This window comes from Streptococcus sp. 2022WUSS135, from assembly GCF_044427045.1.
Lineage (GTDB): Bacteria > Bacillota > Bacilli > Lactobacillales > Streptococcaceae > Streptococcus > Streptococcus hashimotonensis.
This window is the reverse complement of the sequence record NZ_JAOTGL010000004.1, coordinates 57,672-98,381: the sequence shown is the minus strand read 5'-3', so window position 1 is coordinate 98,381 and position 40,710 is coordinate 57,672. Positions and strand designations below refer to the sequence as shown.

Genomic DNA, 40,710 nt, shown 5'->3' with positions numbered 1-40,710 from the left:
CAATGATTTCCACGCCTTTGTATTGACATAGATGACGGAAAATATCAATTAAGTCCTGTCTAATTTTGTAGTAAATGGATTTTCTACGGTACTTAGGTGTGAAAACTATGTGATATTTGCACATCCATTTAGTATGTGATAAACTGTAACTGGTTTTAGCCATTTCTTTTTCCTCCTTTATCTAACCTGAACAATTAGATTATATCAGGAAAAAGAAATGGAAGCTCAAAGCCTTGTCAGCCACCAGCATAGCTGGTGGTTTTCTTGTTTTTCTCTACGAGAAAAACTGGCTCGAAGCCATAATAAAAAGATCCTATCCAACAAATATTGGAGTAGAATCTTAAGTTAATGATATTGGGGTATCCCCCACCGTTTTCACGAGTTCTTTTCATTATTCTGTGGATGAGGGCGCAACCATCATGGATGTCTTGTTCAGTCACTTTTGCTTATATTATTAGTTTTTTACTGTATCGGTTGCAACATCCTCACCAAACCATTTTTGGGAGATTTCTTGGAATTTACCTTCTTTATATAATTCAGCAAATGCCTTATTAATGTTTTCTACGAGTGTAGTATCTGATTTACGAGCACCGACTGCGAAGGCTTCATTTTCAAAACCTGCATCAATGATGTTGTAATCTGCGATAATTCCCTCTTGTTGCAAGTAATAATTTGCATATACACGGTCAATCAAGAGGCCATCGATACGATCGTTTTTCAAGTCAATCAAGGCTTCATTGAAGGTCGCATATTGACTTGCATCGTTATTTTGAACAATATCTTTCAAAATAGCTGGTTGTGATTCAAATACTGAGTAACCAGATGAACCTGCTTGCGCACCCAAAATCTTATCCTTCATATCAGATACTTGGCTAATATTGGAAGATTTTTTAGTTACAAGAACTTGTTGGTTATCCATGTAGGGATTTGTGAAGAGAACTTTTTCCTTACGCTCATCTGTAATAGAATAACCATTCCAAATTAAATCAATATTCCCGTTATTCAATTCGGTTTCTTTCAAGTCCCAGTCAATTGGTTGCCATTTTACAGTAATTCCATATTTTTCAAAGACTACATTAGCCAAGTCAATATCGAAACCTGTGTAAGAACCATCTGTCTGTTCAAATCCCATTGGAACAAAGGTCTTATCAAAGCCAATCGTAACGGATTTTTCAGACTCGTAGGCTGTCCAATTATCAGACTTAGTAGCCGAATCATTGGAGCCACAAGCAGCAAGAGTTAAAGAAGTTACAAGAGCAAGAGCTCCAAGCATCATTTTTTTAATATTCATCATCATATTTGTTCCTTTTCTTAGTGTTTCGGTTCAATTTTGATGATTTCATCTGCGATATTCTCAGCAAACTGCATATCATGGGTGACCACAATTTGCGTGATTCCAGTAGCCCTATTTTCAAGAATCAGTTTCTCAACTTCTTTTCTTAATTCAGGGTCTAGGGCCGAAGTTGGTTCGTCATAGCCGATAATCTCAGGATCAATCATCATCGCACGCGCCAAAGCCACACGTTGTTTCTGTCCGCCCGATAATGAAAATGGGTAGGCAGTTGCGTGGTTAGCAAGTCCAAGAGTATCCAAGAGTTTAAGGGCCTTGTCTTCCGCCTCTGAACGCGACATATTTTGCGTTTTCATAGGAGAGAGAACCAAGTTTTCCAATACGGATAGGTGCGGGAAAAGCTGGAAGTCCTGGAAGACAAAGCCCAGCAAATGTCGTTTTCCCAACTCCTCTAACGGCAGTTCTTGACCATTATACATCAAAGTTCCTGAATCAATAGTCTCTAAACCAGCCAACATCCGTAAAAGAGTTGTCTTACCACCGCCAGATTGACCAACGATGGCAACAATTTTCCCTTCTGGAATGACCAAATCATAGTTGGAGAAAATCTGTTTATCTTCAAAGCGTTTTGACAAATTGCGTAACTCTAACATGACTTCCTCCTATCTATAATAATCAAATTTCTTTTCTACTTGTTTAGAAATCAGTGTCACCGCACCGATCATCAATAGGTAGATTGCACCTGCGATAAACATAGGCGCCAAGCTGGCATCACGATTGGCAGCAGTACGACTAGCCAACAACAAATCGCTAACCCCAAGTGCATAGACCAAAGAAGTATCCTTTACCAAAGTCATGACTTCATTGAAAACACTTGGCAGGACAATTTTCACGACCTGTGGTAAGACAATATAGCGAATGGTCTGAACAGGGGTAAATTTCAATACCTTAGCCGCTTCATACTGACCTTTTGGAATAGCTTCAATACCACCACGGAAAATTTCAGAGAAATAGGCCGCATAGTTGAGCGTAAAGGCCAGAATCACTGCAGGCATTCGGTCAAATGTAATACCCACACTTGGTAAAACGTAATAAACAAAAATTAATTGTAAAAGCAAGGGGGTTCCTCGCATAATTAATACATAGAAATGCAATAACCATTGTAAGGGTTTAAATTTAATCTGCATTAAAAAAGCGAAAACAGCTCCTAATGGCAAGGATAATATCAATACTAGAAAAAATACTTGCAAGGAGACTGCTGCACCATTTAGTAGACTGGGCAGAACTTCCAAAACATAATCCATAGAGCTCTCCTAAAAGAATGATTAGGTTTTAGTATATCAAAAAATATCCTTAATTTCAAAGGATTTTTCAGAATTTTTAATAAATTTAACCAAAATTTTGTATATTTTTCAATAGTGCAAAAAGAAGGCTGGAAATCCATGCCTTCCTTCTTCTTATTCAACAGTAACAGACTTAGCCAAGTTACGTGGTTTATCAACATCCAAACCGCGTTGCAATGTCGCATAGTATGCAATCAACTGTGTCGGAACGACCATAGCAATCGCTGACAAGAATGGATGAACAGTTGTAACAGTAATGTCATCTTCTTCCTTAGCTACTGCTTCATCAACAATTGTCAAGACATTGGCACCACGCGCCACTACTTCCTGAATATTGCCTCGAGTATGGCTTGCAAGGTGTGGATGATTTGAAATCAAAGCCAAGACAGGAACACCGTCTTCAATCAAGGAAATGGTACCGTGTTTCAATTCACCTGCCGCAAAGCCTTCACACTGGATGTAGGAAATTTCTTTCAATTTCAAGCTGGCTTCCATAGAAACGTAGTAGTCACTACCACGACCGATATAGAATGCGTTGCGAGTGGTTGATAAGAGTTTTTCAACTTTTTCAGCAATCACATCTTTTTCTGACAAGCTGGCCTCGATAGATTGAGCTACGATGGACAATTCATGCACCAAGTCAAATTCTTTCGCGTAGGCATTGCCATTTGCATCACCGACAGCCTTAGCCAAGATTGCCAAAGTCGCAATCTGTGCAGTGTAGGCTTTTGTAGAAGCTACCGCAATTTCTGGTCCTGCATGGAGCAACATGGTGTAAGTTGCCTCACGTGATAGGGTAGAACCAGGAACGTTGGTTACGGTCAAACTTGGAATGCCCATTTCATTAGCTTTAACCAATACCTGACGGCTATCAGCAGTTTCACCTGACTGGCTAATCATGACAAAAAGTGGCTTTTTGCTCAAAAGTGGCATATTGTAACCCCACTCAGATGAAATTCCCAACTCTACTGGTGTATCTGTCAATTTTTCCAAGAAGTCTTTTGCGGCAAATCCTGCGTGATAGGAAGTTCCAGCAGCCAAGATATAGATACGGTCAGCTTCTTGTACTGCCTTAATAATATCCGCATCAACTGTTACCTGACCAGCTTCATTTGTATAGGCGCTAATCAATTTACGCATAACAGTTGGTTGCTCATCAATTTCCTTGAGCATGTAGTATGGATAAGTTCCCTTACCAATATCTGACAAGTCAAGTTCTGCTGTATAGCTACCACGTTCAATGGCATTGCCATCATAGTCCATGACTTCAACACTATCTTTTTTCACGATAACCAATTCCTTATCGTGAATTTCCATGTATTCACTCGTCTCACGAATCATAGCCATGGCATCTGAGCAGACCATGTTATAGCCATCGCCCAAACCAATCAAAAGTGGAGATTTATTTTTTGCAACGTAGATAGTATCTGCATCTGTAGCATCAATCAAGGCAAAGGCATATGAACCTTGAATAATCTTCAATGCTTTTTTGAAGGCTTCTAGAGTTGACAAACCTTCTTCTGCAAATTGACCAATCAAATGCACAGCAATCTCTGTATCTGTCTGACCTTTCAAGTCATGACCTGCAAGATACTCTTCCTTGATTTCTGCGTAGTTTTCAATCACACCGTTGTGAACAAGGACATGCCCAGCAGTTTGAGAAGTGTGAGGGTGAGCGTTGTTCTCAGTTGGTTTCCCGTGTGTTGCCCAACGAGTATGACCGATCCCTGTTGTCCCTTCGGTCTTATCGCCAACTTTTGCTGACAATTCTGCAATGCGACCAACAGCTTTCACAAGATGAGCTTGCTCACTACCCGTCACAAAAATACCCGCTGAATCATAACCACGGTATTCTAATTTTTCAAGTCCTTGAATCAAAATATCAGTTGCGTTTGTATTTCCTACAACACCAACGATTCCACACATACATATCACCTACGATGTTTGTTAACATCGGCTTTCATTTCTTTAAAAATTGGTCTAGTCTAATTTATATCCAAAAAGACCAGTAAAATCAGTATATAACAAGATTTCATCCTTGTCAACATTTTAATTGGTCTAGTCTAATTTCAAAATACAGATCCAGTCATCTCATACTCAATGAAAATCAAAAGTAGCCTAGGAAACGAAGCCGAAGATAGAACTGGAGTTCATCAAGGCAAGTTGACAACGGATAATTTTGATTTTCGAAGAGTATCAACACAATAAAAAAGCTGATTCTACTGAACCAGCCCTGTCTTAATAAAACCAAATTCTGAAAGTGGACTAATCCGAAAAGTCAGTCTACCAACAATATCCTCACTAGAAATCAAACCAAAACTACGACTATCCTGTTGATTCGTTCGTACATCATTCAACACCAAATAGTGCCCCTCTGGAATGACGTTGTACTTTCCATTTGTCAAGGTTTCCAATGTAAAGTCATCTGTATAACTTTCTTGTGAATGAGGCGTTTTTAAATAGTTCTCTGTAACAATAATATCATTACGATAGAGAACATCGTCCATATAGGTAACCGTCTCGTTTTCCAAAGCAATCACACGACTCACATACTCTTTTCCCTCATGGTTATACAAAATAAAATCTCCATGAATCGGGCGGACATTTCGCACCGTCATGATAAAGTCGTTTTCCTTCAAATAACTATTTGCCATCTCAGGGGTAATCGTGACTGGCTCAAGTAACCAAAATCGTAGGCCAATGATTCCAAAAATCAATAAGACCAATAAACTGATTTGTTTTATTAAATCTCTTTTTACCATAATCTCTCCATTTCACTAGTATTATACCACAATTTAGAGCTATTAGTGTCTGAGATGCTGGTAAATCTCTTCAGCAATAACTTGATTTCCTAGCGGTGTCAAATGAAGACCATCGCTATAGTATTCAAGATGTCCCTCCGTCACAGTGTAAAGGTTAATAACTGGTAAACCAAGTTCATTTCCGATAGCTGGGATAATCTTTTGTAATTCATCTTCAATAATTTGATTATTCAATCCAAAACGACTGGTTGGTACGTAAGGCGGGATAACTAAATAAACATCCGGCTGGCTTGATAAAGCCATATACTGCTCGGCCATTTCCCTATACTCTCGAATAAATCTCTCCCTATTCCAATATGGTCCTCGGCTATCGTTACTACCAATCATGATGATGACAATATCTGCTTCACTCTCAAGTGAAAGTTGGGCATTCTTCTCTTTAAAGTAAGGAAAATCTGCAGTTGACTGAAGTGAACGCCCACTCAATCCGTAATTTGAAACTTGATAGTGATACCCAAGTTTCTCAGCTAGAATACAAGGATAGGCATCTTTTTCACGATTCTCCAAGCCATATCCATAAGTCAAACTATCTCCGACTGTTGCAACTTTTACGGTCCCACTTCCAACGGTTAGGACCTCAGGATACATTATATCTGACACACGAACTCCTCAATTTTTCTTATTTTCTATTGTATCATGTTGAAAAAAATAAATAAACTTCTGAATTTGTGATATAATTAACTTATGAAAAAACAAGTTATTATTATAGGCGGAGGAATTGTTGGCTCTACTGCAGCCTTTTATCTCTCCCAAGAAGAACAAGTCAATCTTACTCTCATTGATTTAGGTATTGGAACAGCCACACGAGCTGCCGCAGGTATCATCTGCCCATGGATGGCTCAGAAAAAAAATAAAGACTGGTACAAGCTGACTTCCGATGGTGCTGTTTTCTACCGTCAATTGGTAGCCGATTTGGAAAAATCGGGTGCTACTGAAATTCCATTCAAACAGACTGGAACCATCGGCCTAAAAAGTAAGCCTGAACTACTTGATAAAATCCAAAAAATTGCCGAGGAACGTCGCGTAGATACTCCGACTATTGGCGAAATTACTCCGCTTATAGGCTCGGAAATTAACCAGTACCTGCCACTACTTAAGCCAGACTATTTTGGTATCCATTTAGAAGGTGGCGGTCGTATTGATGGTGGGCGTTTGATTGATATTCTTCAGGAACAATTTTTGAAAAATGGTGGTACACGTATCTACGGACAAGCAAAACTGCTCGACAACCATACTGTCGAAGTTGATAATCAAGTGCTTACTGCTGACCATATTATCTTAGCCACAGGGGCCTGGTTGCCACATATTCTTGAACCTCTTGGTTATCAAGTGGATGTTCGACCACAAAAAGGACAATTGTTAGAATTAGATACAGAATTCGATACTGATAATTTGCCAGTTTGTATGCCTTACGGAGAGATTGACATCCTACCATTTGAAAATGGAAAAATCATTATTGGTGCAACTCATGAAGATGATATGGGGTACGATTTAGAACTAGACCCTGAAAAAATCCAAGCCATGCATGATAAAATAGCCGAATTCATGCCTGATTTGGCAAACTATCCTGTAGCCAGAACTCGCATTGGAACGCGCGCCTATACTTCAACGTATTCTCCATTCTACGGAAATATTGAGGATATGCCTAATGTCTGGGTAGCTAGTGGTCTAGGCTCTACCGGCCTGACAAATGGCCCAATTATCGGTTGGCAAATTGCTAAAGAAATTCTCAATCAAGAAACAAACTTTGACCGTACACCATATTCTCCAAATAGATATATTCTCAAAAAATAAGATACAATAAGTTTAGATTCTACTAACCCTTTAAATGTAGATACTAAGACTAGTTGTTATCCAACCAATAAATACAATAAGCAACGGGGGAACCTCGTTGCTTATTTCTATCTAGAATACTACCATTCTAGTCTCAAACTACTAAAGAATTATCTATGGCATGTTATAGTAACTATAGGAACTAATTCACTTAAAAAACTAATTCGTTGAAAATATTTCTTTTACTTACGTCTTTTCTTTAACAAACCTAAAGCACTACCAAGAACAAGAGTCAATAGACCGACTCCCATAATCTGTCTTGAAGTAGGTGTACTTACTTTCGAAGATTGTTCTACGCCTAAAATTTGTTTTGCACCTGCTTGAGATTGAACTCCCATATTCTTACCAGATTCAATAGTATTATTTGAGGTTTGTGAGATATTTTCTACGAGCACTACAGGCTCAGAAGCAGATGAAACCGTTTCAACTAACTCTGTCTCCTTGTGTTCCATAACAATTTCTGCTTTAGACACCTGATGCTCTGTGTTATTAGACTCTAATAACACAGTATTCTGATAGCTCATACCTATCTCAGTACTATTTGAGTTTGAAGACTGAGCAATGGTGGCTTCTAGCAATGGAGACCCTGCTTCTACTAAGCTTGATTCTAGCAATTCTTTCTTAATAATTTTTGATTGAACAGAGATTAGCCCTTCAGTATTTGGTTTTCTAACCTCTCTTTTCGATAACGAAGAAACTTCCACTTCTGCATTCGTGTCTCTCTTAGAACCGATAAGGGGGATAGCTACTGGTTCAATCACTGGATTATCCAGATTAACTGATGAAACAGCAGTTAGAGAGGTAGCTGCATGAATTTCAGGTTTGTTTACAGATACAGTTTCGACATTCGTTGGTTCGCTCGAGATTGGTTCTGCAATTTCTGTCTCTCTAGCCTGAATGGAGTCTTTTTCAAGCGGAGTAGCTACAGATTCAGTTTCGGCATTCGTTGGTTCGCTCAAAGTTTGTTCCGCATTTTCTGTCTCTCTGGTCTGAATGGAATCTTTTTCAAGCGGAGTGGCTACAGATTCAGTTGTGGAACTATCTGCATATGCCGAGGAACCACGGGGAGTAACTGAAGAGGTAGCTGAATGGATTTCAGAATTGTCGACAAGTTCAGCTTCAACACTAGTTGATTCGCTCGAGGTTGATTCTGCATTTTCTGTCTCTCCGGCTTGAATGGAGTCTTTTTCAAGTGGAGTAGCTACAGATTCAGTTACGGAATTATCTATATACGTCGGGGAACCATGAGGAGTAGCTACATCATTAATAGGAGTGACCACAGATTCAGTTTCGACATTCGTTGGTTCTACAAGAGAGATTTCTACATTTTGATGTGGTATTGAGTCTGGTTGTTCAGAAACAACCGCCTCCACTCTATCTTCTTCTTTGTCATTTGCACCCCCTACGATTAGGGTGTCTGACAGAAGTTCCGAATTCTGATTTTCAACTTTTTCTGACTCAAGAAGCTCTTCAACTTGGTCTATCTCATCATTTTTTACATCTTCTTCAACAGCTACTACTAGCGAATCCGTTTCTGACGTTTGCATGTTTCCTGATAGTTCTGAACCAAATTCATCCTTGTTTTCAATAATTATTGGTAATGTATCTGCCTCTTGTGCAAAAACATTATCTCCCTCAGCCTCTACAGAAGATGTCGTTTGGGCCTCCACTGGAAAATGCAATTGATCGGTATCATCTGCAATAATACCTGCATTCTCTGTGTCTGCTTCCAAATTTGTGGGACTCGTTTCTTGAGATGATAGAGAATCAACATCTGAAACCGTTGAACGATTACCTACTGGTAAATCTGGTGCCAAAGCATTTCCAACTTCTGAAATAGGAAAATCTAAACTCTTTAAACTATTTAAACCATTTTCCAATGCACCACTTAGCGTCTCAGAACTTTCTGCCTTTTGAATAGATAGAATTCCTTGATTATAGAGATTATTTAGTTTTTCAAGATAAATCAGCCGCATTGATTCTGGCAATTCAGATTGTCCTTGAATAGACAAAGTCAACGCCTTCTTTGTATCGGCTAATGTCTGACTAGCTGTTTCTTTAGCTTTTGCAAGCGGATTGAAATATTCTTCCCATAAGTCTTGACCCAGACGGATTGTATGGACATAATCCAAAAGCGCTCCAGCTGAATTATTTTTCATATGATTATTCAAACGTGGATTTCCGGAAGCATCACGAGTAATTCCCATACGCTTCAAGCCAATTTGTTCTTGTTGATCATCAGAATCTGTGATATAGACAGCCTTAATCTTACCTTGATTGTCGTACTCAGCACCCCATACCGTCACAATATGCGTTGCATAACCTAATGTTCTATAAGTTAAGCCGAGTAATCCTTTGCTCTCCAAAACAGTTCGAACATCCTCACCAAAACGCTCATAGCTACCACTGAAAATACGATTTGTCAGTTTTTTCTCTTTGAAAACGTCGTAGAAAAAGCCACCCCTACTATCTGGTACTAACTGGCTATCTTCCAGATTGACACCGCCCTGTGCCTTAGGTTTATATCCGTTAATAAACAAGTCAACTAAGGCATCTGACACAAAACCATTTGTACGATAACCATAGTAAGTTTTGAACATATCAAAAACTCGACTATTTTGTTGATTTTGGAATGAATTAATATAGCGCCGTAAGTCCGTTATTGCGTAGTTTTCTTCAACATTTACTGTACCCTTTTTTTCTTTGAGATATCGCTCAACATAGGAACTATTCTGTTCCAACCACCAATGTACCATGTTTGAAGACACAGCTGCAAAACAAAGATTAAGGTCAATAAATGAAGCATTTAGACTTTTATTGGTATCATAGTAGCCTTTTCCAGCCTCAAACGGTGCTGTATAGTTTAAATAGTCTCCATACTTCTCCTTTACAAAACCACCGCTTTGTTCCATTGCAGGAGGAGTAATTCCATGAGCCCATATAATTTGTCGTTGCTCGCCACTCTCCGTTTTATAACTGGTCTGATTCAAAATTTCTTTTGTCTCAGCAACCTCTATCTGATTTTGCTCATTTGTCGTAACTTCTGTGTCGTCTCTAGAAACTGCATTCTCGTCCCCATTGTCCGATTTCATCTCTACCGCACCTTCTCGTTCAGCACCAATAGATGATGGGATGTTATCTACTACTTTCTCTACAATTTCAGAGCTAGAATCATCAAAAGAGCCTAATTTTTCTGATTCAGTAGACGCCTCTTCTTTTTCTTGTAATTCCTCAATCGTTAGATTTTCTCTTGTAGTAACTGTGTCAGCAACAACAGTCGGTGCATAGATTGCAGTACATAGTAAAGATACAGAAACCAATCCAACTGCTGACTTTCTTAAAGAAAATCGTTCTTGAATTCTCATCTTTCCTCCATTTATATTTATATTCTTTGAACAAGTTATTCTTACTCTTATTTATTTTTTATATCAACACCCCAAAATCATTTAGAGACAAAAAATCTATAACAGCACGTATTTAACTTATTCTCTAATTATTACAAAAAGGTCCAAGCGGACCTTTTTATTATTTTACTGTACGAACACGCATAGTGTTTGTTGAACCTGCAACACCTACAGGCACACCAGCAACGATAATAATGTCATCTCCTGCTTCAACAAGACCTTGCTCTTTGGCAATACGTTCAGCCAAATCAAACATATCGTCAGTTGAATCTGGACGTTTTGTTACAATTGGAATAACACCCCAGTTAAGCATCAATGATTTTTGTACTTTCTCAGTAAATGTTACTGCCAAGATGTCCGCATCTGGACGGTATTTAGAGATCGAACGAGCTGAGTAACCTGTTTCTGTAACTGTTACAACTAGTTTGATGTCCATTGAGTGACATGCGTCTTTTACTGCAGAAGCAATAACTTCTGTTTTAGAGGCACGATTAAACTGATCAGAGTTCAAACGACCATATTCATTAAGAAGAGTCTGTGCGTTTTTAGCGATAGTTGCCATTGTACGAACTGATTCTACTGGATATTTACCGTTTGCAGACTCACCTGAAAGCATTGTTGCGTCAGTACCATCGATAACTGCGTTGAATACGTCTGATACTTCTGAACGAGTTGCACGTGGTTTTTCAGTCATTGTTTCCAACATGTTTGTTGCTGTGATAACTGCTTTACCAGCTGCATTCACTTTAGTGATAATCATTTTTTGGTAAACTGGAACCATTTCAAATGGTACTTCGATACCCATGTCACCACGAGCAATCATGATACCATCTGCTGCTTCGATGATTTCGTCGATGTTGTCGATACCTTGTTGGTTTTCGATTTTCGCAAACAATTGAACGTGATCGTTACCAGTTTCTTTACAGATGTTACGAACAACTTCTACGTCTTTTGCAGTACGTACAAATGAGATAGCAATAAAGTTCAAACCTTGCTCAAGACCGAAGCGGATATCTGCATTATCACGCTCTGCAAGAGCTGGGAAAGGAATTTTTGTGTAAGGGATGTTTACACCTTTTTGTTTAGCAATTACACCGTCGTTTTCAACCAAAACAACAAATTCACGGTTTACTGCATCTTTTTCAACAACTGTCAAACCAAGTTTGCCATCATCAACAAGGATTTGCTTACCAACTTCAACATCATCAAAGACATCCAAACCACCTGCTACGTTCAGGGCAATCACTTCTTTTGTAGATTTGATACCTTGTTTTGTAGCAACACGCAATTTGTCACCAGTTGTATATGCGTATTCTTTTGCATCATCTTCAAACAATTCTGTACGGATTTCTGGACCTTTTGTATCCAACAAGAAACCTACTTTTTTACCAGCGATTTCTTCTGCACGACGAACTGTTGCCATACGATCACCTTGCTCTTGGTGGTCACCGTGTGAGAAGTTGAAACGGAAAACATTGGCACCTTCTGTAATCAAAGCAGCAATTTTCTGTGCTGATGACTCAACATCCAATTTTTCACCCCAGTAACCATCGTCACCGAATTTTTTACCACCGCGGATTTCTACCGCTGGACCAAGGGTTGCAACAATTTTAACACGTTTGTTCATCTTAACAAAACTCCTTTTATTTCAATGGTCATATGACCCTTAATTAACACTTTTAAACAATGATACCTAGATTGACAAGTTACGGTTCAAATCAGCCAACTCCAAATCTGCTTTATGTGGATTATTAACTACAATCTTGCCATCAGTAGTCAAGCTAAACAAGGCACCTTCTTCTGCAGTTCCAAGAATTGGATTTTCAACCATTTGCTCGTTACGGATACCTACCGCAAGACCACCACGGCCTTCTTTAAGCAATTTAACGGCATGAGCTCCCATACGAGAAGCAAGTACACGATCACGCGCTGTTGGAGAACCACCACGTTGGATATGACCAAGTTCTGTCACACGAAGATCACTTGTATCGCCTGCTGCTTTCAATTCTTCAGCAAACTGTGCCGCTGGCATAACACCTTCGGCCAAGACAATGATGCTATGTTTCTTACCTTTATCGTAACCCGCTTTAATACGGTCAACAACATCGTTGATATTGAAGTCTTCTTCTGGAACAACAATAACATCTGCACCAGAAGCAATACCAGCCCAAAGAGCGATATCACCTGCATGACGTCCCATTACTTCAATGACGAAAGTACGACGGTGACTTGATGAAGTATCGCGAATCTTATCAATCGCATCCATAGCAGTTGTTACAGCTGTGTCAAAACCGATTGTAAAATCTGTCCCCACGATGTCGTTGTCAATGGTACCAGGTACACCAATAGCTGGGAAACCATGCTCCGTCAAGCGCATTGCTCCGTGGTAAGAACCGTCACCACCGATAACAACTACACCTTCAATACCATGTTTTTTCAATTGCTCAATCCCTTTAAGTTGCCCTTCTAATTTGGCAAATTCTGGATAACGAGCTGAACCAAGGAATGTTCCTCCACGTGAAATAATATCACCTACAGAACGTGCAGACAATTCATGGATATCACCCGCAACCATACCTGCGTAACCTTCGTTGATTCCATAAACTTCCATTCCTTCTGAAATTGCTTGACGAACAACTGCACGAATAGCAGCGTTCATACCAGGGGCGTCACCACCACTGGTCAAAACAGCAATACGTTTCATTCGTTAATGCTCCTTTAACTTTTCATTTTAACTGCCCTATTATAACATACTTAACCTAAACTTGCTTGACTTTTTGCTATTTTTTTATCGAAAAATCGTTTTCATAACAAATTCACTTAACTCTTCTTCTAATTGAGGCGTTTTCATAACCATGTGGTGCCCAGCCTGAATTGTCTGATTACTATCTTGATAATGAAGTACTACTGGAATGCTTCCTCTGTATTTATCCAAAATACGAGCAACGGCATAATCGTGTTCTCGATTTTCCAAAAGAATCCAAAATTTCTCCAAACTGACAGGCTCTAATTTTTCTAGAACTAATTGCAACTGTCCATCACGCTCTTGCACTCTACCTGTGATGTAGCCCATTCCCCCTTCTTCCAAAATAGAAGCGTATTGGCGATAAGATTCGGGAAAAAGAGTCACGTCAAGTGTCCTCTTGGTATCTGTCACTCGAAGAAATGCCATCTGCTCCCCAGTCTTTTTGGTACGAATCAATCGAATAGCTTGAATCTGCACAAGAACGGTTGCTCGATTGCCAACCGCTAAATCAGCCAAATCTGTAAAACTACGCTTAGATTCTCGACAAATAGTGACTAAAGGATGCGGACTAATACCGACACCTAGCAATTCCTGCTCTAGCATAAATTTTTCGCTGTTGCTGTAATCTTCTACATCTGTCCAACTATAACTCTCCTCTGCAAAAAATGTACCGATCGCCTCTGCAAAGACAAAGAGATTGTCTAGATTTTCAATAATCTTTTTACGATTGGCGTCAAAATCATCAAATAAACCAATCTGAATAAGAGGGATCAGTAAATCTTTTTTCTTGAAATTATCTGGCAAGCGCAAAATAAAATCTTCTACAGACTTATAGGGACGATGATCCAATATCCATAGAGCTAAATCTTTAGGCAAACCTTTTAGTGTTTTTAATCCTAGGTAAACCTTACTTTTATCAAACTTATCGTGATAAGGAATATTGTTAATCGTGAGTCGAGCCACCTCAAAGTCAAACTGCATCGCATCTTCAATATAAGCACTGCTAGAATGATTGAGCATGACATCAAAAAAGACATCCGTATAGTGACTCTTGAAATAAGCCATTTGAAAGGCTAAGGCTGAATAAGCATAGGCGTGGCTACGGTTAAAACCATAACCAGCGAACTTAGCCATCATGCCAAATATTTCCCTTGCATTCTCTTCAGCATGTCCGTTTTTCAGTGCTCCCTGTAAAAATTCCGCTTCCATTGCCTGCATTTCTTTGGCATTCTTTTTAGACATCGCCCTGCGGAGTAAATCCGCCTTTCCAAGCGTAAATCCTGCATAGACCTGTGCAATCTGCATGACCTGTTCCTGATAAAGCATGATACCATAAGTCGGTTGTAAAATAGGAGCAATGGTTGGGTCCAACAAATCAACTGCCTCTTGTCCATGCTTGCGTTTTACAAAGTTATCCGAATAATCACTAGCCCCCGGTCTATTCAAACTCGTTGTTGCAACTATATCTTCAAATCGACCAGGTTTGACCCTTCGAAGCAGGCTAATCGCACCAGACTGTTCAAATTGAAAAATTCCCTTAGTCCGACCAGCAGCAAAAAGTTCCAAGGTTTTCTTGTCTTCTAAATCTATCTTGGCAATATCAATTTCCTGCTGATAACGTTCACGTACTCCTTCTGCCATTTTTTGCACAAAGGTCAGATTTCGTAAGCCAAGGAAATCCATCTTCAACAGACCATTCGCCTCAACAGCATGTGCATCATATTGGGTTACCAGCATGTCATCCCCTATCTTAAGAGGGATGGTATCTGTCAATTCCTCATCACTCATCACTATCCCTGCTGCATGGATAGAAGTCTGTCGGGGTTGCCCTTCAATTTGTTGAGCAATCGCAAAAGCTTTTTGGTACTCTATCTTACTATTGATAATCTGACGAAAAGCGGCATTTCGCTGATAGGCAGAAGTAAGACTATCTCTAAATGAAATTTTCTTGGTTATATTACTTAACTCATATTCAGGTGTTCCGAAACGCTTAAATACATCACGAATGGCCTGCTTAGCTCCAAATGTCGAGTAGGTCACGATTTGAGCAGCATGGGTTGAACCATAACGATCTCGTACATAACGAATAAAATCTGCTCGATGAATATCTGGAATATCAATATCAATATCGGGCATTGAATAACGTTCAGCATTGAGAAAGCGTTCAAAGAGAAGATTATGCTTAACTGGGTCGATACCTGTTATATTTAAGGCGTAGGCAACTAGGCTTCCAACAGCTGAACCGCGCCCCATTCCCATGTAGTACCCTTGGCTACGTCCAAAACGAAGTAGGTCCCATACAATCAAGAAATAATCATCAAATCCCATTTGATGAATAATGGATAATTCCTTTTCCAAGCGTTCCTTATACAGTGAATTAGTCAAGCCCTTCTCTTCTAATCCTTGATAGGAGCGCTCGTATAATTCTTCCACTGCAGGTCTGTCACGATTAAAACGCGGCAATTTTAAATCTGTATTTAATTGATAAGAAATCCCTGCAACCAAGTCACGTAAATTATCAACTGCTTGCGGAAACCGATTCGAAAATAGATTGGTTAAGCTATCAGCCGATAAAAGTTTTTGCCGACTATCTACATCTGAAACCTGATTAAGCGGAATATTATCACGAATAGCATGGAGAACCTGTAGACTTTCCAATTGTTCCTCTTCAAAAAAACGAACCGTATGAATCGGGAGTATTGCTTGCTTAAAGTCTTGAACTGGTGTGTCAACCGTCACTCCGATATAATAGTTTACACCCAAATCGAGGTGCTCAATGCCAGAAAAATAAGGAACAACCACTGCTATGTCGACTAAATATTGACGAATGGTTTCAAAATCATCTTGCCCTGTCATCTTAGCAGTCGAAATTTTCAATAGATTGCGATAACCTCTGGTTGTCAGAGCAATCAATTGAGTAGTGACGTCCTGCTCCTCTCCCTGTAATTTCCAGTCCAGTTCACAACCAATAATTGGTTGAAGCCCCATTTTGTTACAGGATTCCATAAAACTATAGGCTGCATAAAGACTATTTTTATCCATTATCCCCAATGCGTGATAACCGAGCTCTTTAGCCCTGCCTACATAACTCTCTATCGTCACCATGCTATCCATAAAGGTATAAACTGTCTTTGTATCTAATTGTGCTAGCATGGTATTCTCCTTTTGTTGTTTCTTCTTAAATTATATCAAATAATCATCAAAAAATATTTTAAAAAAATTCAAAACATTTCCCTTGCTAATTTATATGATTTATTGTATTATTAATATAAGACATACACACGGGTGTCATCCTAGAAAGGAAACGATTATGGCTTGGAAATTTGATAATAACATCCCCATCTATATTCAAATCAGCAATACTATTAAATTGCAGATTGTGACCAATCAATTAAAATCTGGAGATAAACTTCCAACTGTTCGTGACTTAGCCGACATTGCTGGCGTCAATCCAAATACCGTTCAGCGCGCTTTGTCTGACTTAGAAACAGAAGGATTTGTTTACTCGGTTCGCACAACAGGCCGTTTTGTAACGGATAATCAGGAATTGATTACACAAACTCGCCTACATTTAGCCCAAAAGGAACTAGAGAACTTCGTGAACAATATGTTAGAATTGGGCTTCAGACACGATGAACTCACTAGCCAGTTAGATGATTATTTGAAAGGAGTTACTTATGAGTAACGCATATACTTTGGTTGAGCTACAGCAAGTTTCAAAATCTTATGGTGGAGCTGTCGCCCTAAATAATGTTAATTTGAAGTTAGCTGCCGGAAAAATCATAGGACTTTTGGGACCAAATGGTTCGGGTAAAACAACCATGATTAAATTGATCAACGGTCTGTTGCAACCAGAATATGGTCAAGTATTGATCAATGGTCGCACACCATCGCCAGAAACCAAGGCAATTGTATCTTATCTCCCAGATACCACTTATCTTGATGAACATATGAAAGTGCTCGAAGCAATTACATTTTTTGAAGATTTTTACGCTGATTTTGATAAGGAGCGTGCTCTCCATCTTTTACAAGATTTGGGTATTGATTTAAACAGTCGTATGAAACATCTCTCCAAGGGGAATAAGGAAAAAGTCCAGCTCATTCTGGTGATGAGCCGTCAAGCACAACTGTATGTTTTAGATGAGCCAATTGGTGGTGTTGACCCTGCCGCCCGAGACTACATTTTAAAAACCATCGTCAACAACTACTCTCCGACTGCTTCTGTTATTATCTCTACTCACTTAATTTCAGATGTTGAGCAAATTTTGGACGAGGTTATTTTCCTCCATTACGGAAGCGTTATTCGCCATGGGAATGTAGATGACTTGCGAATTGAAAGCGGAGAATCTATTGACGAACTCTTCCGCCAAGATTTTAAGGCTTAGTTAGAAGGAGATTGCTATGTTTAAAAAATTATTGAAATACGAATTTCAATCCGTAGGTAAATGGTATTTGGGAATTTATATTGCAGCTGTAGCCCTATCAGCAGTACTTGGTTTTTGGCTACAAGCGTTGGCCCTACGTACACAGGCTGGAAATACTGAACCTGGCGGTGGAGAGATGGTCTTATTGGGAACATCCTTTATGACTTTTGGTATTTTGATTGCCGCACTCTTCTTGTCAACATTTGTTCTAGTAATCAACCGTTTTAGAAAAAATGTTTATGGTCGACAAGGTTATCTCACTATGACCCTGCCGGTATCTAGCCATCAGATCATCTTAAGCAAACTACTTGCCTCTATTGTTTGGTATGTCTTGGCAGGTATTACTTGCTTACTTTCAATTGGAATCATCCTTGCAGTCATTCTAGCAGCAAGCGAGGAAGCCGTTACGCCAGAAATACAAACTTTTGTTCAAGCTATCGACTGGACTGTTTTACTTAGTCAGCTTGTCTATTATTTAATTGAAATTACCACTGGTATCCTTTTGATCTACTTCTCTATATCTGTCGGTCAATTATTCAAGGATCATCGCTTCCTCTTTGCAATCTTGACTTATATCGGCATTCTCATCGTTACTGGAGTATTTAGCACTTTCTTTGTCCTAAGCAACCTAGTAACAACTTATTCTACACCATTTTCTCTCTATCCAAGTCCAGTCTTAGCATTAGTCAATATTATCCTAGCTTTTGCTTACTACTTTGGAACCCACTTCATTATGACAAAGAAATTAAATCTACAATAAAAAGCTCTTTACTGGTCTAATCGACCGGTATAGAGCTTTTTTCTTAATACTGTTGGTCTAGGAGTTCCAACAAAACTTTCTTTTCTTCTTCGCTGGCAAAACTTGCCTGAATAGCGTTTTGATTGAAGCGATAAAAATCAGCCTTGGTAGTCCCAAAATATTCTACAAATAATTGATATTCTCTATTAAGTGTAGTATTAGAAACGGTACGATTATCCGTGTTGATTGTGATATTTGCTCCTGACTCAACTAGCTCTTGATATGGAAAATGTTCAATCGAATCAGCTGCACCAGTTTGAAGATTCGATGTTAGACACATTTCAAGTGTTGCTCCGCTATTGACAAAAGCTTGGATAGCTTCAGGATTGCGAGTAAGTGCTGTACCATGACCAATCCTTCTAATCCCAAGTTCAAGAGCTTGAATCACATTGGTCACACATCCACATTCTCCGGCATGGAAAGTCATGGGATAACCTAATGACTGAGTAAATTGAATAATATCCCGAAATTCTTCCGTAGGATAGTCTGCTTCATTTCCTGCGAAATCAAATCCCACAAGTCCTTTTGGTGCAAAATCAGCAATAGCCGAAAAAAGTTCCTTCGTTTGATTCGGTTTCATTTGCTTTAAACCACAAACCAAAAGTTTAGCAACCACTCCAAAATCTTCCTGCCCCCTGTTTAGTCCAACTAAAACTGCTGAGACCGCTTCTAAAATAGTCAAGTCTTGATCCGTCGACAGTTCTGGTGCAAAACGAACCTCAATGTAAATGATCTTATCTTTTGCAGCTTGTCGTACAAGATCATAGGCTGCCAATTCTAAAGCTGATGCAGTTTGTAAGAGTGGGCGAACAAAATCAAATAACTTTAAATAAGCCATTAAACTATCAACTTTTCCATGAACACTAACTAATTTTCTTAATGCTTCATCTTCTGCAGGAATAGTGATTTTAGCCATCTGTGCCAATTGTCGAATGACTCCGAGGGACAATGAGCCATCCAAATGACAATGCAACTCTGTTTTGACCAATTCATTTACATTCAACACTGTTAACACAACCTCCGTCTGGTATATTGTTAACTATCATATCATATTTTTGAAGAAAAACAAGAATTTTACCATAAAACCTGAACTTTTCATTTATTTTCAGTTGTATCATTCACAGACAAAAAAAGAACGACCATCAGTCGTTCTTCAATAACATACGGAAGACATGGGATTCGAACCCACGCACGCTGTTACACGCCTACCGCGTTTCCAACACGGCCTCTTGAGCCTCTTGAGTAATCTTCCATATATGGAGCTGGTGGGAGTCGAACCCACGTCCAAACACCTGCTAACTTATTCGTCTACAACCATAGGTTATGTCTTGCTTTGACTTGAACTCGATACATAACTCAAACCTAGACCAAGCGAGTCAGTAAATCTCTTTTGGAACTGCCTGACTCAATCCCAACGTAGCTTGCTATTTTAAGACCAATCAGCAAACACAAGCAATTCGCGACTGGTCACGCAGGCAGGTTATTAAGCTGCTAATGCGTAAGTGTTTGTATTTTTTGCAGTTATATTTAACTGGCATTTTTACATCTGCCGATGAGTTGCAGAACAAGCTTCATAATGCCTGTCGAATCCGTAACAACCCCGTAGGATTTGATACAGGAATTATTATAGCAGAATTTTTTATAAATAGCAAAATTATTTTACATTCTCCTTACAATTTAAAAAAATTTTGAAATATGGTAAAATGAAAGTATGTATAAATTTTGGCAAAAAACCATTCAAGTATTAAGTATTTTGACCCTTATCGGGACTGCTATTTTTCTGTTTTGGCTCTACAAGATTGGCATTTTGAACGACCAAAATGTCTTAAGCGATTTAATCAAAAGCCAAGGTGCTTTAGGTAGCCTCTCCTTTTTAGCTATTCAGATTATTCAAGTTGTATTTCCGATTATTCCAGGCGGTGTTACGACTGTTGTTGGTTTCCTCGTATTTCATTTTTGGTGGGGATTCTTTCTCAATTATCTTGGAATTTCAATCGGTAGTATCATCCTTTTCTGGCTGGCTCGTCGCTATGGAAAGAAATTTTGTCTCCTCTTCATGTCTGAAGATACATTTTACAAATATGAAAGCAAAATTGATAATAAACGTAGTTATGAAGTTTTCTTTATTCTCTGCATGCTTTCTCCCATTTCTCCAGCTGACATAGTGGTGATGATTACTGGATTAACAAGCATGAGTTATCGGAAATTTATTGTTATCACTTTACTTTGTCGCCCTTTCTCAGTTGTGGCATATAGCTTCTTTTGGATCTATGGAAGCCAATGGTTGCAACAATTATTAGGATAAAGTGATAACCACCCATGAAAACGGGTTGCTTGTACACCGGCTATAAGCTGTTTCTCTCCAGCGACGTCTAAAGACGTTCGCTGAACTTCGTTCAGGTTAGTGCTATAATTACTTGACTAATGCCCGTAACAACGGGCTTTTATCTTGTTCTAAAACTACCATCTGGAAATGAATCTTAATACTCTTTGACATTCAAGAATCAAGTGCAATGTCATTTTTCTCCTGCTCGCAAATGTATTTCGCAACTGTCTTTTCATTTAGTTCAACGGTACTCACATAGTAGCCTCTAGCCCAAAACTTTCGATTTCCATACTTATATTTTAAATTAGTATGTTTATCAAATATCATTAGAGCACTTTTGCTTTTTAAGTATCCCATAAAAATCGGAAATCGAAGGTTTTGGAGATATTAAGACAAGCATATGAACATGATCTGGCATCTTGTGCCCCTCAATGATTTCCACGCCTTTGTATATGACGAATAATATGTATCAAGTCCTCTCGAACCTTGTAGTATATCGCCTTACTGAGATATTTTGGTGTGAAAACGATATGATAGAGCACATCCATTTGGTATGTGATAAACTGTAACTGGTTTTAGCCATGCTAAACTAGTCCACTGGACTAGTTTATACTCATTTAAAATCAAAAATAGCCACCTACCACTCAAAGTGGATATGGAGCGTTTCGATTTTGTTATTTTTTTAGAAGAAAACAGCTACTTGAAATCCACAATCCTCAACTCAAACTTATAAATTAAGGTTTCACATGTTATAAGTAGCTTAGACTTGCTATTTTTGATTTTTATTGAGTATTACTCCTCCTTGATCTGACCTGAACAATTAGATTATAACAGGAAAAAGAAATGGAAACTCAAAGCCTTGGCAGCCACCAGCATAGCTGGTGGTTTTCTTGTTTTTCTCCTCGAGAAAAACTGGCTCGAAGCCATAATAAAAAAATGGCTTCAAACGTTCGAAACCATTTTGTTTTTTTATTTAATTCCTAATGCAATTCGAGCATAACGACTCATTTTTTGCACGGTCCAAGCTGGTGACCAAACCAGTCTCACATCTACTTCTGTTACTTCAGGAACATCCTTCAGTACATCATGAATTTGATCGGTAATCAAATCAGCTAATGGACAACCCATGGTCGTCAAGGTCATATCAATTTCAGCCTTGCCCTCAATAAATCGGATTTCATAAATTAACCCTAAATTGATAATATCAATACCTAGCTCAGGGTCAATCACATCTTCAAGAGCATGAAAAATACGCTCCTGAATGTCTTTAATTTGATCTTCTGTGTACGTCATTTTTCTCTCTTTCTTGTTCACAAGTTCAATACTAGAAAAGAAACAAACCAAGTTTGTATCAAAAAGTCCACTTGGCGCTCCCTTTCTCATTTCAAGGGGAGCGGTTCAACTCGCCAAAGTTGAGTGCTTCTAAAAGCTACTCAACTAACGGCAATTCCCAATAGAATTGCCTAGACGACTTACTAGTTTCTCACATCATTATGGTCGAATGATGTGAGAAACGTCGATCATCTCCCCCAGAAAATTAGACCTGCTCTCTTATTTTCAAGCAGGCTTCAACAGTCCGGGGGACTGTTGAAGGTTGGAGATGAAACAAACCAAGTTTGTGTCAAAAAGTCCACTGGACTACACTCCCTTTCTCATTTCAAGGAGAGCGGTTAAAATAGCCCACTGGGCTTGGGCCGCTTTCTTATTTCTAGGCTCGGGTTAAAACACCACTGGATTAGCCTGCTCTCTTATTTTCAAGCAGGCGTTAAAAACCTCCCCCGGAGGTTTTTAATCCTCAATAAAGTCTCTGAGTGGTTTGCTGCGGGATGGGTGGCGGAGTTTGCGAAGGGCTTTGGCTTCGATTTGGCGGATGCGTTCACGGGTTACGTTAAAGACTTTACCAACATCTTCAAGAGTGCGCATTTTACCATCATCTAAACCAAAACGAAGACGCAATACGTTTTCCTCACGGTCAGTAAGAGTATCCAATACCTCATCTAACTGTTCACGAAGAACGACACGAGTTGTGTAATCAACTGGATTTTCAATGACTTCGTCTTCAATAAAATCTCCAAGATGACTATCATCTTCTTCACCAATTGGGGTCTCAAGTGAAACAGGTTCTTGGGCAATCTTGAGGATTTCACGAACTTTCTCAGGCGTCATATCCATACGCTCAGCGATTTGCTCAGGAGTTGGATCTTGGCCCAATTCCTGCAAGAGATTGCGTTGCTCACGGACCAATTTGTTAATGGTTTCTACCATGTGAACAGGAATACGGATTGTACGCGCTTGGTCAGCAATGGCACGAGTGATAGCCTGACGAATCCACCAGGTTGCATAGGTTGAAAACTTGAAACCTTTAGAGTAGTCGAACTTATCAACGGCCTTCATCAAGCCCATGTTTCCTTCTTGGATAAGATCAAGGAACTGCATACCACGCCCTACATAACGCTTAGCAATGGAAACAACCAAACGCAAGTTGGCTTCAGCCAAACGTTGTTTCGCTTCTGGGTCACCTGCTTCAACTGCCAATGCCAATTCTTGCTCTTCCTCGTTGGTCAAAAGAGGTACAACACCAATTTCTTTCAAATACATGCGGACTGGGTCGTTCACTTTTGCAGAAGTGCTTCCGAGCAATTCTTCATCAGATAATTCTGGTTCTTCCTCTACCTGCATAGCACGAGCAGAAGGGTTCCCTTCTTTATCGACAATCGAAATCCCTGCGTCCTGAATACGTTGGAGCAAATCATCGATTCCGTCAGCATCAAGCGTAAATGGAATAACCAGTTGGTCATTGATTTCATCGTCTGTAGCTGAACCTTGTTTTTTATGGTTACGGATAAATTCGGCAACTTGTACATCAAAAGTAGTTACTTCTGTTTTTTTATCTTTTTTATTTGTCATATTTACTCCATTTGTCTTCTTCTATCGAGGAGTTTTTGCAACTCATCGAGGGCAATATCTGCATTTCCCACATGGGAATGTTCACGGATTTTCCGTGCTAGGTGCTGGTTCTCCTTCTTTAACAATTCCTTGTCTCGCCGAATTTCTAATTCTTCGATTTCGTGTGGAGACACTTCATTAGGTAAACGTTCTTCCTGCATACGATACCAAGCCTGTTGAGCGGAATCGTTCAACTGTGATAGTTCAAAACTGGTAATTTCCCCAGATTTTTTTAACATATCATAAATAGCTTGCAATTCTGGCGTCGCAAAATAAAAATCTTCTCGTAAACGGAACTCATTGAGAATATAAGGATGTTCAACCATCCGATAAAGTAAATGGTTTTCTGTTCGAATAAGACTCGTTATACGAGCAATCGTTTGGACTGGTGGCAAATAAGACTGACCAGTCTGTGATTGAAATACCTGTTGTGTTCTCTCCTGGCGCTGGTTCAGACGAACAGCATTTACTGCCTGTTCCACCTGATTATAATCAAAGTCAGAAAGTAAATCCGCCACCTTATAAATATAAGAATTTTGAGCTGTAATGGATGATACTTTGGCAATAATTGGTGCAATCTTATCTACAAACTCAATCTGCATTTGTAGATTGTCAGGATTTTCAGGTTTCAAGTATTGAATCAAAAATTCTACATCGCTGATTCGTGACTTGGTTAAAACCTGTTGCAAGGCTTCTTCCGAATTTTTCTGCAAAAATTCATCTGGATCCATATTATCTGGCAAACTCACAATTTCAACCTGAAAATCTTGTAGTTCGTCCAGCGCCTTCATGGTAGCTGCCTGTCCAGCCTTATCCCCATCATAAGTCAGAACAATTTTCTTACAAAACTTAGCTAGGTGTGCAACATGCTCTCTTGTCAAAGCTGTTCCCATGGAAGCCACTGCATTATCAATCCCTACACGATGAGCAGCAATAACATCTAGAAAACCTTCCATGAGATAGGCTTCACGTTGCTTCTTAATAACCGCTTTAGCCTTGTCCAAATGATACAATTCATAGCTTTTATTGAAAATCGCAGTACTACGAGAGTTTTTATACTTAGCTAATTGTTTATTGTTTCGATCTTCTTCGGTCCAAATCCGACCTGAAAAAGCTACAATTCGACCATATTCATCCGCCAAGGGGAAAATAATCCTCGCTTGAAAGGCGTCATAAATAATATTATTCTCACTTGGATTGAACAAACCCGAATTCAATAGACTTTCTTCGTCATATTGACCTGATAGTTTTTGGTAAAGAATATTCTGTTCGGCCGGAGCTAAGCCTAGCTGGAATGTTTTTATGACATCATCTGTCAAGCCACGTTGGTGTAGATAAGCTCTAGCTTCCTCACCCATTTTGGTTGTCATCAAAAGGGCATGATAAAACTTTGCGGCATCCCGATGAATATCATACAGGACCTGATGCGGACTAATCCTTTTCTCCTCTTGATGATAGGAAGGAATTACATCTACTTGAAACCCTGCCTTCTCAGCTAAGATAGCTGCCGCATCCGCAAAAGAAACACCACGAACTTCTTCGACAAACTTGAATACATCTCCGGACTTACCACATCCAAAACAATGGTAGAACTGCTTATCTTCAATCACATTGAAAGACGGGGTTTTCTCCCCATGAAAAGGGCAAAGACCGACATAATTACGTCCGGCCTTAGTCAAAGCAACCGTTTCACCAATAACGTCAACGATATTGAGAGCTTGTTTTATTTCAGTAATTTTATCCTTTGAAAGCACATTCCCTCCTCATATCATACTAGCTAATTTAAAAAGTGAACACTCTTCCCTTAGTTTAACATACTCTATTGTATACTAAATAAGGGAAAATGTAAAATTTCTAAAACAAATTACTTGTAAAATATTTTTTTATGGGTATAATAGGTAAAGTAAAATATTTATGAAAGGACATATTTAGGATATGTTGAAAGATTTAAAAGCATTTTTGTTCCGTGGGAACATTGTTGACCTTGCTGTAGCAGTGGTAATTGGTGGTGCGTTTGGCGCAATTATTAAATCATTTGTTGAAGATATCATCACTCCATTGATTTTAACTCCTGCATTGAAAGCAGCAAACGTTCAAAACATCGCTGAGCTTGCTTGGAACGGTGTTAAGTACGGTAGCTTCTTGAGCGCTGTTATCAACTTCTTGATTATTGGAACTTCAATGTTCTTCGTTGTTAAAGCAGCTGAGAGAGCAATGCCTAAGAAAGTTGAAGAGAAAGCTCCTGCTGGTCCAACTCAAGAAGAGTTGCTTGCAGAAATCCGAGATTTGTTGAAAAAATAATATATTAGCAGGCCTAGTGCCTGTTTTTTGTTCATAAAAATAGAAGATGCAGGTACTCTACCCGCATCTTTTCTTATCCTTCGTATCCATTTGGATTTTTCGATTGCCAGTTCCACGTATCTTGACACATGTCTTCAATTGTTTTTTCTGTTTTCCAATTTAACTCTTTCCAAGCCTTGTCTGCGTTGGCGTAACAGGTTGCCACATCACCTGGACGACGGTCAACAAGTTTATAGTGTACTGGAACGCCATTTACCTTTTCAAAGGCTTTGACCAACTCCAATACACTTGTTCCTTGACCTGAACCAAGATTGTAAGTATGTACACCTGTAGTAGTTGAAATTTTTTCAAGCGCCTTAATATGACCAAGTGCCAAATCAATCACATGGATATAATCACGCACTCCAGTACCATCAACTGTATCATAATCGTTACCAAAAACGCTGAGCTCCTCACGTTTACCAACGGCTACCTGTGCAATAAACGGCATCAAATTATTAGGAATACCAGCCGGATCTTCCCCAATCAAGCCAGATTCATGGGCACCAATTGGATTGAAATAACGGAGCAATGCAATACTCCACTCCTTATCTGCTACTTCCACATCACGCAAGATTTGTTCCAACATAACTTTGGTATAGCCGTACGGATTCGTTGCGCTAGTTGGCATAGTTTCAACCAAAGGTGATGGATTATTGAGACCATAAACAGTTGCACTTGAGGAGAAGACAATTTTCTTAACACCAGATTCTGCCATGACTTCTACCAAAGCTAGGGTTGACATGATATTGTTTTCATAGTACATAATTGGCTTAGCTACGGACTCACCGACTGCCTTGTAGCCAGCAAAGTGAATGGCTGCCTCAATGTTTTCATTTTCAAAAACTTGGCGCAAGGCTTCCTTATCTGCCACATCCAACTCATAGAAAGTTGGGCGCTTGCCAGTGATGGTTTCAATGCGGTCTAAAACCAAAATACTTGAGTTTGAAAGATTATCCACGATAACCACTTCTTTACCTAAATTTAACAATTCGACAACCGTATGACTACCAATATAACCTGCACCACCAGTAACTAAGATACTCATCTCTTTACTCCTTTTCACCTGGACAAAATTCTATATCCCTATTATATGTCACCTATTGTAAAAAGTAAACAAAAAACAGCCTTTCGGCCGTTTTCAAATTCAATTAGAATTTTTTACGCTTGCGAGCTGCTTCTGATTTACGTTTACGTTTTACAGATGGTTTTTCGTAGAATTCGCGTTTGCGTGTTTCTTGAAGAGTACCAGCTTTAGTAACCGCACGTTTGAAACGACGAAGAGCATCATCAAGTGATTCGTTCTTGCGTACTACTGTTTTTGACATTTTTTTCACTCCCCTCAATTTCAAAGTCTTTATCATTTTACTATGATTCAACTCATTTGTCAATATTTTTTAATTCTAAAATATGAATTTTACGCTCTTATCCTATCCTATTCTTTTTTCCTGTCCACGCCAGTATTGTCCCAAAGAACAATTCGTAAAGGACAAAAAATAATACAAAGCAATGCAAGAAAAACTCTTGTGGCAAAATATATATGACAGGATCCTTTGCAGGGTCAAATAGCCATGTAGAATCCCCTGGAAATAGCACCGTATGAAATAATACAAAAAACTGATCAAAGCCAACAAGAACACCTAATAAACCGATTATCATTGGCGTAAGCATGGTCCAGAAAATGACCTTTTTAACCAAGTCTCCATAACCTTTTAGCAGAATGTTTTTTACAAAAAGCACAAAGGCAGGGAGGGTGAGGATAAAAATCCCCTGAGTTAGATGGAATAAATGTTTCACATCCGCAAAATGTTTCAGACCATCAGCTGAGGATGAAAAATTTGGCATGTCTAAAACACTTGCAAATGGATTGGTCAGATAGTTCATCAAGATATTGAAATTATAGGAAATATCTGCCGCTTTCATGTAGACCACTTTTTCCAACCCCAAAAAAGAAATCTCAAGCGGATAAACTAGCCAAGCTAGGTAGATGGTGCCTAGAACTGCTGCCGACAAGACAAATAAAATCGTTCCGATAATCTGTAACTTAGTTCTCATCAAAACTCCATTCATCTAGGCTGTTGAGGACATGGGTTGGAGCCAGGGGTAAGTCTGCTACTTCTTCTGGCTTGGTAAATCCAGTCAGGACTAAAAGAGTTGGAAATCCATTGTCAATCCCTGCGCAAATATCCGTTAGATAGTTATCTCCCACCATAACTGTTTGGCTGCGTTCTGTGCCTAAAATCTCCAGAGCCTTGTCCATGATAATCGCTTCAGGCTTACCGATAAAGGTCGGCTCTACTCGGGTAGCAGCTTTCAAAAGTGCAATAAGTGAGCCTGCTCCTGGCAAATGACCTCTTTCAGTCGGAATGTTCAAATCAGGATTGGTACCGATAAAGGTCGCTCCCTTTTGAATAGCCAAGGTGGCAATGGTTAGTTTTTCATAGGTCAACTGAGTATCCAAACCGACAACAACATAGGCTGGATTTTCCGTGTCTTCCACATAACCTGCCTCAAAAATGGCAGACTTGAGCCCGTCTTCTCCAATGACATAGACTGTCTTTTCCTTGCCCAAATCATTCATATAATCTACCGTCGCCAGACTGGCTGTATAGATTGTTTCAAGTGGTGTCTCAATGTTAAAGTTTTCAGCCAACATAGCCTGCACCATCTCAGGACGGCGGGTGGTATTGTTGGTCACGAATAAATAGGGAATCTGGCGTTCTTGCAAGCGATGAATAAAACGTTCACCAGCAGGAATCCGCTTTTTCCCTTCATAAATCGTACCATCCAAATCAATCAAATAACCTGTATATGTCATTTTTCCTCCTTAATCAAATCGTGTTTCCCAATGCTCAGACCGACTAGCTTCCAAGCAAAGTGCTAACTGCTCAGCTGTATTTTTCCCAAGTGAGAGCGGTGGTAAGTCATCTAGACTGAAAAAGCCACTGGCAACTGTCTCCGAATTGGGCTGAAACTCCCCGCCAAGGAGACGACATAGAATGAAGACCTTGGTCACGCGGTGGGCTGTCTTGGCAGGATTGTTCTTGTGCTTGTCCAAAATCGCAACGACTCGCAGAGCCTCCACATCCAGCCCCGCTTCTTCCTTTACTTCCTTGACAACATTTTCCTTGACAGACTGGTCCACATCGCACCAACCACCTGGCAAGGACCAGAGCCCATCGTTTTCCTGGACAAGTAGGATTTTATCCTCTTGGAAAATAGCTGCGCGGGTATCCAGCTTGGGTGTCTGATACCCTGTTTCATTGCAAAACAAGTCTGTCACCACTTCCAAGGGCTGTCCAGATGGCTCTACCAACATTTCCGCCGCAATCTGTCTGATTTCTTCGAAACGTTCTATGTCATAGATATCTTTTCCATAGGCCAAGCCTGTCTGAGCCAAGGCTTGTAAACGCACGGCCCATTCCAACCACTTATCCTGCGACATGACTTTCCCTCCATTCTATGACAGCTTGCGCATGGATATGCCCATCTACCACAATCTCATGCTGGCTGACACTAGCTTCTGCCACCATGCGTGAACTCACCAAGCTAGTCGCCTCTACTTCCTTGAGATACTTGAGTTGGATTTTTTTAGGGATATGGCAGAGCAGAAAATCATAGCCCAGTGCTTCATACATCCATTCCAGGTACTTGCCATTATTGACATGACCATTCATATCCAAGTCAAAATAGCGAACAGGAAATTCTTGAACAGACGGGTTTTCCAAGAGCTGATACTTGGGAGCCCGAGGCAATTTCTTGACCTGCTCAGACTGATAAGGAGCAATCAAGGCTTCTGGCACAGGAGCCACCTTGCGAGTCTCAAAATCAATCAGGACAAAATAGCAGAGAATGTCCAACAAAAAATTGCCTGCTACATCGTAGATATAGAACATCCGATGACAGAAAAACTTGTTGTAGGCAACCGCTTCTGTTTTTATCGTGATGGTTTCATTGTACTTAGGCAAGCTTTGAATAGTTAGTTCATAATCAGTCACCACCCAAATCAAGCCAAATTCCTGAAAAACATAGAGGTCACTGCGCCCCAGTTCTTCCGACTGCCGACCTGACACACCAAGGCAGTAGGAAATAAAGTCAGGCAGTTTGATTTCTTGTTTAACATCCACCATATCAAAGGGAATGGTGAACTCTTCTTGATATGTTAGCCCCATAATGTTGATCTTTCTAGTCTTAAAGTATAGTCTTTCAGTTTGCGTCAACAGCTGCAGATAGCTTCAATAGTCCAGTGGACTATTGAGGGTTGGAAATCGTACTTACGATAGTAAGTAACATTCGTAGAGTACGGCAAAGCGAGTTCAAATACTCCAGTGGAGTGTTTGAAGTTGGAAATAAGGAAACGAAGTTTCCTCGCTCGTCGAAGTAATAAAACAAACTGAGTGACTATATGAAACGTTCGGCAACTGTATCGCCAAGAAACAATCCCTTTTTGGTCATACGAAGCCAACGGTCTTCTTCTTGCAAGAGACCTTCATTTTTCAAGTCCCTGACCACCTGACCGTAGCGGTCTTCAAAGGAAATGCCAAACTTTTCCTCGAATCGCTCAATGGACACGCCAGTTTTTTTCCGTAAACCCAAAAACATCTCTTCTTCCATCTGCTCGGTCTGGCTGAGGAATTCTTCGTGTAAGCGAGAATGACCTTTTTCTCGGATGGACTTGAGGTAGTGCTGGATGGGGCCGCGGTTGCGGTAGCGCATGCCGTCGATGTAGCCAGATGCTCCAGCTCCTAGACCATAGTACTCCGAGTTGTCCCAGTACATGAGGTTATGGCGACTCTCAAAACCAGGTTTGGTGAAGTTGGAGATTTCGTAGTGCTCGAAGCCGTTTCTCTCCAGCTCTTGTAGGATGTAGTCGAACATATCGGACTCCACATCTTCGTTGGGCAGATGCAGGTTGCCACGGTGTTGGCGGTTCATGAAGACCGTGTGGTTCTCCAAAATCAAGCTATAGAGGCTCATGTGGGGAATGTCCAGCTCCAAGGCCTTGGCGACATTGTCCACCACCTGCTCCATGGTCTGACCAGGCAGGGCATAAATCAGGTCAATGGAAATATTGTGAAAACCCGCTTCCTTGAGGGCTGCAATGGTTTCATAAATCTGGGCCTGGTTGTGGCTACGACCGATTTTTTTCAGCATACGGTCATCAAAGGTCTGAACACCCAACGACACCCGATTGCACTTGGACTTTTTCAGAACCGCAATCTTGTCTGCCGTCAAGTCACCTGGATTGGCCTCAATGGTGAATTCTTCCAGCTGTGACAAGTCCAGCAAGTCCTCCAGATTGGTCAGGAGATAATCTAGCTGGTCTGCCGAGAGAGCCGATGGTGTTCCGCCTCCGATATAAAGCGTGCGGAGGGCTGGCAGGTCGTAAAACTTGACCTCTTCCATGAGGGCTGCCAAATACTCGTCAACAGGCTGGTTCTTAATAAAGACCTTGGAAAAATCACAGTAGTAACAAATCTGGGTACAAAATGGAATGTGGATATAGGCAGATGTCGGACGTTTTTTCATAAGAACTATTATAGCACACTGTCTATAAAAATATTTTTTACAGCCATCACTTCCCCCTCAAAACAATGATATAATATAGTAAACTTACAAAATCTACAAAAGGAATTAAGTCATGAACAAAGAACGATTCTATGATGTCATCAACGCTATCTTATCATTCTTATTCTGCCGCTGGCTCTTTATGACCTTTCTTTTTTACCAGTTCACGACCATTTTTATGACGGTTGATTTTTTACCTAGTCTTACAGCAATACTATTGATGACTGGGGTTTGCTTTACTCTATTTCGACTTGTCTATAAGCCTCGCATTTCGCGACTGACTCTTTTGTTTTTCTATGGATGCTATGGTTTTCTACTAATCTACCTCCTCTTTTTTAAAAGCATGGGCGTCAGAGGTGTCAACTGGGATCTCCTTAGTACCTTCTCTCAAGACCTATTTCTCAATCCTGCTATTTTGGTCTTTAACCTCTTACTCTTTTTGCCCCTTGGATTGCTTTTTTCATTTTCTTGGAAAAAACTTTCTCTCTTTGTAGGGGCCATATTGCTAGTTGAAGCCTGTCAATTCTTCTTTTCACTAGGCTTCTTTGACCTTGGCGACATCTTACTTAACACCTCTGGCTTTGCCCTTGGAAACTTCTTGGGACAATCCGCAATCGCCCACTCTTTCAAAAATAGAATACAGAAAAAATGACCCCGAAAGGTCATTTTTATATGCTACGCTTCCAAATGCCAGGTGTCTTCGTTGTACTGTTGAATAGTACGGTCTGACGAGAAGAAACCTGCTTTAGCGATGTTGACGATGACTTTTTCCAACCAGCTGTCGCGATCTTCGTAGTCTGCTAACATCTGCTCTTTAGTCGAGATATAATCTTCCAAATCAAGCAAGGTCATGAAGTGGTCATTGTGCTTAAGGTTATCCTGCAAACGCCAGAGACGCTCATCGATCCCACCAGCATGACGAATGGTATCCGATGTAATGAAGTCAATCAATGGACGAATGGCTTCACGTTCGTAGAAGGAATATGGATGGTAGGTCCCATTTGCATAGTGGTCAATAACAGTCTGGCTATCTTGACCGAAAATGTAGATATTTTCATCGCCGACCAATTCATGAATTTCTACATTGGCCCCATCATCTGTACCGATGGTCAAGGCTCCGTTGAGCATGAATTTCATGTTACCTGTACCAGAAGCTTCTTTGGATGCAAGGGAAATTTGCTCTGAAATATCTGCCGCTGGAATAATATAACTCGCCTCAGTTACGTTATAGTTTTCAATCATAACGAGTTGCAAGTGTGGTGCCACTTCAGGATCATTTTTAATCACCTGTGACAATACCAAAATCAAATGAATGATGTCCTGTGCGGTTGTGTAGGCAGGTGCAGCCTTTCCTCCAAAGAATACCGTCAATGGGCGGGTAGGAATGTTGCCTGCTTTAATATCCAGATACTTATGGATAACATAGAGAACATTCATCTGCTGACGCTTGTACTCGTGCATGCGCTTGATTTGTACATCAAAGATGGATTCTGGATTAACATGAACACCTTGTGTCTTGGCAATATGACGCTGCAATTTGCGTTTATTATGCTGCTTTGTCTTTTCCAACCAAGATTTCAATTCCTTATCATTTTTGTAATCCAATAGCTTTTCGAGTTCACTTGCATCGTGATGGTAGCCATGTCCAAGTAGGCCGTCCAGGTAGCTTGCTAGACTTGGATTAGCATGCATGAGCCAGCGACGGAAGGTAATCCCATTTGTCTTATTATTGAATTTTTCAGGATATAGCTCATAGAAAGCTTTCAACTCTGAAGTTTTCAAGATCTCTGTATGAAGTGCAGCCACCCCATTGATGGAATAACCATAATGAATATCCATGTGTGCCATGTGAACACGGCCATGTTCATCGATGATATTGACAGCAGGATCATCCTTCACTTCTTTGGCACGACGATCCAATTCTACGATGAACGGTACCAAGTGCGGAACCACATAGTTCAGAAAATCAAGCGGCCATTTTTCCAGCGCCTCTGACAAGATGGTATGGTTGGTATAAGCAGTCATTTTCTTAACAATTTCAACTGCCTCATCAAACGAAATACCACGAAGCTCCAAAAGGCGAATCAATTCTGGAATAACAAGTGATGGGTGAGTATCGTTGATTTGAACAACAGCATAATCAGGCAGGTCATGTAAGTTTGACCCCTTAGCAACCGCTTCGTCAATCAATAGTTGCGCAGCGTTAGAGACCATGAAATACTGCTGGAAGATGCGGAGAACTTTTCCTTCATCGGTCGAATCATCTGGATAGAGGAAGAGAGTCAAGTTTCGGAAAATATCTTCCTTATCAAATTCTATCCCATCATAAATGATATTGTCATCAACTGAACCAAGGTCAAACAAGCGAAGACGATTCTTGCGTTCCATCTTATAACCAGGTACATCGATGTCATACAACTTAGATGTCAAGGTAAAATTAGCAAATGGCACCTGATAAGAAATCGGTGACTCTGTTAACCATGAACGTGGTGTAATCCACTCGTTTGGCACAGCAGACTGCTGATGGTATTCAAATAATTGTCTAAACAGTCCAAAGTGATAATTCAAACCAACCCCATCACCATTAAGACCTAGACTAGCAATTGAATCAAGGAAGCAGGCAGCCAAGCGCCCCAAACCTCCATTACCAAGAGACGGTTCAAGTTCCATATCTTCAATAGCAATCAAATCCTTACCAGCCGCCACCAACTGGCTTTTAACCTCATCATAAAGACCAAGGTTGATTAAATTATTAGACAAGAGCTTACCAATTAAGAACTCTGCTGAAATATAGTAGACCTTTTTCTTTTGGTCATTTGTATACTTAGCTTCACTCTGCTGTTTTGTAAAAGCAAGCAAGGCGTAATAGAGTTCTTGGTCTGTACAATCTTCAATGCGTTTAGCATACATAGACTGAACAAAATTTTGTAAATTAATCATAAGGCTTCTCCTGGATATATTAATGTAATCATTCAGAAAGGTTTCGCTCTACCTTTGTAAACGTTTTCTTAATTATACCCTATTTATAAAAAAAAGACAAGCCAACTTCCGTACAAATAGAAATTGGTTCGTCTTTTAAACGAGGCTGGGCAAAAAGTCCAGCCACGCTTCTCAGAGTTCGTGTAAACATCTCAGCGCAGTGGTTGATTGGCAGATTTGTTCGTGTTTCACACTCCAAATCTGACCTAATCAACTGTGCGGGGGTGGGAAGACGAACTCTTTTTTAGACCAGTCGAGTTCTTTCCCACTCCCAGAATTATTCTTAATTATTCTGCAATCAGAGTTTCCAAACCAACTTTCATCATATCCGTGAAAGTATTTTGACGCTCTTCTGCTGTGGTGTCTTCCTCTGGATTAACCAAGCTATCTGAAATCGTCATAATGGCAAGCGTTTGAACGCCAAACTTAGCACCTAGGTAATAAAGTGCAGCTGCTTCCATTTCTACAGCCTTGACACCTAGTTGACCTAATTCTAAGTTACGACTAAACAATTTTGGAGAATAGAAACTATCTGATGATAAAACATTGCCAACATGCGTTGTCATGTTGAGTTCTTTGGCGATATGATAAGCCTTATCTAACAGATCAAAATCAGCGATTTGTGGCAAATCGTACTCTGGCCAGTCAATATTGATCATACGAGAGTTGGTCGCAGCTGCCTGTGCCAAGACCAATTCACGGACATGAACATCCTCGTTCAAAGAACCTGCTGTTCCCACACGAATTAGTTTTTTCACACCATATTCATTAATCAATTCATGGGCATAGATAGAGATGGATGGTATTCCCATACCTGTTCCTATGACAGAGACACGATGACCCTTGTAGGTACCTGTGTAGCCGAACATATTGCGAACTTCGTTGAAGCAAACTGCATCTTCAAGGAAGTTTTCAGCGATAAATTTAGCACGAAGCGGATCACCAGGAAGCAAAATCTTATCAGCAATTTCGCCTGGTTTTGCGGAAATATGGATAGACATGTAATGTACCTCTTTGTTCTATTTTCGAATGCTTACAACTCAGCCAAGATAGCTTTCACCAAGCCCTTGAAGTTGCCCTTGATTTGCTCGGTTACTTCTACAACTTCTTCGTGATTGAGTTCAGATTGGAAACCAGCCGCAAAGTTTGTGATAGCAGAAATACCCAAGACTTTCATACCTGAGTGAGCTGCCACGATAACTTCTGGTACTGTTGACATACCGACTGCGTGAGCACCCATAGTCTTGAAGGCCAAGATTTCAGCAGGTGTTTCATAGGTAGGACCTGTCACACCGAGATAGACACCATCGTCCAACTTGATACCCAATTTTTCCGCAATGGCATGGGCTTTTTCACGGTATTCTTTAGTGTAAGCATTTGACATATCTGGGAAACGTGGACCAAATTCTTCCAAGTTTTCGCCAATCAATGGATTTTGACCAGTCATGTTGATGTGGTCTGTAATGGCCATAAGGGTACCTGGACCGTAGCCAATACCACCTGCGGCATTGGTTACAATCACGCCTTCACAACCAAGGGCTTTCATAACACGGACTGGGAAGGTCACAACTTCCATCGGATTTCCTTCGTAGAAATGGAAACGACCTTGAAGAGCTAAGACCTTACGTCCTGCCAAATCACCGTAAACCAACTTACCAGCGTGACCTACAACTGTTGACTTACCCCAGTTTGGAATATCTGCATAGTCGATGACAATGGCGTTTTCAACTTCTTGGGCCAATTCACCCAAGCCAGAACCCAAAATCAAACCGAATTCAGGTTTTACCAAACCTTTTTCTTCCAAGAACGTTTTTGTTTCATTGATTTTTGCAAGTAAACTCATATTTTCTCCTTTTATAAATAAGCTGACCAGTCATATTCTGGCATTTTTTCTTTAATGATTTCAAGCGGACGACAGAGGAAGGCTGTCTGTTCTCGCTCGATAATGGGACGGTTGAGAAGAGCAGGCTCTTCCACTAAACGCTCAAAGATTTCTTCTTCTGACAAACCTGCTCGCTCTTCTTCTGTCAACCGAATAACTGCTGAAAGCTGACTGCCCATTTTTTCCAAGAGAGCTGTCAATTCCTCTGCTGTCAGTGGATTTTCTAGATAATTAACCCACTTGACTTCCATATCCTGACTGGACAGCAATATTCTTAATTTTTTACACTTGCTACAGTCAGGATTGTAATAGACCGTTAGCTTCTCCATTAAACCAATTGTGATAAGAAGCTTTCGCCAATCATGGCTGTGTCCACTCCGAAGTTTTCCGCAACGGTTGCTGAAATGTCCGCAAAATGACCTACTGGCAAGACACCGCTACCTTTGAAAGCCTTGCTGTATGCCAAGAGTGGCACATATTCACGTGTGTGGTCTGTTCCAGCATAGGATGGATCATTGCCGTGGTCTGCAGTAATCAAGAGCAGATCATCTTCACGCATATTGTCAATAATCTCTGGAATACGTGCATCAAACTCTTGCAAACAATCGCGGTAGCCTTCGATATTGCGACGGTGACCATACACAGCATCAAAGTCAACTAAGTTTGTAAAGGAGAAACCTTCCTCGAAGTCTGATAACTTCAGAGTATCAATCAACACATCGACACCGTGCATGTTGGACTTGGTGTGACCCATATCATTTGTAATACCTGAACCATTGAAAATATCACTGATTTTACCAACTGAGTAAGTTGGTACACCCGCATCTGCCAGTTTGTTGAGTACTGTTGCTTCGAACGGTGATACTGCATAGTCGTGACGGTTGGCAGTTCGTGAGAAATTGCCTGGCTCACCAACGTATGGACGGGCGATGATACGGCCTAGAAGAGCTGGGCGTTCAAGGGTAATGGAACGAGCGTATTCACAGATACGATACAACTCATCAAGTGGAATAATGTCTTCATGGGCTGCAATCTGAAGCACAGGGTCTGCGGAGGTATAGACGATCAACTCTCCTGTTTCCATTTGGCGAGGGCCAAAGTCATCAATGACAGCTGTACCTGAATACGGCTTGTTTGCTTCGCGGATGATTTTACGCCCTGAGAATTCTTCGATTTTTGTCAAAATCTCTTCAGGGAAACCATCCCAGAATGTATCAAATGGCTCAGTAATATTGAGACCCATAATTTCCCAGTGTCCAGTCATGGTATCCTTACCAAGCGATACTTCTTCCAACTTGGTCACGTAACCAGTTGGATGGCTTTCAGCAGGAACTGTCGCAAGTGCTGTATCTCGAGGGATATTTCCAAGACCAATCTTGGTCATATTAGGTACCTCAAGCCCAGCTTTTTCAGAAATGTGACCGAGAGTATCAGATTCTGTATCTGCTACACCCGCATTGAAAAATTTATCTGAGTCTGGTGCTGCGCCGATTCCGACAGAGTCCATAACTACCAAGTGAACACGTTTAAATTTAGGCATAATTGTCTCCTTTATTTGATATAGTTAGATTCAACCAAAATCAACATCCAACCAAGTTGCTAGACTGGAAATTATCGTTACCACATCTAAACATTTTAATGGGGTGCAATACTTATACAGTCACAGCTCTCGGTATCAAACTTCTTAACCATCAAAACTAGATACTGTTACTCGCTTCACTGCCTGCTGTTCAGCTATCGCTTTTTCAGTACCTATCGTCTGACTGCTACGAGGTAAGGGGATAGATTTTTGAAGAGTCTAAACGTTCGTGTTTTCATTATACCATAAAAAAGCCTCTCATTGTACCAAAATGAGAAGCGTTTTCAATTTATTTCTTTTCGATGATGTTCGGTCCTTCTGGTGTACCAACAATTACCTTGGAAATCAATCCAATAAAGAGACCGTGTTCTACAACACCAACGGTCCGATCCAATTCTTCCGCCAATGCATATGTGTCGTCTATTCTGCGCAAATCAAGGTCAATGATAAAGTTCTGCATATCCGTGATATGTTTTTCTCCATTACGCATACGAAAACTTGGACGATACCCTTTTTTCTCAAATAGTCGGAAAAGATTTTCCGCACCGTACTGTACAACTTCCACCGGCAACTTGAAGGCTCCTAGGGTTTGAACCACCTTAGACTCATCCACAATCCAGATACAGTCCTTACTGTTGACCGCGACCACTTTCTCCATGAGAAGCGCTGCACCACCGCCTTTAATCCCATTGAAGTCTCCATCAACCTCATCTGCTCCATCAACCGTCAAGTCCACATATTCGACTTCGTCGATATTTTTTAGGGGAATCCCAAGGGACGCAGCATGTTCTGCCGTAGCATGAGAGGTCGTTACGCCTGTGATCTGTAGCCCTTCTTCTGCAACCCGGCGACCAATCTCCTGCACGAAATAGTATGCAGTCGAACCAGTTCCCAGCCCAACAATCATCCCGTCCGTCACAAATTCCGCCGCCTTAATCCCAACCTGCTCTTTTAGGTTTGTCATTTTTGTCTCCTTTTAAAAAACTGATACAACTATTATAGCATGAAGCAAGCAAGACAAAACAAGAATTTTCGAAAATTGTGGGGAGATGAGTTAAAGGAGGGAAACTTCGAACACGTCCATACCAGATATGCTGTGTTAAGCAAAAACAGTTTCAACCTACGCATACGCAAAGAGTACGACCGGTCCGTCCGAGCAGCTAGTCTGTCGATACGTTACTTCAACCCACGCACTCGTGAAGAGTGCGACCGTGACAAAACTGTCCGAGGAAATGACGACTAAATTTCAACCCACGCACTCGTGAAGAGTGCGACGTTACTCCAACAAAACCACCACATCATCCAGAAATTTCAACCCACGCACTCGTGAAGAGTGCGACTGACAGTTACATTGTCGGAGCGTCAAGCCGATTATTTCAACCCACGCACTCGTGAAGAGTGCGACCGTATCGAAGATTTTCGAAACTGTGTACAATCAAATTTCAACCCACGCACTCGTGAAGAGTGCGACATTGCTCGATTAAAATAGACCTTAAAATTATCACATTTCAACCCACGCACTCGTGAAGAGTGCGACTTACCCTTCAAACGGATTTTAGCCGCTTCAAGCAAATTTCAACCCACGCACTCGTGAAGAGTGCGACGGGAGTTGATTCCAATTAGCGATCAGAATTTAGATTTCAACCCACGCACTCGTGAAGAGTGCGACATAGCCAGCTAGCTAAGTGCAACATCTATATGACATTTCAACCCACGCACTCGTGAAGAGTGCGACTACTGATAAGTCACGGATTCCCAACATGGACATTATTTCAACCCACGCACTCGTGAAGAGTGCGACAGGAACAACCACCTTCCTCAGATGATGCCATTCTATTTCAACCCACGCACTCGTGAAGAGTGCGACAAAAGTTGATGAGTATGTTCAAACAGCTTTCCCAATTTCAACCCACGCACTCGTGAAGAGTGCGACTTGACTTTAGTGGTATGGTGTCTTGCTATCGAGTATTTCAACCCACGCACTCGTGAAGAGTGCGACTTGAAGAAGGAGAATTGATATGAATCAACTTACTATTTCAACCCACGCACTCGTGAAGAGTGCGACGAAAATATTAAGGCAGCATTGGAGTATGCAGTAATTTCAACCCACGCACTCGTGAAGAGTGCGACATCGCAGACCTGTCTTCCCGACCGTGTACAGGAAATTTCAACCCACGCACTCGTGAAGAGTGCGACTTACCCTTCAAACGGATTTTAGCCGCTTCAAGCAAATTTCAACCCACGCACTCGTGAAGAGTGCGACGGGAGTTGATTCCAATTAGCGATCAGAATTTAGATTTCAACCCACGCACTCGTGAAGAGTGCGACATAGCCAGCTAGCTAAGTGCAACATCTATATGACATTTCAACCCACGCACTCGTGAAGAGTGCGACAGTGCCATTTGACACTGTTTTGTAAAAATAAAGT

Annotated in this window: 35 protein-coding genes, 1 tRNA gene, 1 other RNA gene, 1 pseudogene and 1 CRISPR repeat array; of the genes and pseudogenes, 7 read left to right on the top strand and 31 right to left on the bottom strand. The window is 40.5% G+C overall.

What is annotated here, in order from left to right; translation table 11 throughout:
- From ODU45_RS02715 to ODU45_RS02685, 7 genes are all read right to left on the bottom strand, one after another.
- On the bottom strand, positions 1-163 hold a 163-nt coding region (locus ODU45_RS02715), incomplete at its 3' end, for a transposase (protein ID WP_172029287.1).
- A 291-nt stretch (positions 164-454) separates the two neighbouring features.
- Complete coding sequence (locus ODU45_RS02710) at positions 455-1,297, bottom strand: amino acid ABC transporter substrate-binding protein (RefSeq protein WP_205026710.1); 843 nt, start codon at positions 1,295-1,297, stop codon at positions 455-457.
- A gap of 14 nt (positions 1,298-1,311) precedes the next feature.
- Positions 1,312-1,944, bottom strand: coding sequence for an amino acid ABC transporter ATP-binding protein (locus tag ODU45_RS02705; RefSeq protein WP_009909533.1), 633 nt, complete (start codon positions 1,942-1,944; stop codon positions 1,312-1,314).
- 9 nt (positions 1,945-1,953) lie between these two features.
- Complete coding sequence (locus ODU45_RS02700; protein WP_002940990.1) at positions 1,954-2,595, bottom strand: amino acid ABC transporter permease; 642 nt, start codon at positions 2,593-2,595, stop codon at positions 1,954-1,956.
- A gap of 153 nt (positions 2,596-2,748) precedes the next feature.
- The gene (glmS, locus tag ODU45_RS02695; protein ID WP_398580716.1) at positions 2,749-4,560 is read right to left on the bottom strand and encodes a glutamine--fructose-6-phosphate transaminase (isomerizing); all 1,812 of its coding nucleotides are present in this window, start codon (positions 4,558-4,560) and stop codon (positions 2,749-2,751) included.
- A gap of 293 nt (positions 4,561-4,853) precedes the next feature.
- Complete coding sequence (gene lepB, locus ODU45_RS02690; protein ID WP_024401810.1) at positions 4,854-5,396, bottom strand: signal peptidase I; 543 nt, start codon at positions 5,394-5,396, stop codon at positions 4,854-4,856.
- 42 nt (positions 5,397-5,438) lie between these two features.
- Positions 5,439-6,056 (bottom strand): GDSL-type esterase/lipase family protein, encoded by a 618-nt coding sequence (locus ODU45_RS02685; RefSeq protein ID WP_398580715.1) that lies wholly within the window; start codon positions 6,054-6,056, stop codon positions 5,439-5,441.
- Positions 6,057-6,140: 84 nt separating this feature from the next.
- On the opposite strand from ODU45_RS02685, the gene ODU45_RS02680 reads away from it, so the two are divergent.
- Positions 6,141-7,250, top strand: coding sequence for an NAD(P)/FAD-dependent oxidoreductase (locus ODU45_RS02680; RefSeq protein WP_398580714.1), 1,110 nt, complete (start codon positions 6,141-6,143; stop codon positions 7,248-7,250).
- A gap of 221 nt (positions 7,251-7,471) precedes the next feature.
- Here ODU45_RS02680 and ide-Ssuis read toward each other — a convergent pair whose 3' ends face one another.
- From ide-Ssuis to ODU45_RS02660, 4 genes are all read right to left on the bottom strand, one after another.
- Positions 7,472-10,654: a host-specific IgM cysteine endopeptidase Ide-Ssuis gene (gene ide-Ssuis, locus ODU45_RS02675; RefSeq protein ID WP_398580713.1), complete on the bottom strand. Its 3,183-nt coding sequence runs from the start codon at positions 10,652-10,654 to the stop codon at positions 7,472-7,474.
- A gap of 160 nt (positions 10,655-10,814) precedes the next feature.
- On the bottom strand, positions 10,815-12,320 hold the full coding sequence (gene pyk, locus ODU45_RS02670; RefSeq protein ID WP_044754844.1) for a pyruvate kinase: 1,506 nt from the start codon (positions 12,318-12,320) through the stop codon (positions 10,815-10,817).
- 66 nt (positions 12,321-12,386) lie between these two features.
- Positions 12,387-13,397, bottom strand: a complete 1,011-nt coding sequence (pfkA, locus tag ODU45_RS02665; RefSeq protein WP_024381452.1) for a 6-phosphofructokinase — start codon at positions 13,395-13,397, stop codon at positions 12,387-12,389.
- An 84-nt stretch (positions 13,398-13,481) separates the two neighbouring features.
- On the bottom strand, positions 13,482-16,592 hold the full coding sequence (locus ODU45_RS02660) for a DNA polymerase III subunit alpha (RefSeq protein ID WP_398580712.1): 3,111 nt from the start codon (positions 16,590-16,592) through the stop codon (positions 13,482-13,484).
- A 157-nt stretch (positions 16,593-16,749) separates the two neighbouring features.
- Between ODU45_RS02660 and ODU45_RS02655 the strand changes: the two genes are divergently transcribed.
- Genes ODU45_RS02655 through ODU45_RS02645 form a run of 3 tightly spaced genes read left to right on the top strand, consistent with a single transcriptional unit; the run spans position 16,750 to position 18,623 of the window.
- A complete protein-coding gene (locus ODU45_RS02655; RefSeq protein ID WP_002935537.1) occupies positions 16,750-17,124 on the top strand; it encodes a GntR family transcriptional regulator in 375 nt (124 codons plus the stop codon).
- Positions 17,117-17,824: an ABC transporter ATP-binding protein gene (locus ODU45_RS02650; protein ID WP_023370791.1), complete on the top strand. Its 708-nt coding sequence runs from the start codon at positions 17,117-17,119 to the stop codon at positions 17,822-17,824. Before ODU45_RS02655 ends, ODU45_RS02650 begins: the two co-directional genes overlap by 8 nt.
- A gap of 16 nt (positions 17,825-17,840) precedes the next feature.
- Positions 17,841-18,623, top strand: a complete 783-nt coding sequence (locus tag ODU45_RS02645) for an ABC transporter permease (protein WP_105249539.1) — start codon at positions 17,841-17,843, stop codon at positions 18,621-18,623.
- A 43-nt stretch (positions 18,624-18,666) separates the two neighbouring features.
- Here ODU45_RS02645 and add read toward each other — a convergent pair whose 3' ends face one another.
- From add to ssrA, 3 genes are all read right to left on the bottom strand, one after another.
- Entirely contained in the window at positions 18,667-19,668 is a 1,002-nt protein-coding gene (add, locus tag ODU45_RS02640) for an adenosine deaminase (RefSeq protein ID WP_161950544.1), read from the bottom strand.
- A 158-nt stretch (positions 19,669-19,826) separates the two neighbouring features.
- Positions 19,827-19,914 (bottom strand) — tRNA-Ser (locus ODU45_RS02635).
- A 2-nt stretch (positions 19,915-19,916) separates the two neighbouring features.
- Positions 19,917-20,264, bottom strand: a transfer-messenger RNA (tmRNA) gene (ssrA, locus tag ODU45_RS02630).
- Positions 20,265-20,373: 109 nt separating this feature from the next.
- Here ssrA and ODU45_RS02625 point away from each other — a divergent pair.
- Entirely contained in the window at positions 20,374-20,967 is a 594-nt protein-coding gene (locus ODU45_RS02625; RefSeq protein WP_105139644.1) for a TVP38/TMEM64 family protein, read from the top strand.
- A 192-nt stretch (positions 20,968-21,159) separates the two neighbouring features.
- On the opposite strand, the pseudogene tnpA reads toward ODU45_RS02625, so the two are convergent.
- The 4 genes and pseudogenes from tnpA to dnaG all read right to left on the bottom strand — a co-directional run bounded on the left by tnpA (position 21,160) and on the right by dnaG (position 25,688).
- Positions 21,160-21,571, bottom strand: a pseudogene (gene tnpA / locus ODU45_RS02620) (IS200/IS605 family transposase).
- 386 nt (positions 21,572-21,957) lie between these two features.
- A complete protein-coding gene (locus ODU45_RS02615; RefSeq protein ID WP_002935553.1) occupies positions 21,958-22,281 on the bottom strand; it encodes a metal-sulfur cluster assembly factor in 324 nt (107 codons plus the stop codon).
- Positions 22,282-22,776: 495 nt separating this feature from the next.
- Positions 22,777-23,895 (bottom strand): RNA polymerase sigma factor RpoD, encoded by a 1,119-nt coding sequence (gene rpoD, locus ODU45_RS02610; protein ID WP_002935555.1) that lies wholly within the window; start codon positions 23,893-23,895, stop codon positions 22,777-22,779.
- Between the two features lie 2 nt (positions 23,896-23,897).
- Complete coding sequence (dnaG, locus tag ODU45_RS02605; RefSeq protein WP_248021709.1) at positions 23,898-25,688, bottom strand: DNA primase; 1,791 nt, start codon at positions 25,686-25,688, stop codon at positions 23,898-23,900.
- A 181-nt stretch (positions 25,689-25,869) separates the two neighbouring features.
- On the opposite strand from dnaG, the gene mscL reads away from it, so the two are divergent.
- On the top strand, positions 25,870-26,235 hold the full coding sequence (mscL, locus tag ODU45_RS02600) for a large conductance mechanosensitive channel protein MscL (RefSeq protein WP_105257199.1): 366 nt from the start codon (positions 25,870-25,872) through the stop codon (positions 26,233-26,235).
- A gap of 73 nt (positions 26,236-26,308) precedes the next feature.
- Here the strand turns inward: mscL and galE are convergent, their stop codons facing one another.
- The 7 genes from galE to hemW form a co-directional block, all read right to left on the bottom strand.
- On the bottom strand, positions 26,309-27,322 hold the full coding sequence (gene galE / locus ODU45_RS02595) for a UDP-glucose 4-epimerase GalE (RefSeq protein WP_105249274.1): 1,014 nt from the start codon (positions 27,320-27,322) through the stop codon (positions 26,309-26,311).
- Positions 27,323-27,425: 103 nt separating this feature from the next.
- Positions 27,426-27,602, bottom strand: a complete 177-nt coding sequence (rpsU, locus tag ODU45_RS02590) for a 30S ribosomal protein S21 (protein ID WP_000048054.1) — start codon at positions 27,600-27,602, stop codon at positions 27,426-27,428.
- Positions 27,603-27,699: 97 nt separating this feature from the next.
- On the bottom strand, positions 27,700-28,329 hold the full coding sequence (locus ODU45_RS02585) for a TIGR01906 family membrane protein (protein WP_024406911.1): 630 nt from the start codon (positions 28,327-28,329) through the stop codon (positions 27,700-27,702).
- Positions 28,319-29,092 (bottom strand): TIGR01457 family HAD-type hydrolase, encoded by a 774-nt coding sequence (locus ODU45_RS02580; protein ID WP_024399743.1) that lies wholly within the window; start codon positions 29,090-29,092, stop codon positions 28,319-28,321. The genes ODU45_RS02585 and ODU45_RS02580 overlap by 11 nt, the downstream gene beginning before the upstream one ends.
- Before the next feature lie 9 nt (positions 29,093-29,101).
- On the bottom strand, positions 29,102-29,719 hold the full coding sequence (locus tag ODU45_RS02575) for an NUDIX hydrolase N-terminal domain-containing protein (protein WP_398580711.1): 618 nt from the start codon (positions 29,717-29,719) through the stop codon (positions 29,102-29,104).
- On the bottom strand, positions 29,706-30,446 hold the full coding sequence (locus ODU45_RS02570; protein ID WP_136671691.1) for an acyl-ACP thioesterase domain-containing protein: 741 nt from the start codon (positions 30,444-30,446) through the stop codon (positions 29,706-29,708). Before ODU45_RS02570 ends, ODU45_RS02575 begins: the two co-directional genes overlap by 14 nt.
- A gap of 229 nt (positions 30,447-30,675) precedes the next feature.
- The gene (hemW, locus tag ODU45_RS02565; RefSeq protein ID WP_398580710.1) at positions 30,676-31,803 is read right to left on the bottom strand and encodes a radical SAM family heme chaperone HemW; all 1,128 of its coding nucleotides are present in this window, start codon (positions 31,801-31,803) and stop codon (positions 30,676-30,678) included.
- Positions 31,804-31,915: 112 nt separating this feature from the next.
- On the opposite strand from hemW, the gene ODU45_RS02560 reads away from it, so the two are divergent.
- A complete protein-coding gene (locus tag ODU45_RS02560; protein WP_105249280.1) occupies positions 31,916-32,494 on the top strand; it encodes a VanZ family protein in 579 nt (192 codons plus the stop codon).
- A gap of 23 nt (positions 32,495-32,517) precedes the next feature.
- On the opposite strand, the gene glgP is transcribed toward ODU45_RS02560, so the two are convergent.
- From glgP to rpiA, 6 genes are all read right to left on the bottom strand, one after another.
- Positions 32,518-34,782 (bottom strand): glycogen/starch/alpha-glucan family phosphorylase, encoded by a 2,265-nt coding sequence (glgP, locus tag ODU45_RS02555; RefSeq protein ID WP_398580709.1) that lies wholly within the window; start codon positions 34,780-34,782, stop codon positions 32,518-32,520.
- A gap of 326 nt (positions 34,783-35,108) precedes the next feature.
- Positions 35,109-35,822 (bottom strand): purine-nucleoside phosphorylase, encoded by a 714-nt coding sequence (deoD, locus tag ODU45_RS02550; RefSeq protein ID WP_398580708.1) that lies wholly within the window; start codon positions 35,820-35,822, stop codon positions 35,109-35,111.
- 32 nt (positions 35,823-35,854) lie between these two features.
- Positions 35,855-36,664: a purine-nucleoside phosphorylase gene (locus ODU45_RS02545; protein ID WP_014638303.1), complete on the bottom strand. Its 810-nt coding sequence runs from the start codon at positions 36,662-36,664 to the stop codon at positions 35,855-35,857.
- Positions 36,665-36,675: 11 nt separating this feature from the next.
- Positions 36,676-37,032: an arsenate reductase family protein gene (locus ODU45_RS02540; protein WP_398580707.1), complete on the bottom strand. Its 357-nt coding sequence runs from the start codon at positions 37,030-37,032 to the stop codon at positions 36,676-36,678.
- Positions 37,032-38,243: a phosphopentomutase gene (locus ODU45_RS02535; protein WP_012027384.1), complete on the bottom strand. Its 1,212-nt coding sequence runs from the start codon at positions 38,241-38,243 to the stop codon at positions 37,032-37,034. The genes ODU45_RS02540 and ODU45_RS02535 overlap by 1 nt, the downstream gene beginning before the upstream one ends.
- A gap of 328 nt (positions 38,244-38,571) precedes the next feature.
- On the bottom strand, positions 38,572-39,246 hold the full coding sequence (rpiA, locus tag ODU45_RS02530; RefSeq protein WP_044667869.1) for a ribose-5-phosphate isomerase RpiA: 675 nt from the start codon (positions 39,244-39,246) through the stop codon (positions 38,572-38,574).
- A 148-nt stretch (positions 39,247-39,394) separates the two neighbouring features.
- Positions 39,395-40,676: a CRISPR direct-repeat array (repeat unit 32 nt; unit sequence ATTTCAACCCACGCACTCGTGAAGAGTGCGAC).
- Positions 40,677-40,710 lie beyond the last annotated feature (34 nt).

What these genes read in the sequence shown, in the direction of transcription:
- ODU45_RS02560 (WP_105249280.1), top strand. Translation starts at nt 31,916, where the DNA reads ATGAACAAAGAACGATTCTATGATGTCATCAACGCTATCTTATCATTC.
- ODU45_RS02700 (WP_002940990.1), bottom strand. Translation starts at nt 2,595, where the DNA reads ATGGATTATGTTTTGGAAGTTCTGCCCAGTCTACTAAATGGTGCAGCA.
- ODU45_RS02650 (WP_023370791.1), top strand. Translation starts at nt 17,117, where the DNA reads ATGAGTAACGCATATACTTTGGTTGAGCTACAGCAAGTTTCAAAATCT.
- glgP (WP_398580709.1), bottom strand. Translation starts at nt 34,782, where the DNA reads ATGATTAATTTACAAAATTTTGTTCAGTCTATGTATGCTAAACGCATT.
- rpsU (WP_000048054.1), bottom strand. Translation starts at nt 27,602, where the DNA reads ATGTCAAAAACAGTAGTACGCAAGAACGAATCACTTGATGATGCTCTT.
- ODU45_RS02580 (WP_024399743.1), bottom strand. Translation starts at nt 29,092, where the DNA reads ATGACATATACAGGTTATTTGATTGATTTGGATGGTACGATTTATGAA.
- ODU45_RS02535 (WP_012027384.1), bottom strand. Translation starts at nt 38,243, where the DNA reads ATGCCTAAATTTAAACGTGTTCACTTGGTAGTTATGGACTCTGTCGGA.
- glmS (WP_398580716.1), bottom strand. Translation starts at nt 4,560, where the DNA reads ATGTGTGGAATCGTTGGTGTTGTAGGAAATACAAACGCAACTGATATT.
- ODU45_RS02575 (WP_398580711.1), bottom strand. Translation starts at nt 29,719, where the DNA reads ATGTCGCAGGATAAGTGGTTGGAATGGGCCGTGCGTTTACAAGCCTTG.
- ODU45_RS02655 (WP_002935537.1), top strand. Translation starts at nt 16,750, where the DNA reads ATGGCTTGGAAATTTGATAATAACATCCCCATCTATATTCAAATCAGC.
- ODU45_RS02710 (WP_205026710.1), bottom strand. Translation starts at nt 1,297, where the DNA reads ATGATGATGAATATTAAAAAAATGATGCTTGGAGCTCTTGCTCTTGTA.
- ODU45_RS02660 (WP_398580712.1), bottom strand. Translation starts at nt 16,592, where the DNA reads ATGCTAGCACAATTAGATACAAAGACAGTTTATACCTTTATGGATAGC.
- pfkA (WP_024381452.1), bottom strand. Translation starts at nt 13,397, where the DNA reads ATGAAACGTATTGCTGTTTTGACCAGTGGTGGTGACGCCCCTGGTATG.
- lepB (WP_024401810.1), bottom strand. Translation starts at nt 5,396, where the DNA reads ATGGTAAAAAGAGATTTAATAAAACAAATCAGTTTATTGGTCTTATTG.
- deoD (WP_398580708.1), bottom strand. Translation starts at nt 35,822, where the DNA reads ATGTCTATCCATATTTCCGCAAAACCAGGCGAAATTGCTGATAAGATT.
- ODU45_RS02705 (WP_009909533.1), bottom strand. Translation starts at nt 1,944, where the DNA reads ATGTTAGAGTTACGCAATTTGTCAAAACGCTTTGAAGATAAACAGATT.
- ODU45_RS02570 (WP_136671691.1), bottom strand. Translation starts at nt 30,446, where the DNA reads ATGGGGCTAACATATCAAGAAGAGTTCACCATTCCCTTTGATATGGTG.
- ODU45_RS02625 (WP_105139644.1), top strand. Translation starts at nt 20,374, where the DNA reads ATGTATAAATTTTGGCAAAAAACCATTCAAGTATTAAGTATTTTGACC.
- rpoD (WP_002935555.1), bottom strand. Translation starts at nt 23,895, where the DNA reads ATGACAAATAAAAAAGATAAAAAAACAGAAGTAACTACTTTTGATGTA.
- hemW (WP_398580710.1), bottom strand. Translation starts at nt 31,803, where the DNA reads ATGAAAAAACGTCCGACATCTGCCTATATCCACATTCCATTTTGTACC.
- ide-Ssuis (WP_398580713.1), bottom strand. Translation starts at nt 10,654, where the DNA reads ATGAGAATTCAAGAACGATTTTCTTTAAGAAAGTCAGCAGTTGGATTG.
- rpiA (WP_044667869.1), bottom strand. Translation starts at nt 39,246, where the DNA reads ATGACAAACCTAAAAGAGCAGGTTGGGATTAAGGCGGCGGAATTTGTG.
- ODU45_RS02615 (WP_002935553.1), bottom strand. Translation starts at nt 22,281, where the DNA reads ATGACGTACACAGAAGATCAAATTAAAGACATTCAGGAGCGTATTTTT.
- ODU45_RS02545 (WP_014638303.1), bottom strand. Translation starts at nt 36,664, where the DNA reads ATGAGTTTACTTGCAAAAATCAATGAAACAAAAACGTTCTTGGAAGAA.
- ODU45_RS02680 (WP_398580714.1), top strand. Translation starts at nt 6,141, where the DNA reads ATGAAAAAACAAGTTATTATTATAGGCGGAGGAATTGTTGGCTCTACT.
- galE (WP_105249274.1), bottom strand. Translation starts at nt 27,322, where the DNA reads ATGAGTATCTTAGTTACTGGTGGTGCAGGTTATATTGGTAGTCATACG.
- mscL (WP_105257199.1), top strand. Translation starts at nt 25,870, where the DNA reads ATGTTGAAAGATTTAAAAGCATTTTTGTTCCGTGGGAACATTGTTGAC.
- ODU45_RS02540 (WP_398580707.1), bottom strand. Translation starts at nt 37,032, where the DNA reads ATGGAGAAGCTAACGGTCTATTACAATCCTGACTGTAGCAAGTGTAAA.
- pyk (WP_044754844.1), bottom strand. Translation starts at nt 12,320, where the DNA reads ATGAACAAACGTGTTAAAATTGTTGCAACCCTTGGTCCAGCGGTAGAA.
- ODU45_RS02585 (WP_024406911.1), bottom strand. Translation starts at nt 28,329, where the DNA reads ATGAGAACTAAGTTACAGATTATCGGAACGATTTTATTTGTCTTGTCG.
- ODU45_RS02645 (WP_105249539.1), top strand. Translation starts at nt 17,841, where the DNA reads ATGTTTAAAAAATTATTGAAATACGAATTTCAATCCGTAGGTAAATGG.